51 protein-coding genes and 1 rRNA gene (1 of these 52 only partly in view) are annotated in these 55,349 nt (G+C 68.9%); 35 read left to right on the plus strand and 17 right to left on the minus strand.

Going from position 1 to position 55,349, the window contains the following annotated elements; all coding sequences use genetic code 11:
- Positions 1-99 precede the first annotated feature (99 nt).
- A 5S ribosomal RNA gene (gene rrf / locus CBM2588_RS20260) occupies positions 100-212 on the plus strand.
- Positions 213-337: 125 nt separating this feature from the next.
- A complete protein-coding gene (locus CBM2588_RS20265) occupies positions 338-625 on the plus strand; it encodes a GIY-YIG nuclease family protein (RefSeq protein WP_115682181.1) in 288 nt (95 codons plus the stop codon).
- Between the two features lie 61 nt (positions 626-686).
- Here the strand turns inward: CBM2588_RS20265 and CBM2588_RS20270 are convergent, their stop codons facing one another.
- Both CBM2588_RS20270 and CBM2588_RS20275 read right to left on the minus strand, forming a co-directional pair.
- Complete coding sequence (locus CBM2588_RS20270; protein ID WP_018004795.1) at positions 687-1,109, minus strand: organic hydroperoxide resistance protein; 423 nt, start codon at positions 1,107-1,109, stop codon at positions 687-689.
- Between the two features lie 48 nt (positions 1,110-1,157).
- On the minus strand, positions 1,158-1,634 hold the full coding sequence (locus CBM2588_RS20275) for a MarR family winged helix-turn-helix transcriptional regulator (RefSeq protein ID WP_115682182.1): 477 nt from the start codon (positions 1,632-1,634) through the stop codon (positions 1,158-1,160).
- Positions 1,635-1,814: 180 nt separating this feature from the next.
- Here CBM2588_RS20275 and CBM2588_RS20280 point away from each other — a divergent pair, with 180 nt between their 5' ends.
- Together CBM2588_RS20280 and CBM2588_RS20285 are read left to right on the plus strand one after the other, a co-directional pair.
- A complete protein-coding gene (locus tag CBM2588_RS20280; RefSeq protein ID WP_115682183.1) occupies positions 1,815-3,281 on the plus strand; it encodes a DegQ family serine endoprotease in 1,467 nt (488 codons plus the stop codon).
- A gap of 271 nt (positions 3,282-3,552) precedes the next feature.
- Positions 3,553-3,885: a hypothetical protein gene (locus tag CBM2588_RS20285; RefSeq protein WP_018004792.1), complete on the plus strand. Its 333-nt coding sequence runs from the start codon at positions 3,553-3,555 to the stop codon at positions 3,883-3,885.
- Between the two features lie 227 nt (positions 3,886-4,112).
- Here CBM2588_RS20285 and CBM2588_RS20290 read toward each other — a convergent pair whose 3' ends face one another.
- Genes CBM2588_RS20290 through CBM2588_RS20300 form a run of 3 tightly spaced genes read right to left on the minus strand, consistent with a single transcriptional unit; the run spans position 4,113 to position 8,043 of the window.
- Positions 4,113-6,083 carry a transglutaminase TgpA family protein gene (locus CBM2588_RS20290; RefSeq protein ID WP_115682184.1) on the minus strand — a complete coding sequence of 657 codons (1,971 nt, stop codon included), beginning with the start codon at positions 6,081-6,083 and terminating at the stop codon, positions 4,113-4,115.
- Positions 6,080-7,111, minus strand: coding sequence for a DUF58 domain-containing protein (locus tag CBM2588_RS20295; protein WP_115682185.1), 1,032 nt, complete (start codon positions 7,109-7,111; stop codon positions 6,080-6,082). Before CBM2588_RS20295 ends, CBM2588_RS20290 begins: the two co-directional genes overlap by 4 nt.
- 5 nt (positions 7,112-7,116) lie before the next feature.
- On the minus strand, positions 7,117-8,043 hold the full coding sequence (locus CBM2588_RS20300; RefSeq protein WP_115682186.1) for an AAA family ATPase: 927 nt from the start codon (positions 8,041-8,043) through the stop codon (positions 7,117-7,119).
- A 263-nt stretch (positions 8,044-8,306) separates the two neighbouring features.
- Here CBM2588_RS20300 and CBM2588_RS20305 point away from each other — a divergent pair, with 263 nt between their 5' ends.
- The gene (locus CBM2588_RS20305) at positions 8,307-9,128 is read left to right on the plus strand and encodes a phytanoyl-CoA dioxygenase family protein (RefSeq protein ID WP_115682187.1); all 822 of its coding nucleotides are present in this window, start codon (positions 8,307-8,309) and stop codon (positions 9,126-9,128) included.
- Between the two features lie 16 nt (positions 9,129-9,144).
- Here the strand turns inward: CBM2588_RS20305 and CBM2588_RS20310 are convergent, their stop codons facing one another.
- Entirely contained in the window at positions 9,145-9,984 is an 840-nt protein-coding gene (locus CBM2588_RS20310) for an IclR family transcriptional regulator (protein ID WP_115682188.1), read from the minus strand.
- Between the two features lie 135 nt (positions 9,985-10,119).
- Positions 10,120-11,730, minus strand: coding sequence for an MFS transporter (locus tag CBM2588_RS20315; protein WP_115682189.1), 1,611 nt, complete (start codon positions 11,728-11,730; stop codon positions 10,120-10,122).
- A gap of 61 nt (positions 11,731-11,791) precedes the next feature.
- Here CBM2588_RS20315 and CBM2588_RS20320 point away from each other — a divergent pair, with 61 nt between their 5' ends.
- Positions 11,792-12,778, plus strand: a complete 987-nt coding sequence (locus tag CBM2588_RS20320; protein WP_115682190.1) for a LysR family transcriptional regulator — start codon at positions 11,792-11,794, stop codon at positions 12,776-12,778.
- 49 nt (positions 12,779-12,827) lie between these two features.
- On the opposite strand, the gene CBM2588_RS20325 is transcribed toward CBM2588_RS20320, so the two are convergent.
- Positions 12,828-13,388, minus strand: coding sequence for a YggT family protein (locus CBM2588_RS20325; protein WP_115682191.1), 561 nt, complete (start codon positions 13,386-13,388; stop codon positions 12,828-12,830).
- Positions 13,389-13,574: 186 nt separating this feature from the next.
- Between CBM2588_RS20325 and CBM2588_RS20330 the strand changes: the two genes are divergently transcribed.
- Both CBM2588_RS20330 and CBM2588_RS20335 read left to right on the plus strand, forming a co-directional pair.
- On the plus strand, positions 13,575-14,033 hold the full coding sequence (locus CBM2588_RS20330) for a MarR family winged helix-turn-helix transcriptional regulator (RefSeq protein ID WP_115682192.1): 459 nt from the start codon (positions 13,575-13,577) through the stop codon (positions 14,031-14,033).
- Between the two features lie 131 nt (positions 14,034-14,164).
- A complete protein-coding gene (locus CBM2588_RS20335; RefSeq protein ID WP_115682193.1) occupies positions 14,165-14,806 on the plus strand; it encodes a glycine zipper 2TM domain-containing protein in 642 nt (213 codons plus the stop codon).
- A 5-nt stretch (positions 14,807-14,811) separates the two neighbouring features.
- Here the strand turns inward: CBM2588_RS20335 and CBM2588_RS20340 are convergent, their stop codons facing one another.
- The 3 genes from CBM2588_RS20340 to CBM2588_RS20350 all read right to left on the minus strand — a co-directional run bounded on the left by CBM2588_RS20340 (position 14,812) and on the right by CBM2588_RS20350 (position 17,994).
- Complete coding sequence (locus CBM2588_RS20340) at positions 14,812-16,359, minus strand: acyl-CoA synthetase (RefSeq protein WP_115682194.1); 1,548 nt, start codon at positions 16,357-16,359, stop codon at positions 14,812-14,814.
- Between the two features lie 105 nt (positions 16,360-16,464).
- The gene (locus CBM2588_RS20345) at positions 16,465-17,175 is read right to left on the minus strand and encodes a dienelactone hydrolase family protein (protein WP_115682195.1); all 711 of its coding nucleotides are present in this window, start codon (positions 17,173-17,175) and stop codon (positions 16,465-16,467) included.
- A 102-nt stretch (positions 17,176-17,277) separates the two neighbouring features.
- Positions 17,278-17,994 carry a phospholipase D family protein gene (locus tag CBM2588_RS20350; protein WP_231942219.1) on the minus strand — a complete coding sequence of 239 codons (717 nt, stop codon included), beginning with the start codon at positions 17,992-17,994 and terminating at the stop codon, positions 17,278-17,280.
- Between the two features lie 231 nt (positions 17,995-18,225).
- On the opposite strand from CBM2588_RS20350, the gene CBM2588_RS20355 reads away from it, so the two are divergent.
- Positions 18,226-18,432, plus strand: a complete 207-nt coding sequence (locus CBM2588_RS20355; protein ID WP_018004776.1) for a dodecin — start codon at positions 18,226-18,228, stop codon at positions 18,430-18,432.
- A gap of 13 nt (positions 18,433-18,445) precedes the next feature.
- Here the strand turns inward: CBM2588_RS20355 and CBM2588_RS20360 are convergent, their stop codons facing one another.
- The 4 genes from CBM2588_RS20360 to CBM2588_RS20375 form a co-directional block, all read right to left on the minus strand.
- Complete coding sequence (locus CBM2588_RS20360) at positions 18,446-19,240, minus strand: tetratricopeptide repeat protein (RefSeq protein ID WP_115682197.1); 795 nt, start codon at positions 19,238-19,240, stop codon at positions 18,446-18,448.
- Positions 19,241-19,331: 91 nt separating this feature from the next.
- Positions 19,332-21,539, minus strand: a complete 2,208-nt coding sequence (locus CBM2588_RS20365) for a TonB-dependent receptor (RefSeq protein WP_172583641.1) — start codon at positions 21,537-21,539, stop codon at positions 19,332-19,334.
- A 292-nt stretch (positions 21,540-21,831) separates the two neighbouring features.
- Positions 21,832-23,499, minus strand: coding sequence for a ShlB/FhaC/HecB family hemolysin secretion/activation protein (locus tag CBM2588_RS20370; protein ID WP_115682198.1), 1,668 nt, complete (start codon positions 23,497-23,499; stop codon positions 21,832-21,834).
- Positions 23,500-23,681: 182 nt separating this feature from the next.
- Positions 23,682-25,259 (minus strand): collagen-like triple helix repeat-containing protein, encoded by a 1,578-nt coding sequence (locus tag CBM2588_RS20375; protein WP_115683672.1) that lies wholly within the window; start codon positions 25,257-25,259, stop codon positions 23,682-23,684.
- A 690-nt stretch (positions 25,260-25,949) separates the two neighbouring features.
- On the opposite strand from CBM2588_RS20375, the gene CBM2588_RS20380 reads away from it, so the two are divergent.
- The 16 genes from CBM2588_RS20380 (at position 25,950) to CBM2588_RS20455 (ending at position 44,428) form a co-directional block, all read left to right on the plus strand.
- Positions 25,950-27,143 (plus strand): collagen-like triple helix repeat-containing protein, encoded by a 1,194-nt coding sequence (locus CBM2588_RS20380; RefSeq protein ID WP_115682199.1) that lies wholly within the window; start codon positions 25,950-25,952, stop codon positions 27,141-27,143.
- Between the two features lie 362 nt (positions 27,144-27,505).
- Positions 27,506-27,685 (plus strand): Flp family type IVb pilin, encoded by a 180-nt coding sequence (locus tag CBM2588_RS20385; protein WP_115682200.1) that lies wholly within the window; start codon positions 27,506-27,508, stop codon positions 27,683-27,685.
- A gap of 30 nt (positions 27,686-27,715) precedes the next feature.
- Entirely contained in the window at positions 27,716-28,189 is a 474-nt protein-coding gene (locus tag CBM2588_RS20390) for an A24 family peptidase (RefSeq protein ID WP_115682201.1), read from the plus strand.
- Positions 28,190-28,261: 72 nt separating this feature from the next.
- Positions 28,262-28,738: a TadE/TadG family type IV pilus assembly protein gene (locus tag CBM2588_RS20395; RefSeq protein WP_115682202.1), complete on the plus strand. Its 477-nt coding sequence runs from the start codon at positions 28,262-28,264 to the stop codon at positions 28,736-28,738.
- 43 nt (positions 28,739-28,781) lie between these two features.
- Complete coding sequence (gene cpaB / locus CBM2588_RS20400; RefSeq protein ID WP_115682203.1) at positions 28,782-29,732, plus strand: Flp pilus assembly protein CpaB; 951 nt, start codon at positions 28,782-28,784, stop codon at positions 29,730-29,732.
- Positions 29,733-29,751: 19 nt separating this feature from the next.
- Positions 29,752-31,164, plus strand: coding sequence for a type II and III secretion system protein family protein (locus CBM2588_RS20405; RefSeq protein WP_115682204.1), 1,413 nt, complete (start codon positions 29,752-29,754; stop codon positions 31,162-31,164).
- Positions 31,165-31,211: 47 nt separating this feature from the next.
- Complete coding sequence (locus tag CBM2588_RS20410; RefSeq protein WP_115682205.1) at positions 31,212-32,471, plus strand: AAA family ATPase; 1,260 nt, start codon at positions 31,212-31,214, stop codon at positions 32,469-32,471.
- A gap of 1 nt (position 32,472) precedes the next feature.
- A complete protein-coding gene (locus tag CBM2588_RS20415; RefSeq protein WP_115682206.1) occupies positions 32,473-33,789 on the plus strand; it encodes a CpaF family protein in 1,317 nt (438 codons plus the stop codon).
- Entirely contained in the window at positions 33,782-34,708 is a 927-nt protein-coding gene (locus tag CBM2588_RS20420) for a type II secretion system F family protein (RefSeq protein WP_115682207.1), read from the plus strand. The genes CBM2588_RS20415 and CBM2588_RS20420 overlap by 8 nt, the downstream gene beginning before the upstream one ends.
- A gap of 22 nt (positions 34,709-34,730) precedes the next feature.
- Positions 34,731-35,807, plus strand: a complete 1,077-nt coding sequence (locus CBM2588_RS20425) for a type II secretion system F family protein (protein ID WP_115682208.1) — start codon at positions 34,731-34,733, stop codon at positions 35,805-35,807.
- Positions 35,804-36,649, plus strand: coding sequence for a pilus assembly protein TadD (locus CBM2588_RS20430; RefSeq protein ID WP_115682209.1), 846 nt, complete (start codon positions 35,804-35,806; stop codon positions 36,647-36,649). Before CBM2588_RS20425 ends, CBM2588_RS20430 begins: the two co-directional genes overlap by 4 nt.
- Complete coding sequence (locus CBM2588_RS20435; RefSeq protein WP_115682210.1) at positions 36,646-37,011, plus strand: DUF3613 domain-containing protein; 366 nt, start codon at positions 36,646-36,648, stop codon at positions 37,009-37,011. Before CBM2588_RS20430 ends, CBM2588_RS20435 begins: the two co-directional genes overlap by 4 nt.
- A complete protein-coding gene (locus CBM2588_RS20440) occupies positions 37,008-38,699 on the plus strand; it encodes a TadG family pilus assembly protein (protein ID WP_115682211.1) in 1,692 nt (563 codons plus the stop codon). Before CBM2588_RS20435 ends, CBM2588_RS20440 begins: the two co-directional genes overlap by 4 nt.
- Positions 38,700-38,737: 38 nt before the next feature.
- On the plus strand, positions 38,738-40,102 hold the full coding sequence (locus CBM2588_RS20445) for a sigma 54-interacting transcriptional regulator (protein ID WP_115682212.1): 1,365 nt from the start codon (positions 38,738-38,740) through the stop codon (positions 40,100-40,102).
- A gap of 118 nt (positions 40,103-40,220) precedes the next feature.
- Complete coding sequence (locus tag CBM2588_RS20450; protein ID WP_115682213.1) at positions 40,221-41,369, plus strand: exonuclease SbcCD subunit D; 1,149 nt, start codon at positions 40,221-40,223, stop codon at positions 41,367-41,369.
- Positions 41,366-44,428, plus strand: a complete 3,063-nt coding sequence (locus tag CBM2588_RS20455) for an AAA family ATPase (protein WP_115682214.1) — start codon at positions 41,366-41,368, stop codon at positions 44,426-44,428. Before CBM2588_RS20450 ends, CBM2588_RS20455 begins: the two co-directional genes overlap by 4 nt.
- A gap of 16 nt (positions 44,429-44,444) precedes the next feature.
- Here CBM2588_RS20455 and CBM2588_RS20460 read toward each other — a convergent pair whose 3' ends face one another.
- The gene (locus tag CBM2588_RS20460; RefSeq protein ID WP_115682215.1) at positions 44,445-44,663 is read right to left on the minus strand and encodes a hypothetical protein; all 219 of its coding nucleotides are present in this window, start codon (positions 44,661-44,663) and stop codon (positions 44,445-44,447) included.
- A 526-nt stretch (positions 44,664-45,189) separates the two neighbouring features.
- On the opposite strand from CBM2588_RS20460, the gene CBM2588_RS20465 reads away from it, so the two are divergent.
- The 8 genes from CBM2588_RS20465 to CBM2588_RS20500 all read left to right on the plus strand — a co-directional run bounded on the left by CBM2588_RS20465 (position 45,190) and on the right by CBM2588_RS20500 (position 51,971).
- A complete protein-coding gene (locus CBM2588_RS20465) occupies positions 45,190-45,852 on the plus strand; it encodes a 3-oxoacid CoA-transferase subunit A (RefSeq protein WP_172583642.1) in 663 nt (220 codons plus the stop codon).
- A 22-nt stretch (positions 45,853-45,874) separates the two neighbouring features.
- Positions 45,875-46,513: a 3-oxoacid CoA-transferase subunit B gene (locus CBM2588_RS20470; protein WP_115682217.1), complete on the plus strand. Its 639-nt coding sequence runs from the start codon at positions 45,875-45,877 to the stop codon at positions 46,511-46,513.
- Positions 46,514-46,555: 42 nt separating this feature from the next.
- A complete protein-coding gene (gene pcaF, locus CBM2588_RS20475; protein WP_115682218.1) occupies positions 46,556-47,758 on the plus strand; it encodes a 3-oxoadipyl-CoA thiolase in 1,203 nt (400 codons plus the stop codon).
- A 191-nt stretch (positions 47,759-47,949) separates the two neighbouring features.
- Entirely contained in the window at positions 47,950-48,681 is a 732-nt protein-coding gene (locus CBM2588_RS20480) for an SDR family NAD(P)-dependent oxidoreductase (RefSeq protein WP_115682219.1), read from the plus strand.
- Between the two features lie 198 nt (positions 48,682-48,879).
- Positions 48,880-49,887, plus strand: a complete 1,008-nt coding sequence (locus CBM2588_RS20485; RefSeq protein WP_092316187.1) for a Bug family tripartite tricarboxylate transporter substrate binding protein — start codon at positions 48,880-48,882, stop codon at positions 49,885-49,887.
- Positions 49,888-50,154: 267 nt separating this feature from the next.
- On the plus strand, positions 50,155-50,826 hold the full coding sequence (locus CBM2588_RS20490; RefSeq protein WP_115683673.1) for a CsgG/HfaB family protein: 672 nt from the start codon (positions 50,155-50,157) through the stop codon (positions 50,824-50,826).
- 42 nt (positions 50,827-50,868) lie between these two features.
- Positions 50,869-51,318: a DUF4810 domain-containing protein gene (locus CBM2588_RS20495; protein WP_115682220.1), complete on the plus strand. Its 450-nt coding sequence runs from the start codon at positions 50,869-50,871 to the stop codon at positions 51,316-51,318.
- Positions 51,315-51,971 (plus strand): DUF799 domain-containing protein, encoded by a 657-nt coding sequence (locus CBM2588_RS20500; protein ID WP_115682221.1) that lies wholly within the window; start codon positions 51,315-51,317, stop codon positions 51,969-51,971. Before CBM2588_RS20495 ends, CBM2588_RS20500 begins: the two co-directional genes overlap by 4 nt.
- A gap of 36 nt (positions 51,972-52,007) precedes the next feature.
- On the opposite strand, the gene CBM2588_RS20505 is transcribed toward CBM2588_RS20500, so the two are convergent.
- Positions 52,008-53,054 carry a phytoene/squalene synthase family protein gene (locus tag CBM2588_RS20505; protein WP_115682222.1) on the minus strand — a complete coding sequence of 349 codons (1,047 nt, stop codon included), beginning with the start codon at positions 53,052-53,054 and terminating at the stop codon, positions 52,008-52,010.
- A 220-nt stretch (positions 53,055-53,274) separates the two neighbouring features.
- Here CBM2588_RS20505 and CBM2588_RS20510 point away from each other — a divergent pair, with 220 nt between their 5' ends.
- The gene (locus tag CBM2588_RS20510; protein WP_115682223.1) at positions 53,275-54,336 is read left to right on the plus strand and encodes a 3-keto-5-aminohexanoate cleavage protein; all 1,062 of its coding nucleotides are present in this window, start codon (positions 53,275-53,277) and stop codon (positions 54,334-54,336) included.
- Between the two features lie 113 nt (positions 54,337-54,449).
- Positions 54,450-55,349, plus strand: the 5' portion of a protein-coding gene (locus CBM2588_RS20515) for a Bug family tripartite tricarboxylate transporter substrate binding protein (RefSeq protein WP_115682224.1). The gene runs 96 nt beyond the window's last position; 900 of the gene's 996 nt are visible here — the first part of the coding sequence; its start codon is at positions 54,450-54,452; the stop codon falls past the right edge of the window.

Genomic DNA, 55,349 nt, shown 5'->3' on the forward strand with positions numbered 1-55,349 from the left:
CGATCGCCTTGTGCCACGTGTGTTGACACAGTAAGCACAACCCCAACTACATCCCGATTCGTGACGCTGGCTTCAACCCCAGCGCCACAACCCCTCATGCCTGGTGACCATAGCGAGCTGGAACCACCCCTTCCCATCCCGAACAGGACCGTGAAACAGCTCCGCGCCGATGATAGTGCGGATTCCCGTGTGAAAGTAGGTCATCGCCAGGCTCTTATTGTGCAAAACCCCTCGACAGCGTGTGCTGCGAGGGGTTTTGTCTTTGGCGCGGCGGAAACGCTGCGCTCGCCGTCGTCGCGAAGCCGTAATACCATTACCGCAGTCCTCCATTTCCATCATGTCTGCTGACTGCGCCTGGTATCTCTATCTGCTCGAATGCACCGGCGATTCGATTTACACCGGCATTACCACCGATGTGGCGCGCCGCTTCGCCGAACACCAGTCCGGAAAAGGCGCCAAATATACGCGCTCGCGCAAGCCCATCCGCGTGCTCGGCCAGTTGCGCTTCGCCACTAAATCTGAGGCTTTGAAGGCGGAAATCGAAATCAAACGCATGAGTTCCGCGCAGAAGCGGTCATTTTGCGCGCAGCTGCCGACCCTCGACGCGGACCAGCAGACAGCGTGAGATCAAGCAAAAAAGGCCCGCATCGCAAGCGCGATGCGGGCCTTTTTCTTCGTGGCTTGCTTCAGACCACGGTCAGCGTGACGTCGATATTGCCGCGCGTTGCGTTCGAGTACGGGCACACCTGGTGCGCCTGCTCGACCAGCTTCTCGGCCGCTTCGCGCTCGAAGCCCGGCAGGGAGATCTTCAGCTCGACCTGGATACCGAAGCCCTGGGGGATCGGGCCAATGCCGACCGCGCCCTGGATCGATGCATCGGCAGGCACGTTGATCTTCTGCTGGCTGGCGACATAGCGCATCGCACCGAGGAAGCAAGCCGAATAGCCGGCTGCAAACAGCTGCTCGGGATTCAGGCCGTTACCCGCGCCACCCATCTCCTTGGGCACGGCGAGCTTGGCGTCGAGCTGGCCGTCGGACGTGGTGGCACGGCCATCGCGGCCGCCGGTGGCAGTGGCATGGGCGGTATATACGACTTTCTCGAGTTTCATCTAAGGCTCCGGTTTGGTTGCCCGCAGGGGCGGTATCAATACCTGCCGTCAGTCCGGCAGGCTGGAATCGGTCCGCGCTTGTTCGAGCGTCGACCGCAGTGCGTGCAAGCGCCGCGTCAGCGCCTGGATCTCTTCGACCGGGCATTGCGTGGCACATAACATCTGTTCAGGAATTTTCTCGGCGCGCTGACGCAGTGCCCGGCCGGTGTCGGTCAGGCTGACCAGGACCCGGCGTTCGTCCGCTGCGTCCCGCGTGCGCTTGACCAGCCCCGTTGCGGCGAGCCGCTTCAGCAGTGGCGTCAGCGTGCCCGAATCCAGCGCCAGGCGGTTGCCGAGTTCCGAGACCGACAACGTTTCCGTCTCCCACAAGACCAGCATGACGAGATACTGCGGATAAGTAAGCCCGAGCTCACTTAGCAGGGGCTTGTACAGCTTGGTCATCGCCAGCGAGCTCGAATACAGCGCAAAGCATAGTTGGTGATCCAGCAAAAGCCAGTCGGTGATGGGTTCGTTGTCGCGTTCCATACCGATATATTAGACACAATTAGATTGTGCGCAAGATAAATTTTCGGGACATGAGCCGGATGGGAGGGCCCACGCTGGATGACGGACTTGGCCTTAAGTCTGTTTTAAGTCTTGGTCGCTAGCATGACGGTGTTGCGTCGCATCGTGCCGACGCCAGATGCTAAAAGGAAAGGAACACCTATGATGCGCCAGACCATTGCTCGCACCGCCGTTGGTATCGCAGCCCTGGCCGCGCTCGGCGGCGGCTATGCCTATCTGCAGCGAGAAGTCATCCCCCCGGGATACGCGGCTCCCGCGCCCGTGGTGGCAGCCGCCCAGCCGGCGGCTGCCGTGGCCAGGCCGATGGACTTCTCCGGCATCGTCGCCCAGTACGGACCCGCGGTGGTCAATATCAGCGTGACAGCGCGCGCCCAGCGCACGGCGGTGCAGATGCCGCCCGGCATCGATCCGGACGATCCGCTGTTCCAGTTCTTCAAGCGCTTCGGCCCGCAGTTCCAGGGGCCGCAGGGCGGCCCGCAGCAACTGGTGCGCGGGCAGGGCTCCGGCTTTATCGTCAGCCCGGACGGCCTGATCCTGACCAATGCGCACGTCGTCGACGGGGCGCAGGAAGTGACCGTCAAGCTGACCGACCGCCGCGAGTTCAAGGCCAAGGTGCTCGGGACCGATCCGCAGACCGACGTGGCGGTGATCCGCATCGATGCGAAGGATCTGCCGACCGTGCGCCTGGGCGACCCGTCGCAGGTGCGCGTAGGCGAGCCGGTGCTGGCGATCGGCTCGCCTTACGGCTTTGAGAACACGGTGACCGCGGGCATCGTCAGCGCGAAGTCGCGCTCGCTGCCTGACGACACCTACGTGCCGTTCATCCAGACCGACGTGGCCGTCAATCCCGGCAACTCGGGCGGTCCGCTGTTCAACCAGCGCGGCGAGGTGGTCGGCATCAACTCGCAGATCTACAGCCAGACCGGCGGCTACCAGGGCCTCTCGTTCGCGATCCCGATCGACGTGGCGACCAAGGTGCAGCAGCAACTGGTGGCGCACGGCAAGGTTACGCGCGGGCGCCTCGGCATCAGCGTGCAGGAGGTCAACCAGGCGCTGGCGCAGTCGTTCGGCCTGCCCAAGCCGACCGGGGCGCTGGTCAACTCGGTCGAGCCTGACAGTCCCGCCGCGCGCGCGGGACTGAAGCCCGGCGACGTCATCGTGCAGCTGGACAACGACGTGATCGATCATTCGGGCGACCTGCCTGAGCATGTGGCCGACATCAAGCCGGGCACGCAGAGCTCGCTGAAGATCATCCGCAAGGGGCAGCCGATGACATTGTCGGTGACGGTCGGCACTGCGCGTGACCAGGCGGTGGCGCAAAAAGCGGGCGGCAAGGAGGCCAATGGCCGGCTCGGGCTGGCGGTGCGCCCGTTGTCGCCGGCGGAGAAGCGCGAAAGCGGTATCGAAGGCGGCCTGGTGGTCGAGGACGTGACCGGTCCCGCCGCGCGCGTGGGCATCCAGCCCGGCGACGTGATCCTGTCGCTCAACGGCACGCCGATTGCATCGGTCGATCAACTGCGGGCGCTGGTGGGCAAATCGGGCAAGCAGGTGGCGCTGCTGGTGCAGCGCGATGATGCGCGCATCTTCATTCCGCTCGATCTGGGTTGATCCTTGCGGGCACCGCTGCGTGCCCGCAAGTCGTTAACCAGCAAGGCTTTGACGTCCTCGCGGGCCGTATACCCGCACGTATACCAGCACGTTTACGAGTGGGTATACGTGCGGGTATACGGCCCGCTAAGCCTTACCGGAGGCGGGATTCAGCGCAACGAACTGCTTACAGAAAGCGCGCCAGCAGGTATCATCTCGACTGCGATGCACGAAGCATGCGGCGGCAGCCCCCGCCGGCCCTGGTTCTGCTGAATCGACAAAGAGGAAGTCTATGCAGTTGGATTTCACCCGTGCCCCGATGCCGGGTACCGATAGAGCGCGGCGGCTGACGTCCACGACGTCTGCCACCGGCTCCGCGCCGAAGCCCCGGCGGCGCAAGAAAGAGGTCGCCCCGCACTGGGAGCGGGGCTACCGTTCGCACTTCTACCGCAACGAGCGTGGCGACAAGCTTGGCGAAGTGCGCCTGTCCGAGCGCGGCGAGCTGCCGGTGGTCTACCACTGGGCCGCCGGCAACTACTCCGGCGCGGAAGGCTCGCTGGCCCACGCCCGTGCGCGCGTGGAAGAGACCATCGGTTTCGGCATGCGCCAGCTGTCGCTGTTCTGAGCAGGATCTTCGCCGGTGCCGCGTTCGCCGGCACTGCGACCCGTCCGCGCCCACCCTTCGCGCGCGGCGCCTTCGCTTCTCCCTGATCTTCCCGGTAGTTTCTGTAGTCCCCTGGCGCAGCCTGCGGCCGGCGCAGTTCTGGCAAGCGGCAAGCAGCCGATAGATATCCTCGCCAGCGATCGGTGTGGCCTGTTGCGTGATCGGCGCGCCCAACATGCACGCGCCCGCTACCGACGCAATGCCGCAGAGATCCCGCGGATGCCCGCCCGCATCGACGCCAGAACCTGCGCCTGCGTTTCGGCCGGCAGGTTGCCATAGCGCAGGCTGACATAGGCGGCGCTGACGGCTGAGATCGCCTCGCCGGCGCGTGGCAATTGCGTGCTGGCCCGCGCCGCAAAATCCTGCGGGCCTTCGGCCGGCGCGCGCGTGCAGCCATGGCGGGCGAGCACGGCGCAGAAGCGCGCATAGGCCGCGCCGACCGGATCCGCGGGCGCGCGACGCCGCCACAGCGGCACCAGCGCCAGCAGGCACAGCATGCCGAGCACGGCGGCCAGCAGCGGTCCGGCACCGGCACTGGTGCCGAGCGCCTGCAGCAGCCGCTGCTGTCGCGCATGGTCGTACTGCAGCACCCAGCGCTGCCAGGTGTAGACCATGCCCTCATAGGCCCAGCGCAAATCCTTGAGCCATCCCGGTTGCCGCGACGGACGCCAGTCGGCGGCTTCGTTGCCGACCACCGCATCCAGCCCCTGCTCGATGCGGCTGGGCGCGACCGCGCTGGTCGGGTCCACGCGTACCCAGCCGCGGCCATCCAGCCAGACCTCGGCCCACGCATGCGCGTCGGACTGGCGCACCACGTAGTGGTTGGCCATGGGGTTGTACTCGCCGCCCTGGTAGCCCGTGACCACGCGCGCCGGCACGCCGGCGGCGCGCATCAGGAACACGAAGCTGCTGGCGTAGTGCTCGCAGAAGCCGCGCCGGGTGTCGAACACAAAGCTGTCGATCTGTTCGGCCCCCAGCGGCGGCGGGGCGAGCGTATAGGCGAACGGCGCCGCCGCGAACAGCCGCAGCGCGGCCTGCACGCGCGCCGCGGGATCGGCATGGCGCTGTGCCCATTGCGCGCCCAGAGCGCGGGTGCGCGGGTTGCCGGCGGGGAGGCTCAGCGCCAGCCGCAGCGTGGCCGGCGGCAGCGCTTCCGCCGGCGGCGACAACGTGGAATGCGTGCGATAGCGGATGCGCTGGTCCACGGCCCGGCGTGCCATGTACTCGCCGTCTGGCGTGATCGCGGCATCCGCGCCGGCGGACAGCGCCTGGCCGCGGTCGAGCACGAACAGCCAGCGTTGCCGGCTGGGTTCCAGCGTGATGCTGATGTCGATGTCGGCCGTGCCACCGGTGCTGGCCGCCGGCGCCAGTTGCTGCCGCCGCAGCCGCGACGGATGCCAGGTGGTGCCGTCGTATTCCCACAGCACCAGCGCGCGCCAGTACAGCGCCGACACGGGCAAGGGCGGGCCGGCAATTTCCGCACGCAGGGCGATTTCGGGCGAACGGATCAGTTGCCCCACGCTGCCCGGACGCATGGTGTCGCTGATGCCGGTGGTGCCGCTCTGCACCGATTGCGGCAGCTGCCACAGCGGTTGCTCCAGGCGCGGAAACAGCACGAACAGCGCCAGCGCCCACGGCAGGCCCAGCAGCGCCATGCGGCCCAGCAGCGGCCAGATCGCCAGCCGGCTGCGCGCCTCGGGGTGATGCAGCAACAGCCAGTTGCGCAGGACCCAGGCGCCGATGGCCAGGCTGTACAGCGCCAGCCAGAACGGCTGGTCGGACAGGTACAGCGTCAGCAGCAGGTAAAACGACAGCTGCGTGACCAGGGTTGCGTCCGACAGCGCGCGGCATTCCAGCAGCTTGAGGACGACAAAGGCGCCAAGCAACGCCACCGCCAGCTCGCGCCCGATGCCTCCCCCGTCCTGCCACACCAGCGCGCACGCCACCAGCAGCACCAGCATCGCGGTGGTTCCGAGCATCCAGCGCGACGGCAGCGGCGCGCGCCGCCGCCACAGCAGCCAGCGCCACGCCAGCAACAGCACCAGCAGCAGGCTGACCGCCACCGGCAGCGTGCGCGCCTGCGGCGCCAGCACCAGTGCCAGCTGTCCTAGCAGCAGGCCGTGGTCTTCGTGCCGCAGCGGCCGGGGCGCGGGTTTCATGCGGGTTCCGCAGCGCGCGCTGTGCCAGGGCGCTGCGGCCACAAGGCCAGCGCCTCGAGGCAGGCGCGCCGGTGGCTGGCGCCGCGCGCCGGCGGCAGTTCGATGCCGGGCAGGCACAGGCCGATCTCGACTTCGTCGCCGGCGGCAAGCAGCCACGCGCACAGCCGCGACAGCCGGGCCCCGGCCCCCATGCCGGCGGGCAGCGCGTGCCAGTCCAGCCAGCGCGCCGGCTGCCGCGGCGGATCGCCGGCGCGGCTGAGCCAGCGGCCGGTGCGCGCGCTGTGCTTCCAGGCGATGCGGTGCAGCGGGTCGCCGCTGCGGTAGCGGCGCAGCTGGTCGATGCCGTCTTCGCTGTGCGTGGTGCTGGCGGCAGCGTGCGCGTCGTCGCCATCGTCGGGGCGGTGCGCGGGCGGCGGTGGTGGTGCGTCGGCTTCCGGCGCGGGGTAGACCAGCGTCGACATTTCCAGGTCCGCATGGCTCCAGACATGGAACAGGCCGAACGGAAAGCGGCTGGCGATCGTCACGCGCGACAGCGCCAGGCGGCCGCGCCGTGTCGCTGGCACATGCAGCGCCAGCATGCCGCTGGCATTGGCATCGAGCGTCAGCGTCGCGGCGGCGACTTCCGGCATGGCGGGCAGGCGCGCTTCGATGCCGACGCGTGCGTCGCCACCGCGGCTGTCGACGCGCACGTGGAAGATCGCGTCCTCCCCGGCATGGACCGCCGCCACCGGCCCCGCGGCGACGGCGAGATCGAGCAGGTTGCGGTAGGCCAGCCACATGCATGACATGCCGATACCGGCGAGCATGAAGGTCAGCGCAAAGCCGAGGCTGATGTTGTAGTTGAGCGAGGTCATCAGCATCGCGGCCAGCACCACCGCAAAGCCGACCCCGCCGCGCGTGGGCAGGATATAGAGATGGCGGCGGTCCAGCAGCACCACGCCGCCAGCGCCACCAGCAGGACGCCGGCTTGCGGCGCGGCGCGGTGCGAGGCGTGGCGTGCCGCCGAGCACGCCCTTGCGCGCCGCCATGGCGCTCAGGGAATCGCCACGCCGGCCAGCAGCGCGGCCAGCTGGCCATCGACGGCGGCGTGGCCGCCGGCGCCGGCCGGTAACAGGCGGTGCGTGGCCACGGCCATGAACACCGCCTGCACGTCTTCGGGCAGCACCAGGTCACGCTGGGCCAGCAGCGCCCAGGCGCGCGCGCAGGCCAGCAGCGCCAGCCCGGCGCGCGGCGACAGCCCCGCGGCAAAGCCGCCGTGGCTGCGCGTGGCCTGCACCAGCGCCAGCACGTAGTCGACCAGCGCCGGGCTGGCGTACACCTGCGCGGCCGCTTCCTGCAGCGCCAGCACCTGGCTGCCATCCATCACCGGCGGCAGTTCCGCCGCGCTGGCGCCGCCCAGGTACAGCACGCGCTCGAAGGCGGGGTCCGGGTAGCCCAGCGACAGCCGCATGGTGAAGCGGTCCAGCTGGGATTCGGGCAGCGCATGGGTGCCGATCTGCTCCAGCGGGTTCTGCGTGGCGATGACGAAAAACGGCGACGGCAGCGGATGCGTGGCGCCGTCATGCGTCACCTGCCCCTCGGCCATTGCCTCGAGCAGCGCGCTCTGGGTCTTGGGCGGCGCGCGGTTGATCTCGTCGGCCAGCACCACCTGCGCGAACACGGGGCCGCGGTGGAAGCGGAATTCGCCGGCGTCGCGAACAAAGACCGACACCCCGATCAGGTCGGCCGGCAACAGGTCGCTGGTGAACTGCACGCGCTGGTAGTGCAGCCCCAGCGTGCGCGCCAGCGCATACGCCAGCGTGGTCTTGCCCACACCCGGCACATCTTCCAGCAGCAGGTGACCCCGTGCCAGCATGCAGGCCAGCGCCAGCCGCACCTGTTGTGGCTTGCCAAGGACAATGCGGCCCAGCTGGGCCTGGGCCTCCGCCAGCGAAGCGACGATGCGGGGGCGTGCAGTCACGTGGGACCTCGGCGCGGAGCCTGAAAAAATCGCGGTGGATGCAGGAATTATCGGGCAAAGACCAGCGCATTGTAGCGGCGCGCACCGCAGGCGCGACCGTCTGTTGCCGTACGCAGGCGGCCGCCGGCCCGGGGCGGTATTCAGGCTGCGGATGCGGCGCCTGCGCCAGATGGCGCCGCTTCTGGCATCATGAGCCTGTCGGGCCACCGCGGCCCTGTTTCTGTTTCCGCCTCTTTGCGTGGCCGTGCGCCGCGCCTGCTGCAATGACCTCGCTGGATCCCTGCGCCGACCTGCCCGCTTCCACCTTGTCCGCCGACGCCGGCGCGCTGCCGCGCCTGGTGCAGGCCTTCCATGCCAACGGTTTCGTGATCCTGCGCGGCTTTGCCGACGAGCCGGCGTGCGCGGCGCTGGAGGCGGTGACGCGCCAGCATCTCGCCGCAGCGGTACCGCCGGTGGAGTTCGAGGCCGACCTCGGCTATCCGGGCGCCCCGGCCACGCGCGACGCCGCCGGCGGCGGCACGGTCAGGCGCCTGCGCCAGGCCTACGGGCGCGATGCGGTGTTCCGCCGCTGGGCCAGCGATCCCAAGCTGGTGGCGGTGGTGCAGGCCTTGCTGGGCGAGCCCGCGCGCATCACGCTGGCGCATCACAACTGCGTGATGACCAAGCACCCGCACTACGGCAGCCAGACCGGCTGGCACCGCGATACCCGCTACTGGTCGTTTGCGCGGCCGGAACTGGTGACGGTGTGGCTGGCGCTGGGCGACGAGGACGAGCGCAATGGCGTGCTGCGCGTCATCCCGGGTTCGCACCAGGCCAGGCTCGAGCCCGGCCAGCTGGACCCAGCCGAATTCCTGATCGAAGCCCACCCGGCCAGCCAGCCGCTGCTGGATGCCGCGCAGCCGCTGGTGCTGCATCGTGGCGATGTGCTGTGTTTCGACAGCCGGCTGTTCCACGCGGCCGGCCGCAATGCGTCCAACGCGGTCAAGCTGTCGGTGGCGTTCGCGTATTTCGGCGCCAGCAACCGGCCGCTGGATGGCACGCGCTCGGCCGAGTTCGGCAGCGTCGAGCTGCCCGCGGTGGTCTGATCCGGCGCGGCTGCGCTCAGGTGCGCAGCCCGACCAGCCCGGAAATCTTCTCGGAGGCTTCGAGCAGCGGCGGCAGGAAGCGCTCCAGCATCTCCTGCGCGCTGGTGCGGTTGGCCTGGCCGCTGATGTTGATGGCGGCGATGGTGTGGCCGGCGCGGTTGCGGATCGGCGCGGCGAGCGACACCAGCCCTTCCTCCAGCTCCTGGTCGTTCAGGGCCCAGCCGCGCTGGCGGATATCGGCGACGATGGCCTTGAGCGCGTCCACGTCGGTCACGGTGCGCCCGGTGCGCGCGCGCAGGTCGGTGGCGCGCAGCACGCTGTCGAGCTCGGGCTCGCTCAGCCCGGCCAAGAGCACCCGTCCCATCGAAGAGCAATACGCCGGCAGGCGGCTGCCGATCGACAGGTTGATGGTCATGATCTTGCGCGCCGGCACGCGCAGCACGTAGACGATCTCGGTGCCGTCCAGCACCGAGATCGAGCAGCTTTCATGGACCTGCTGCGACAGCGTCTCCATGATTGGCTCGGCCAGGTTCCAGAACGGCATCGAGGTCAGGTAGGCGAAGCCCAGGTCCAGGATCTTGGGCGTGAGCCGGAACAGGCGCCCGTCGGCCTGCACATAGCCCAGCCCCACCAGCGTCAGCAGGATGCGGCGCGCGCCGGCGCGTGTCAGGCCGCTGGCCTGGGCGATTTCGGTCAGGGTCTGGGCCGGGTGCTGCGCGTTGAAGGCCCGGATCACCGACAGCCCGCGTGCAAAGGACTGCACATAGCTGTCGCTCGGCTTTTCGGGCGCGGCGGCGCTGTCGGCGGTCGGCGATGCTGGCGGCGGGGTCTGGCGGGAATCGGTGGGACTGGCCATCTGCGTAGCCCGGCGCGGTTCGCCGGATTGGCACGGAAAGGCCGAAAGGGTAGAGGAAATGCCGGCATTGCGCCAGTGCCGGGCCAGGAAGGGCCAGGACGGGCGAGGACGGGGCCGCGGCGGCCAGCCCTGACCTTAGCGGAAGCTGCGCTGCACCAGCACGAACACCGCCCCCGCCACGCACAGCGCGGCAAAGCCATGCAGCAGGTCCATGCCGGCGAGCAGCGTCGCCTGCCGGTCGACTTCCTGCGACAGTTTGGCCAGTCCCGCCGCGGACAGCGCATCGGGCATCTGCAGCGCCGGGTTGAAGCGGGTGATGTGCTCGACCAGGTGGGTGCGGTGCTGCGCCAGGCCGTCCTGCATGAACACGCTCGCCAGCCCGGTGCCCATCGCCGAGGCGATCTGCTTGCACACGTTCTTGAACTGGTAGGCGTGCGAGAAATCCTCGACCGGCACTTCCAGATAGGTCATCGACGCCACCTGCACCATCAGCAGCACCGGCGTCAGCCCTTCGAGCAGCACCACCGGCACCAGCGCGTAGTCCGGCGCGCCCGGCATCAGCTGGGCCGACAGCAGCATCGCCGCGCACGCGTAGACGATAAAGCCGGCCGCGATCACGCGCCGCTTGCGGAACACCAGCGCCATGCCCAGCGTGATCACGATGGCGCCGATGGCGGAGACCGTGCCGCTGGTCGACAGCAGCATGCAGGTGGTGCGGAAGGTCAGCCCCAGCCCGGTCTGCGTCAGCGTCGGCAGCAGGAACGACCACGCCGACGACAGCAGGTAGTACAGCGTGTAGAAGCCCAGCCCGTACAGGTACTGGCGCCCCGCCAGGCGCGAGAAGTCGATCCATGGGTCCGGATGCCGATACAGCCGCCAGCCGCTGAAGGCAAACAGCGCCACGCCGCACAGCGCGGCCAGCGGCATTTCCAGCGAACTGAAGAAGCGCGTGTAGCGCATTTCCTGCAGCGTATGCAGAAAGACCAGCGCGCCCAGCGCGGCGGCGATGGCGGCGGTCCAGTCCAGCGTCGACACCGGCGGGTGCGGATCGCGCGGCGCGCGCGTGGGGTAGGTCAGCGCCACCGACAGCAGCACCGGCAGCGCAATGCCGGCCTGGAACAGGAACACTGCGCGCCAGCCGATATCGTCCAGGAAGATGCTGGTCAGCCAGGGCGTGATCGCCAGCATCGAAAACGCGCCGCCGCCGAAACGCAGCATCAGCGGGGCGCGCTCGGCCGGCGTCGACACCAGCTGGACCAGGATGCGCGAGGCGGCGAACAGGCCGCCCGCGCCCAGCCCCTGCACTGCCTTGCCGCCGATTAGCCCGGCTGGGCTGGCAAACTCCGCGCAGATCAGCGAGCCGGCGATGAAGACCAGCAGCGACACCATGGTGAAGCGCTTGTACGTGATGCGGCGCGCGAGCTGGTCGAGCACCATGTTCATCAGCACCGCGGTGGCGGCGTAGGCCGAGATCGCGTACAGGTAGTCTTCCGGCGCGGCACCGACGCCGCCCTGGATATGCTGGCTGGCCACGCCCATCATCAGCGTGGAAGAGAAGTCGATGCCGGTCACCAGACCCAGCGTCAGGCCGAACAATGAAAGACGCCAGTGACCCATCTCGGGGTGACTGGCGATCTGCATGCGCGGGCGCTGGGAGGTCTTGATGCCGGGGGCGGCGGGGGCGGGGATGGCTGGAACGGCGGGGGCTAGCGCGTCCGATCCAGCCTGGACAGGCGTTTGTTGCATCGCTCAAGCATAATGTAGGCCCAGCGTCGAGAACTACAGCTTGTCAGGGAAACATTGTCCGGTGAACGAAACAATCCAATGGAATGACTGGGAGGCGTTCTGCTGCGTGGTCGAGCAGGGCACGTTCACGGCCGCGGCGGAGCAGCTCGACTGTCCCAAGTCGCGCGTGTCGGCCGCCGTGGCGCGGCTGGAAACCGCCATCGGCGCCAAGTTGCTGGAGCGCACCACGCGGCGCATGCGCCTCACCGATGCCGGCAAGGCGGTCTATCGCGACGTTGCGCCGCTGTTTGCGCGGCTGCGCGAGATCCGCCAGGAAACGCTGGCGCGCGAGGAGCGCGTGCAGGGCGTGCTTCGCATCGCCACCCCCTATGAATTCGGCGCGCAGCAGCTGGGCGGCGTGATCTGCCGCACGCTGGCGGCACACCCCGCGCTGGATGTGGCGGTGGAAATCACCCAGGGCCTGGTCGACCCGATCCGCGACGGCTTCGACGTGGCCTTTGTCATCGTCGACGCCGACCTGCCAGACTCCGGCACGGTGGCGCGCCGGATCTACCACGTCGAACGCGGCCTGTTCGCCGCGCCGGCGTTGGCGGCCAGCCTGCCGGCGCAATTGCGCCCGGAAGACCTGGCCAATATGCCGACGCTGACCACGCCCGGCGACACCGTCTGGGAATTCACCCGCGACGGCCAGACCGTATCGGTGCCGATCCGCCCGCGCATGCAGACCCACAACGCCGAGCTGCGCCTGCAGGGCGCGCTGGCGGGCCTGGGCATCGCGCGGCTGTCGGTAATCTATTGCGAGGCCGAGGTCGCACAGGGGCGGCTGGTGCGCGTGCTGCCCGACTATCCGCTGCCGCCGCTGCGCGTGTTCGCGCTGCTGCCGGACCGGCGCCTGCAGCCGCGCAAGGTGCGCGCCTTCATGGAAGCGATCGAATCGATGATGGTGTCGGAGCTGCCGCCCGAAGGGGATGCCGAGGCGGCGCGGGATGGCGGACTGGATGCCGCCGCGGACGGGCTGGCACCGGGAGAGGCCCGCACCGCGGGCTGAGGGCGCAGCGGGCTGAAGGCGTTGCGCCGGCCCTGCGCCCCGGATTCCGTCAGTGCAGGCCGATGATGCCAGCGCCCAGCCGGGCGAGGACCATCAGCAGAATCTGCGCAATCACGAACAGCACCAGCGGCGAGACATCGAAACCGCCCAGGCGCGGCACCACGCGCTGGATCGGGCGCAGCACCGGCGCGGTCAGGTGGTCGATGGCCGGCGTGATCGGCGAATGCGGGTTGACCCACGACAGGATCGCCATCAGCAGCGTGACCCACATCACCAGGCTGATGGACCACTTCAGCACATAGAGCACGGCGGTCAGCAGCATGGCGGGCACGAAGCCGGGCAGGTCGATTCCGCTGATCAGCGCGACCAAAGCCAGAAACACCACCGCGGTCAGCCATGCGGCCAGGATCGTGGCCCAGTCGATGCCGCCCACGCCCGGGATGATCCGGCGCAGCGGCCGCACCAGCCAGTCGGTGATCTGGAACACGCCCTGCGAGACCGGGTTGCGCGTGGGCAGCCGCGTCAGCTGCATCCAGACGCGCAGCAGCAGCGCCATGCCGAACAGGGTAAAGACGGTATCCAGCAGGAAGAGAGCGATTTCCGAGAACATCGGTGCGTTTTCCGGTGACGGGTGAAGGTGTCTGCAACCGCACAGATTCTGCCATAGCCGGGCGCGCGCACGGCGCAAACCGGGATCGGCTGCCGGTGTGCCGTGCGGCCCCTATAATTGCGAGCGCCCGCCGCGGGCTTGCGCGGATTGCCGCGCCTTCATTCCCTTTTGCGTTTTTTGCCGCCCATGCCCAGCAAGTCCGCCTCGTCGCCGCAACCCGCCCCGCTTACCAAGGCCGACTTCGAGGCACTGTCCGACTTCCGCTACCAGCTGCGCCGCTTCCTGCGGTTCTCCGAAGACGCGGCGCGCGGGGAGGGGCTGACGGTGCAGCAATACCTGTTGCTGCTGCATATCCGCGGCTGCGCCGACAAGGACTGGGCCTCGATCGGCGAACTGGCCGAGCGCCTGCAGGCCAAGCAGCATGGCGTGGTGGCACTGGTCAATCGCTGCGAGGCCGCCGGGTTGGTCAAGCGGCGCCTCAATCCCGAAGATCGCCGTGTGGTGCAGGTGCACCTGACCGCCAAGGGCGAGCGCTACCTGAACCGGCTGGCGATGCTGCACCGTACGGAGCTGGAATCGCTGCGCGGCGCGTTCCGCGTGGCCCGCATCACGCAGTTCAACGACGACGGCGCGGAGCGCGGCTGAGCGCTGCCACGCCGGCACCGGCGGCGGTTACAGGCGGTTACCAATCACAAGCTCCGGTGACACCCGCTGGCCCGCGGCGGCCCTAGACTCGCGCGCATTCCCCAACACGCGCAGCGCGCAGGAGTCCTGACATGTCCATCCCCTTTCGTTCGGTTGTGCTTGCGGTGCTTGGCGCCGGTGCGCTGGCCGGGTGTGCCACGCCGTACGGCTACGACAACGGCTATGGCGCGGGGTATGGCGGGGGCTACGGCGGCGGCTATGGCAACACCGGCTACGGCAGCGGCACCACCATCAGCGGTTACCCGCAGCAAGGCTATCCGCAACAGGGTTACCCGCAGCAAGGCTATCCGCAGCAGGCCTACCCGCAATCTTCGTATCCGCAGCCGTCGTACCAGGACGGCAGCTATGGCAACGGCTACGGCAACCAGGCCTACGGCGTGCGCTACGGCTGGGTCGAGGGCATCGAGGTGGTGCCGGGCCAGCCGCCGTCGACCAGCGGCGCGGGCGCGGTGGTGGGCGGCATCGTCGGCGGGCTGCTGGGCCACCAGGTGGGCGGCGGCCGCGGCAATACCGTGGCGACCATCGGCGGCGCCGTGGCGGGCGCGGTGGCCGGCAACGAGGTCGAGAAGCGCACCGGCACCAGTGCCCCGGCCTACCGCGTGCGCGTGCGAACCAGCGACAACGGCTACCTGACGCTGACCCAGTCCAACGCCTACCAGATGCGCATCGGCGACCGCGTCCGGATCGAGAACGGCGTGGCCGTGCCGTACTGAGGGCGTCAGTCCGCGCCGAACAGCTGCGCGTAATCCTCGCGCAGCTGGCGCTTGAGCAGTTTGCCGGCGGTATTGCGCGGCAGGTCCGCGACGAACACGATGCGCTTGGGTACCTTGAACGGCGCCAGCGCCTGGCGCGCATGCGCGATCAGTTCGCCCTCGGTGGCGCCCTCGTGGCCGCGCTTGCGCACCACGCACGCCGTCACCGCCTCGACCCACTTCGGGTGCGGCAGCGCAAACACCGCTGCCTCGGCCACCGCGCCATGGGTGTACAGGCACTCTTCCACTTCGCGGCTCGACACCAGCACGCCGCCCGAGTTGATCACGTCCTTGATCCGGTCCACCACATACAGGTAGCCCTCGGCATCCATGTAGCCGAGGTCGCCCGAATGGAACCAGCCGCCGGCGAAGGCTTCGGCGGTCTGCTCCGGCTTGTCCCAGTAGTGCGTCAGCAACTGCGGCGAGCGATGCACGATCTCGCCCAGCTCGCCCGGCGGCACGTCCTGCAGGGTTTCATCGACGATGCGGGTCTCGACGTTCAGTACCGGCCGCCCCGCCGAGGCCGGACGCGCGGCGTGCTCGTCGGGGCCCAGCACCGTGGCCAGCGGCCCGATCTCGCTTTGCCCGTAGCAGTTGTAGAAGCGCAGCGCCGGCAGTTTCTGCTGCAGCTCCAGCAGCACCGGCACCGGCATGATCGAGGCGCCGTAGTAGGCCTTGGTCAGCGCGCCCAGCCGGGCCGGATCGAATTCCGCATGGCGCAGCAGCGCGATCCAGACCGTCGGCGGCGCAAAGAAGCTGGTGATGCGCTCGGCGTGGATGGTGCGCAGGCAATAGCCGGCTTCCGGGCTGTCGGCGATCAGCGTGGTGCCGCCGCACAGCAGCAGCGGCATCAGGAACACATGCATCTGCGCCGAGTGGTACAGCGGCAGCGCGGCCAGCGAATAGTCCGACGCGCGGATATCGCAGGCGGCGATGGTGCTGACGTACTCGGCCAGCAGCGCGCGATGCGTCAGCACCGCCCCCTTGGGCGCGGAGGTGGTGCCGGAGGTGTAAAGGATCTGCGCGGGCGTGGTGTCGGCAAGGGCTTCGGACACCGGCACGGCGGGGCCGTCGGCGGCAGCGGCGAGAATATCGGTGCGACCATCGCCGCCGTGCAGGGTACCGCGGACCTTCCAGGGCAGACCGTCGACGCGGTCGGCCAGCGCCGGATCCGCAAAGATCGCGCTGGCGCCCGACTGCGTGACGAGGTACTCGGCCTCGGCGCGCGTCATCGAGAAATTCACCGGTACATGGATCAGGCCGCCGCGCAGGCAGGCCAGCCACAACAGCACATAGGCGTCGGAGTTCTTGCCAAAGGCGGCAACCCGGTCGCCGGGACGCAGGCCCCACTGCGCCAGCGCGCCAGCGATGCGCGCGGTGGCGTCATCGAGCTGGCGGTAGGTCCAGGACCGCTCGCCGAAACGGATCGCGGTTTTGTCCGGACTGCGCCGCACCGCGCGGGCAATGGCGTCGGGGATGGTGTTGCGCAGGGCGCGCTGCTGCTCGGACTGCATGGTGGTCTCCATCGTTATGGTTGGGGTCCAGCAAGTCTTGAAGCCAAGCGCCGAGGATAAGGCGCGCCGGCTTGCCATGGCAAGCCGGCGGCCCTTTCACGGGGACTACAGCGTTGCCGACAGGAACACCAGCGCGCGGCCGTGCGCCAGGGCGGCGCTGGGCTGGTGGTAGGAGCCGCGCGCCCAGCAGTTGAAGCCGTGGTCGGCCTGCGGGTAGACGTGGATCTCGGTGGCGGGTTTGCCGGCCATCGCATCGCGCACGGCCTGCACGGCGTCGGACGGGATATGCGCGTCGAGCGCGCCGTAGTGGAACTGCACCGGCACGCGGATGTTGGCGGCTTCCTGCAGCTGGTTCTGGATGCCGCCGCCGTAGAAGGGCACGGCCGCATCCACCAGACCGCGTGCCGCGCTCAGATACGACAGCAGCCCGCCGAAGCAGTAGCCCACCGCGGCCACCTTGCCGGCGCCGGTATGCTGGCGCAGCACCTGCACCGTGGCGGCGATGTCGTCAAGCGCGGCGGACACGTCCACGGCCTTGCGCAAGGCCATGGCGCGCACCATGTCGTCGTCCTCGTAGCCCAGCTGCACGCGCGGGGCCTGGCGCCAGAACACGTCAGGCGCGAGCACGGCATAGCCGTCGGCGGCGTACTGGTCGGCCACCGCGCGGATATGCTCGTTCACGCCGAAGATCTCCTGCAGCAGCACGATGCCCGGCGCGCCGGGCTGCACGCCCGCCGGCGGCAGGCTCAAATAGGCATCGAAGCTGCCCGCGGCGGTGTCGACGCGGATCCACTGGCTGTCGGGAATGGCTGTCATGGGAAAGGGTTCTCCGGAAAGGACTTGGCAGGGGTTGCCGCAATGTCAGCCCGCCAGTGTGCCACCACGCGCCGCATCGTGCAGGTGGCCGTCGGGCTGCCTTCAGTACGCGCGCGACTGCCGGTAGCGCTTGTGCCAGTTGTCGGTATAGGCCTTGACCACCGCCGCGTCGCCGCGGATCAGCATGCCGTTCTCGGCATTGCGCTCCTGCGCCGACTTGGTGAAGTTGAACGATCCGGTGAAGACCGCCTGGTCGTCGAACACCATCACCTTGTTATGGGCGATCGCGGGCTTGTTGTCGATCACCACCGGCACGCCGGCGTGCTTGAGGAAGGTGGCGCTGGTATAGCGCTCGCTCTGCTGGCTCTTGTCCAGGATCACGCGCACGTCGACGCCGCGCCGGTGCGCCTGCGCCACGGCCTCGGCAATCGGCGCGCTGGTGAACGAATAGGCCTGGATCAGCAGGCGCTGGCGCGTGCTGCGGATGGCATTGATCAGCAGCGCCTGGCAGCTCGCGCCATCCGGCACGAAGCACAGCGTGTAGCCGCTGCCATCGGCAAAGGGCTTGCTGGGCAGCGGCCTGGCGTCGGGCGGCTGGGCCGGTTGCGCGGGCTTGCCGGTGCGCGCGGGGAAGTGATTGGCGATGGCATCGTTGAAGGTCTCGCTGATGCTGTCGGCGATGGTTTCGGACACCTGGTCGAAGGTTGAGGTCGAACGGGCGTGCGCCAGCAGCGCGAAGGGACTGAACGAAGTAAAGGCCGACAGGGCGGTGGCCAGGCCCAGGCCCAGCACGGCCCGGCGAATGAAGCGATAAGTCACGGCGGATCTTGGCGTCGGTGAAGGACAGCGTGCGCGCGCCGCGCGCCGCACCTGTCCGGGGCGGGAACGCAGCGTAGCAGCCGCATACGCCACTGGCAAAGCGGGATTGTGTAACAGGATCTGTGGCCGGTGTTGCGGTGTGTAGGGCGTCGCGCCGCAGCCTTGGGACTATCCGCGGCCGGCGCCTATGATGGATGCAACCCATGCGGCCGCGGCCGCCAAGGAGAGGCAATGACGAACCACACCTACAAGCTGGTCGAGATCGTCGGCTCTTCGCCAGACGGCTGCGACCAGGCCATCCAGAGCGCCATCGCCAAGGCCGGCGAGACCATCAAGAACATCGACTGGTTCGAAGTGGTGGAAACGCGCGGCCATATCCAGAATGGCAAGATCGCGCACTACCAGGTCACGTTGAAGGTGGGTTTCCGCGTGACCTGATCGCCCGCTGCGTTCAGGCCGCGCCAGCGGCCTGCGGCATCGGCTGCGGGTTCTGCACCGCCTGGCTGGCATGCGCGTACAGGCGCTGCAGCGCCTGCTGCGGCGCGTCGCGCAGGAACGCGAGCATCTTGTCGATAAAGGGCCCGGTGGCGGTCTGCGGCACCAGCCGGATCCACTGCTGCGCTTCGGCCTCGCGCCCCGCCAGCGCCAGCATGCGCGCATAGTTGAACTGGCCGCGGAAGTCGCCGCCTTCGGCCGACTGGCGGTAGTACGCGACCGCGCGCGCCGGATCCTGCGCCACCTCCCAGCCGTCTTCGTGGAAGCCGCCCAGGATATTGAGCGACTTGGCATGGCCCAGCGCCGCCGCGCGCTGGTACCAGCCGAGCGCGGCGCGCCGGTCGGCGACGACGCCGTGGCCCAGCACCAGCGCCGTGGCCAGGTTGTACATGCCCCAGTCCGAGCCGCGCTCCGCCGCCAGCATGTACCAGTGCGCGGCGGCGCGCGCGTCCGGCGCGGTGCCCCAGCCGTTCTCGTAGCAGCGGCCGGCCAGGTTGGCCGCGCCCGCATGGCCGGCGTGCGCCGCGTGCTTGAACCACGCGAACGCCTGCACCGGGTCGCGTGCGACGCCATGGCCGGCCAGGAACCACTGGCCCAGCACCATCTGCGCGTCCAGATGGCCTGCCACTGCGGCGCCGCCCAGCCACGGCAGCGCCAGATGCGGCGGGCCGGCCAGCTTGTCGCGCAGTCCGGCGGGACCGAGCTGTTCGAGTTCGACCGGCGTGGCGACGCGAAAGGGCAGGGTATCCATACAAGGGGCTTCGGTTGAAAGGCAAAGCGGCACGCGACCGGAGCTGGCCGCGTGCCGCGTGTTGCGCAGTGCGGCCTTGGGGCCGCCGCGCTCAGTAGCGCAGGTTCAGGTTCAGCACCGCGGTGCGGCCCGGGGCCACCGTCGCATAGTGCGAGGTATAGGCCTGGCTGTAGTAGGTCTTGTCCGTCAGGTTCTGCACGTTCAGCTGCAGTGCCACGTTCTTGTTGATGCGGTATGCGGCCATCGCATCGAAGCGCCAGTACGGCGGCACCCACTTGTTGGTGCCCTGGTTGCCCCAGACCTTCGACACGTAGTACGCGCCGCCGCCGATGGTCAGGTTGGGCAGCAGCTGGTACGTGGTCCACAGGCTGAAGCTGTCTTCCGGCGTGTTCGGGAACGCCTGGCCGTTGGTCTGGCCGAAGGCCGCGCCGGCGCCGCCGTTGTTGCGCAGCTCGCTCTTCAGGTGGGTGTAGCCGCCGAACATGGCCCACTTCTCGGTCAGGTTGCCGGAGAAGCCCAGCTCGAAGCCGTCCACGCGCTTGTTGCCGGCCATGGCGGCGGTGCCGTCCTGCTGCACGATGCGGGCGTTGGTGGTCTCGATGCGGAAGATTGCCGCGGTCAGGGCCAGGCGGTTCTTCAGCACATCCCACTTGGTGCCCAGTTCGAACGAGCGGTTCTTTTCGGGCGCGAGCTGGTCGCCGCGGTTGCCGCTGCGGTCCGGGGCCAGGCCGTTGGGGTCCGAGCCCTGCGCCAGGAACGCGCCGGCGGGGGTCGACGAGGTGCCGTACGACACATAGAAGCTGGCGTTTTCGACCGGCTTGTACACCACGCCCAACTGGTAGTTGAACAGGTTGTCGTCGCGCGAGTATTCGGCGCGCGAGCCATTGGCCGCGCGCGCCGCGGTGAAGCTCGAGCGGTAGCTGTCCAAGCGCACCCCGCCATTGACGATCCACTGCTTGCTCAGCTCGACCGAGTCGAACAGGTACACCGACGCCGTGTTGGTCTTGGCGTTGGTCGGGTTGTTGGCGCGCGCGATGCTGCCGGCCCACGGATCGTTGGGGTTGGGGTTCAGCAGCGTGGTGCAGTTGTAGCCGCCGGCGGCCCCAGCGCCGTTCGGGCAGCTGCTGTTGCCGGTGTCGACGCTGTAGCTGTCGTTCTCGCTCTTTTCCTGCGAGAACTCTACGCCGAACACGTACTTGTGCTTGATCGCGCCGGTCAGGAACTCGCCCGACAGGTCGGTCTGGTTGGCCACCGTGCGCACGGTGGAATAGCGCGTGTTCACGCGGCGCCAGAGCAGGTCGTAGTAGATGTTGCCCTTGCTGTCGTCAGGCTGCGTGTAGATGTAGTCCTGGTTGGTGCGCGAGAAGCGGGTCTGGTTGCGGAACTTCAGCGCCGGCGAAAAATCGTGCTCGAAGCGGATCGTGCCCATGTCGGCCTGGTCCTTGCGGAAGTCGCGGTCGAGCAGGCCGTAGTAGGTGCTGCGCGGCACGTTGACCGGCGAGCCGTCGCCGGCCTGGCGCGTGCGCGGCCGGCCGTCGCGCCGCGGGGTGAAGGCCGGGTTGTTGTACGGGATGCCGACGTCGGGGATGTCGTCGGTCTGCATGTGGTAGTACGACAGCGTCAGGCGCGTGTCGGTGCCCAGGCCGAACGCCACCGATGGCGCCACGCCCCAGCGCTTCTGGTGCACGGCATCGCGGCCGGCGACGTCCTGGTCGTAGAACATCGCATTGAGGCGGAACGCCGCGTGGTCGGCGAACTGCCAGTTGCCGTCGGCGGTGCCGCGCACGTACTGCGCATTGCCGACGCCGATATTGCCTTCGGCAAAATTGCCCAGCCGGGGCGCCTTGCTGGTGATATTGATGCTGCCGCCGGCCGAGCCGCGGCCGTCGTAGGCGCCGGCCGGGCCCTTGGTCACTTCGACGCTCTCGACGTTGAACAGCTCGCGCGACTGCGCGCCGATATCGCGGAACCCGTCGAGGAAGGTGCTGGCCTGCGCGTCATAGCCGCGGATAAACGGCCGGTCGCCGACCGGGTTGCCGCCCTCGCCCGCGCCGAACGCAATACCCGGCACCGTGCGCAGCACGTCGGTCAGCGTGGTCGAGCCGGTGCTCTGGATCACTTCCTGCGGAATGACGGTAATCGAGCGCGGCGTATCGCGCAGCGGCTCGGGATTCTTGATCGACGACGAGCTTTCCGCCTTGAAACCGCTGTCGCCGGTAACCGTTACCTGCGGCAGGTTGACCGGCTTGGGTGCTTCCTGCGCGGCAACCGGCGCTGCGGCGACTGCGGCGCCGACCATGCCGGTCAATTGTGAAATGGCACCCAGCTTCCCGTGGCTCTTTCTTGTTGTGACTGCCGAATGCTGCACTTTACGCCTCTCTTAATTGCGAATCGAAGTGGTAATGAGATGAATTATCATTTGGAGATGGTTGACTGGTCAAGGCTGGGCCGCGTTACCTTGCTTGTCGGATGTCAAAAGTGTTGCGAAATGGAGGCACCGGCAGTGCGGCCGGTATGTCGCAGCCATCGCAAAAAATCGGCCGGCGCCGAACTGCCGCCGGCCGTGCAGGGAACCTTGGAAAAGCCAGGACTCAGTCGAACTGGTAGGAATAGATCATGTTGATGCGCGGCGAACGGCGGCTGGCATTGGTCGGCTTGTCACCGACCGGCTGCGCCAGCGACAGGTCCAGCGTGTAGTAGCGCCGGTCCGAGAAGCGCGCCCCCAGCGCCACCGACGACAGGCTGCGGTGCGACAGCGACACACTGTTGGAATACACGCGCGCCACGTCGGCCGACACATAGGGCTGGATCGTGCGCAGATAGGTCAGGTCCGGCAGGAACAGCCGGCTGATTTCGGCCGACGCGCCCCAGCCCTTGTCGCCCGCGACTTCGCCCGCGGGGTAGCCCAGGCCGAAGAAGCGTCCGCCAAAGCTGATCTGCTCGCCCGAGGCCAGCCGGTCGCCGCTGTACTGGCCGGCGGCGGCCACGGTCAGGCCGAAGCCCGCGGGCAGGTCCTTCGACTGCGACAGCAGCAGTCGCGTACGGAAGAAGCTGAGGTCGTTGCTGTTGTTCTGGCGGCTCGCGCCCAGCGCATCGAAGCCCTTGTACAGGCCCAGCGTGGCGTTGCGGCTGACGCCTTCGCCGCGTTGCAGATAGGTCAGCTCCGCGGTGGCCACGCGCACGTTGGTGCCGAGCGTCACGCGCGTGCCGGTGGCGGTATGGGTATAGCGCTCGAACTGGTCGGCGCCGTAGACGCCGCCGGTCAGCGTCAGCGTATGCGCGTTGGACAGCAGCAGCGGATAGCTCAGGGTGCCGCCGATGCGCTTGGTGTCGTTGACATAGCGCGGGTTGAAGCCGATCGGCGCCAGCGTTGCATTCTGCGGCACGCCGCGGTAGTGCGAGGCATTGAGCCGCGCCACCATCCCTTCGGTGCCGATCGGCTGCGCATAGCTGGCGGCGTAGTATTCCTCGCTGTCGCGGCCCTTCGGGAATAGCGCCGACACCGAGATCTGCTCGCCCAGCGGCGTCAGGCTGTTGGTGGTGGCCGTGGCGATGGCGCGCAGGCCCGGCGACATGTATTCGATGCCGGTGCCGAAGGTGAAGGGCTTGCGCTTGACCTCGAGCACCATCTCGCAGGCGCCGTCGGTGGTGGTGGGCGGCTGCACCGTGGCCGCCACCTGCAGCCCGGGCTGCAGCGCCAGCGCGTTGACGTAGTGCTCGAAGCGGTCCTGCCGCAGCGGGCGGTCCTGCTGCAGCTTCTCGGCGATGGCGCGCAGGCGGCGCTCGGTCGGGCCCGCCTTGCCGGTCACCGTTACCTTGGCGACGTAGCCTTCCACCACCGTGACCAGCACATCGCCGTTGGCAAAGTCCTGCGCCGGCACGAACGCGAACGACAGCGGGTAGCCGCGCGCCTTGTACATCTGCGTCACCGCGTTGGCGGCTTCCAGCAGCTGCGCCACCGTGATCTCGCGGTTGGCCAGCGGCTGGAACTGCGCGGCCACTTCCTCGAACGGCAGCGTCTTCGCGCCCTCGATGCGAAAGCGCCGCGGCGTCAGGCGCGCGTTGAGCAGGTCCTGCATGGCAGGCTGCGGCCGCTCGACCTGCACGGTCACGCGGCTGTCGGGCCGGGCCGGCGCAATCTTGGGAAGCGTCTGGGTCGGATCGCCCTGGACCGGGCTGCGCGGATCGGCCTGGACCAGGCCGTGATGGAACGCGCCGACGCCGACCAGCAGCGCGGCAACGCGATGACGTGCACGCATGGCAAAACCCCTGTAAGAAACACTGCGGCTATTGACGTCGCGTGCCACCGGCGTGGGGATTGCCGCTACCCCCGGGCGCCTGCTGGCCGATACTGCCGGTCCAGCGCGTGGCCGCTACGTTGAATCAGGTGAGCACCGCTGCCCGTGATCAAACGATCGCCGGGGCAGCGGCCAAGGCAGGATTACTTCTGTCCGAGCGCGCCGGTCAGGCCGCCGAGCAAGCCGCCGACCAGGCCACCGACGGGGCCGGTGGTCGAGCCCTTGTTGGTGGTGCTGCCCGCGGTGGTGGTGGCGCCGCCGGTCACGGCGGAGACGACATTGGTGACGGGCGCCAGCGGGCTGGTGGTGCCAGTGCCGCCGGTTGCGCCGCCAACGCTGCCGACCGCGCCACCGACCACGCCAGTCACCACGCCGCTTACCGCGCCGGTGACCGGGGCCAGCGGTGTGCTGGCCGTGGCCGAGGCCAGGCCGCCGGTGACGGTGCTGACCAGGCTGGTGACGGGCGCCAGCGGCGAGCCACCGACTCCGCCAGTGGCGCTGCCCAGGCCGCCCACCGCGCCACTGACCAGCGACGTGACCGGAGCCAGCGGCGTGTTGGCGGTGGCGGCGGTCAGCCCTCCGGTGACGCTGCCGACCAGGCCGGTGACAGGCGCCAGCGGCGAACCCGTGCCGCCGGCGCCTGCCCCGCCTGCCAGCCCCCCGGCCAGCGTGGTAACCGGTGCCAGTACCGGACCCAGCGCGCCCAGCCCGCCGCCGCTGGCGGGGCCGTTGACCGCGCCGCCGAGCGAGGCCACCGTGGTGCCGGTGGCGTTGACCACGCCGCCGACGCCCGCGACCACCGGCGTGTTGGTCTGTTGCAGCTTGGTGCCGGCGGTGGCCAGCGCGCCGCCCACGGTCGCGAGCAGGCTGCTGGTCGGGGCGCCCAGGCCGGTGGCCGCGCCCAGTGACTGTGTGGTGCTGGTCAGTTGCGAGGTGATCGGCACGATCAGCTTGCTGGTGGTGATGGTCACCTGCTCGACCGCGCCGCTCGACAACACCGAGGTCAGCGTCCCGCCGGTGTTGCCGACGGTATTGCCCAGCGTGCCGACCACCGCGCCCAGCGGCGACGTCAGCGGCGCCAGCGGTGCCAGCTGGCCGGTGCCCAGGCCGCTCACCGCGGTGCCGGCGCTGGTCACCGCCTTGCCCAGTTCGGTCACCACGTTGCCGGTGCTGGCGACGGTGGTGCCGACCGGGTTGGTCGAATTGGGCATGCTGCCCAGCCCGGATTGCAGGCCCGTGGCCAGTGCGCCGACGGCATCGCCGGTCGCCGCCACCACGCCGCCCAGCCCGCTTTGGGTCTGGCCCGGCAACAGCGGCAGGTTGGCGTTGCCAAGCTGGTTGCCGAGGTCGCCGACGGTGCTGCCCGTATTGCCCAGCACCGTGCCGGCGTTGTCGATCACCGTGGCGGTCGGGGTCAGCGCGGTGGGCGTCTCGCCACCACCGGTATTGCCGCCGGTGTTGCCACCATTGCCACCACCGGTTCCGCCGCTGCCGCCACCGGTGCCGCCCGTGCCCCCGGTGCCGCCACCGGCCAGGTCGGTGCCGCCACCCGTGCCGCCGGTGCCTCCGTTGTTGCCGCCATTGGTACCGCCGTTGGTACCCCCATTCGTGCCAGCGGTATCGCTGGTGCCCATCGAGGTCGAGCCGCTGCCGCTGGCGCAGCCACCCAGGGTCAGCAGGGTTGCCAGGAGTGCCGTTACGGCGAGTTGTTGTTTGCGCATGGTCTGTTCCTTCATTCCCGTCGTTTCAATCGCTCGGCCGCGCAACGCGTTTGTCTGCTGCGTGCGGCGGTGACGGTGATGGCGCAATCGGTATGCCAGCGCTTTGGCGTGCTACCGCACAGACCCTGCCGAAGTCGGGTATGGCACCCGCCAGGCCTTGCGGCATGCGGCCTGCACGGTGACCGCGGGAAGCGCCGCGAGGTCCGCCGGCGCGTTGGCATGGAGAGCGTGGCGCGTTACGCGTTACGTAACGTGTGTCGTGCGCGGGGAACAAACCAGCATCGGCGAAGCGGTGCGCGGTAAGCCGCCGCGGGGCCTGCCACGCCGCTTCGGCGTGTTCCCGCGTGCACGGAACACGTTACGTAGCACGTAACGCGTTTCGCGCTGCCGCGGCACCGTCCGCGCGCGCTTCGCCGCCACCCCGGTCCGCCCGGCAGGCCGCGCCGCGCAAGGCATGCAGGCAGTTCGCCGGTGTGTGTGCCAGTCCACCTTGCCACGCTGGCACGCGCCTTGCCATTCCCGATCCCGACGCGCCGACGATTTCGCGTTCCACCGTGTTGCCATGGCTGATGGGGATGGCAGGCAGGTCGAACAAAGCGGGACAACCGGGCGCTCGTCGGCATTCCATGCGGCGGTTCACAAGAAAAGACGGCCCGGCAGTGCCGTGGCCAACCAGACAGGAGAAGCACAATGAAGACCAAGCATCCCGCACCGCTTTCCATGACCTCGCTGGCCGCGGCCGGCGTCGCCGCCCTTGCCTTGCTGATGTCGGGCTGCTCGTCGAGCGGCGGCGGCAGCGGCGCCAATCCGCAGCCCAGCGGCGGCGGCGCCGATACGCCGGTCACGCCGCCGCCGCCGGCCGCCGCGCAGACCACGCCGACCGCCAAGGTCACCGAAGGCGCGGGCAATACCGTGGTGTCGGCGGGCAATGCCGTCAGCGAGATCGGCAAGTCGATCCAGGACGCGCCGCTGCCGCTGCTGCCCACCGACGCACGCAAGGGCGCCGGCGGGGTGGTGGTCAATGCGGGCGAAGCGGTCGGCGCGCTCGGCGCCGGCGTGCGCGACGGGCTCGGGCAGATGGGCTCGGTCGACAACCCGGTGGGCGTGACGGTGTCCAGCACCGGCAACGTGGTGCGCGAAGTGGGCGACGCCGTGGTCAGCGGCGGCGCGCTGGTGCAGGGCCTGGGCACCGAGAAGCTGGCGCCGCTGGCACCGCTGACCACGCCGGTGGGCGGCCTGGTCACGAAGGTCGGCACGGCGGTGCAGGGCGGCGGCGACAAGCTGCAGACGGTGCTGTCCGATGGCGCCGTCGCGCAGGTCACCAACTCGCTCAGCAAGGTCATCGTGCCGCTGACCAGCAAGGTCACCGACGGTACCCAGACGCTGGGCGCGGCCACGCGCCTCGGCGGACCGGCCGACGGTCTGCTCTACAAGGTCGGCAATACGGTGGCCACCGGCGGCAGCATGCTCGGCAATACGCAGGCCCCGGTGGTCGCGCCGCTTGGCGGCGTGGTGACCGAGGCCGGCAAGACCGTTGCCGCGGTCGGCGTGCTGGTCAACGGCAACGGCCAAACCGGCGGCAACCCGCTGGGCGGCTTGTTGAACAACCTGCCGCTGGCCGGCGCCGGCAACGGCCAGGGCAGCGATGGCAGCCACGGCGGCAATGCGCTCGGCGGCCTGCTCGGCAGCCTGCCGCTGGTCAAGCCCGGCAGCGGCGACAGCGGTGCCGGTGGCGGTGCACCGGGTCCGGTCGGTGCGCTGCTGGCCCCGGTCACCGGTCTGGTCGGCGGCATCAAGAGCGGGGTCGGCGGCAGTGCCGGGGGCGGCTCGGGCGGCGGCGACAGCAAGCCGCAACTGCCGATCCTGGGCGGGCTGCTCCACTGAAATGTCTCAACCCGCATAGGTGTTTTCACGGTGCGCTGTCGCTCATCACCCCGTCGCAGCGCATCTTTTTATTCCGCCTGGCTACGCGGCTGAGATGCCGGCATGGCCAGGCTGCGGGCCGGTTTGCACCGGCCCGCTTGTTCTTTAACAAGCTGCGAGCCGGCGCGTTTCAAACGCGTGCTTTAACCCCTTCGGGTCATTACTATCACCCGAGGGAGGGGTATGGTTGAGACATACCATGTCTTATAAAAAAAGCGCAGCAAGCGTGAATAGTCGATAAAAGAGCGGGCCACAGAGCACCGTGATAATCGAACGGGGGAAGCGTGATCGCGGCATCAGATCACTCGGGAGTGTCAGAAATCATGAAACGACTCATTGCACGCTTTATTAAAGATGAGCGCGGGGCGACGGCTATTGAATATGGGCTGATCGTGGGCCTCGTCGCTTTAGCTATTACCGTTGGCGCCGGAAAGCTTGGCACTGAGCTCGACGCGAGCTTTGAACGGCTCTCCGTCAAGGTCAAGGGCTGGTTCACTACATAAAGAGAAACCGGCTTCTCTAACGAGACTAGCGTGATTGCCGCGCTCCTCTGCGCGGCGACCCTCTACACAGACTTCGCTTACCGGCGGGTTCCGAACCTCCTGCTGGCGATTGCCGTGCTGGCCCTCGGGCTGGCACTGGTCGCCGGACAGGCCGCGGAACCGCCGCTGGCCGCGCGCCTGACCGGCGCGGGGCTGGGTCTTGCCGTCACCTTGCCGGTCTACGCGCTCGGGCGCATGGCCGCGGGCGATGTCAAGTTCCTGACGGTGGCGGGGTTGTTCACCGGTCCGCAAGGGCTGGTGGTGGCATGGGTCGTCGGCAGCCTGCTCGGGCTGGTGCACGCGCTGCTGGCGCTGGCACTGGCGCGCCGCACGCCGGCCGCGGATCACGCTCTGCATTCCCAGGACCAGTCCCTTCCTACGGCGCAGTTTTCGCTCGCGCGCGGCATCCCGTATGCGGCGTACCTGGCCGTGGGAGTGCTGGTCTGGATGGCTGCGGGCCAATAGCCGGAATGGCTTGAGGCCAGCAGGCCGCGCCGCCGGTCGGCGCGGCGGAACACCAAGAGACCGGGGTTTCAGATGTTGTTGCACGCAAGGGTGAACAGGAAGATCAGCCGGCGCTCCCAGGGCGCCGGCAGCGCCGCGATCGAGTTTGCGATCGTGGCGCCGGTGCTGATCACCATCGTGATCGGCATCGTGTACTACGGCGTGATGCTGGCGCTGCAGCAGGTGCTGACGCTGGCCGCCGAGGAAGGCGCGCGCGCCGCGCTGCGCTATCCGGCAGGCGTAGCCGGCACCAGCCTTGCCGCCACGCAGCAGGCACGTGTCAATGCCGCGGCCGCGATGGCGCGCGGCACCTTACCCGCATCCATCCGTGACCTGATCCCGCCCGCCGGCGTCGCCGCGGCCGTGCCCTGCGCGGCCGGCTCGGCCGATGTCTGCGTACAGGTCACGCTGACCCTGACCACCACCAACATCATGCCCGCGGTGCCGATGGTGCCGCTGCCGGCTTCGCTGTCGGGCTCGGCCATGGTCCAGCTCTCTCCCGATATCTGATGCGCATGACGAATCGCCCCATGCCCGAACCCAGGATTTCCGCATGACCAGCAAGCAGATCCGATTATTGGCCGTCGTGCTGCTGGGCCTGGCCTTGCTGCTCGCACTGCTGGCGTGGCAGGTAGGACGCCAGCCAACTCAGCCCGAGGCATCGGCAGGCGCCAGGCCGCTGCATCCGGTGGTAGTCACCACGCGCCCGGCGGAGGCCGGCAAGCCGCTCGATGCCGAGGCGCTCAAGGTGGAGATGCTGCCGATCGATCCCGCCGGCGCCTACCGCGACGTGGCGCGCGTGACCGGGCAGGTGCCGCTGGTGGCGCTGGGCGCGAACGTGCCGGTGCTGGAAAGCCAGCTGCTGTCCGGCCTGGCCGCGCAGGTGCCGGAAGGCGAGCGCGCGGTGGCGGTGTCGGTCGATGAGGTCATCGGCGTCGGCAACCAGGTGCAGCCGGGCGACTATGTCGATGTGTTCCTGGTGCTGCGGCGCGACCAGCAGGAAATCCCCGACAGCCAGGCCCGCATGCTGCTGTCGCGCCTGCGCGTGCTGGCCTACGGCGTGGCCTCGGTCAACCGGCCGCAGGCGGCCAAGCCGGAACAGATGATGGCGCGCCAGGAAGGCGCCAAGACCGCGGTGCTGTCGGTGCCGCTGGAACAGGTCAGCCGGCTGGCGATGGCGCAGCACTCCGGGCGCCTGATGCTGGCGCTGCGCAATCCGCTAGACCCGGCCATGCCGAGCGACGGCATGTTTGCCGAACTCCCGCCCGCATTGGCCGCGCGCGCCGGCATTCCCGCCGACGCCCCGCGCGCCGCCACCGACAAGGCCACTGCCGGCGTGCTGCTGTCCGGGCTCGCCGCCAGCAACGGCGCGCCGGCCGCGCGCGCACCGGCGGCAGCGCCGGCACCGCGGCCGCTGCAGGTGGCCGCGTCGCCGGCGCCGGCACAAGCCAGGGAACGCGCTGGCGTGGAAGTGATCCGCGCCGGCAAGCGCGAGATCGAATAAGAACGTGGGCGCCCATCGCATGCCAATCCAGAATCTACCCGCCCATGCCGTGACGCTGCGCCGCCGGCTGATGCAGCTCACGCTTGCCGCCATCATCGCCGCCACGGCATGGTGCGCGCTGGCACCGCGCGCGCAGGCGCAGGACGCCGCCACCGCGCGGACATTGCGCCTGATGGCCGGCGCGCAGAAGGAGCTGCGCAGCGCGCAGCCGGTCGAGCGCGTCGCCGTGGGCAACCCCGCGGTCGCCGATGCGCTGATCCTGCGCACCCGCGGCGCGCCCAGCGTGCTGCTGGTGGCCAAACAGCCTGGCGTTACCGACGTGATGGTGTGGACGCGCGGCAGCGCCGAGCCGCAGAACTACAGCGTGCAGGTCGATGCCATCGCGCCCGATGCCAACGGCGCGCAGCTGGGCTACTCGGCAGCCGGCGCCACCATCACCGGGCAGTCGCCCGACGCCTATGGCGCCGCGCGCGCCCAAGCCGCGGCGCGAGCGGCCACGGCCGGCAAGACCGACGGCAAGCCCGGCCTGGTGGTGGACCGCTCCACCGTGCCGCTGAGCGGCACCGTGCAGGTCGACGTCAAGGTGGTGGAGATCAGCAAGACCGTGCTCAAGGAAGTCGGCATCAACTTCTTCCGCAACAACTCCGGCTTTGCCTTCGGCACGTTCTCGCCGTCGACGCTGAACAAGTTCACCTTCACGCCGGGCAGCGGCGGCGCGCCCGGCAGCTTCACCGCCGATATCGCATCGCCGATGAGCAATGCCTTCAACCTGGTGGCGGCGTCGCTCACGCACGGCATCTTCGCCAACATCAGCCTGCTGGAGGCCAACGGCCTGGCACGCGTGCTGGCCGAGCCCAGCCTGGTGGCGCTGTCGGGGCAGAGCGCCAGCTTCCTGGCCGGCGGCGAGATCCCGATCCCGGTGCCGCAGGCGCTGGGCACCACCACGATCCAGTTCAAGCCGTTCGGCATCGGGCTGACGGTGTCGCCCACGGTGCTGTCGGCCGACCGCATCGCACTGAAGGTTGCGCCCGAGGCCAGCGACCTCGATCCCTCGCGCGGCATCTCGATCAACGGCGCGGTGGTGCCGGCCATCGTCACGCGCCGCGCCGACACCACGGTCGAGCTGGGCGATGGCGAGAGCTTCGTGATCGGCGGGCTGGTCAGCCGCAACACCGTCAGCAATGTCAACAAGGTGCCGGTGCTGGGCGACCTGCCGGTGATCGGCGTGTTCTTCAAGAACCTGAACTTCCACCAGGAAGACCGCGAGCTGATGATCGTCGTCACGCCGCGCCTGGTGAAGCCGATGGCGAAGAACTCGCCGGCGGCGCAGGCCGTCGGTGCCGACGGCCGCACCAGTGCCAGCCCCAATGTGTGGGGCTGGTACATGTTGGGCGAATACGCGGACCCGACTTTGCCGGGTTTCTCGAAATAGCCGCCGGCCATGCCGGCTGGCATGGCCAACAGCTTTGAGGCGGAGAGATGGACTATTTTCTGTTGCACGCAACGCAGGGCGAAGTCAGGGACTGGCTGGGCAAGGTCATCGGCACGCTCGGCACGCTGGTAGCCGATGGCGGCGCCCACGAAGGCTTTATCGAGCGCGTCTCCGAGCTGCGCCCGGGCCTGGTGTTCCTGCATTTCTCGGCGGAACTCGCGGCGCCGTCGGCGCGGCTGGCCGAGCAGCTGCAGCGGCTCTTCCCCGGCCTGCCGCTGGTGGCCGTGGGCCAGGCCGGCGAGCCCGGCGTGATGCTGGCCGCGCTGCGCGCGGGCGTAAAGGATTTCATCGACCTGCGCGATGCGCCGGTCGAGGCCGAGGCCGTGGTCAAGCGCCTGGCCGTGCCGAGCGAGCAGGTGCGCCCGGCCGAGGCCGCGCGCCAGGGCAAGATCGTGGCGCTGCTGGGCGCGCGCGCCGGCGTGGGCGTGACCAGCCTGGCGGTCAACCTGGCCGCGGCGGCGCGCCGCCACCTGCCACGCCACGCCAAGACCGATGCCCGCGCCGAAGTGCTGCTGACCGACCTGGGCCTGCCGGCCCGCGACGGTGCGCTCTACCTCAACCTGAGTCCGGGTTTCCATTTCGTCGAGGCGGTGCGCAACCTGCGCCGCTTCGACCAGGTCTTCGTGCAGACCGCGCTGACGCGCCACGCCAACGGCGTGTGCGTGCTGCCGCTGCCGGCCGCGCTGAGCGAGCTGCGCGACATCTCGTACGCCGATGCGATCGGCCTGCTCGAGCGCCTGCGCGCGTTCTTCGACCTGCAGATCGTCGACCTGGGCGGCTTCGGCAATGCCGAGTTCACCGCGCAGATCGTCAAGGCCGCCGACAGCGTGGTACTGGTGACGGACCAGAGCGTCGGTGCGATCGTGTCGGCGGCGGAGCTGGTGCATGAACTGCGCGCGCGCGAAGTCGAGCGCGACGACCTGCACCTGCTGGTGTCGCGCTTCGATGCGCGCCTGGGCGTCGATGCCGCGCAGATCGCGCGGCGCGTGGGCGTGGAGTCGGTGGCGACGCTGCCGGACAGCCGCGAGGCGCTGGTGCTGGCGATGAACCGCGGCGCGGTGCTGGCCGATGACGATCCCCACTGTCCCTATGTGCGCGCGCTGACCGAGCTGCTGGCTCGGCTGGGCTATCGCACTGCCGCCGCCCGGGACACCACGCTGCTGGCGCGGCTCAAGGACAAACTGCCCGGGGCGCTGCGCGCAGCGCTGGTAGCGCGCGGCGCGCGCACGGCACGCACTGGAAGCTGACATGACCCAAGCGATCGAATTCTCGGACAACACCCCCGCGCCGTTCCCGGTGTCGCAGGAGTTCCACAACATCAAGGAAGCCGCGCACGAGCACCTGCTGACGCGCATCGAAGAGCTGGGCGCCGAGTTCGGCCGCTGGTCGCGCACCGCGATCCAGCGCTTCGTCGACCTGGAGCTGGAGAGCTTTACGCGGCTGCGGCGCATTCCCATCAACGAGGCCGAGCTGCGCCAGATCGCCGAGGCGCTGACCAAGGAGCTGGCCGGCTTTGGCCCGATCGAGGACCTGCTCAACGATCCCGCGGTCGAAGACATCCTGGTCAATGGCCATCTGGACGTGTACGTGTCGCGCCATGGCGTGCTCGAGCGCATCCCGGTGCGCTTTGCCGACAGCGGCCACCTGCTGCGCATCGTGCGCCGCATCCTGGCGCCGATCGGCCGGCGCCTGGACGAGTCCAACCCGATGGTCGACGCGCGCCTGCCCGACGGCGGCCGCATCAACGTGGTAATCCCGCCGCTGGCGCTGGAAGGGCCGGTGGTGTCGATCCGCAAGTTCCGCAAGGACCCGATGACGCCGGCCGACCTGCAGGCGCTGGGCACCATGAGCCCCGAGATCTGCGACCTGCTGCAGGCCGCGGTGCAGGCGCGCTGCAATATCCTGGTGAGCGGCGGCACCAGTTCCGGCAAGACCTCGCTGCTCAATGCGCTGGCCACCTTCGTGCCGCCCACCGAGCGCGTCATCACCATCGAGGATACCGCCGAGCTGGCGCTGAACCATCCGCACGTGGTGCGGCTGGAAAGCCGGCCCGGCGGCTTCGAGGGCACCGGCGTGGTGTCGATCCGCGACCTGCTGCGCAACAGCCTGCGCATGCGCCCGGACCGCATCATCGTGGGCGAAGTGCGCGGCGGCGAGGTGCTGGAGATGCTGCAGGCCATGAGCACCGGCCACGACGGCTCGATGGGCACCATCCACGCCAGCAGCCCGCGCGAATGCCTGTACCGGCTGGAGATGCTGGCCGGCTTCGCCGGCTTCCAGGGCAGCGAGATGAGCCTGCGGCGCCAGATCGCCAATGCCATCGACTTCATCGTGCAGATCGCGCGGCTGTCCAATGGCAAGCGCCGCATCGTTTCGATCACCGAGGTCACCGGCCTGGGCGACAACATCATCTCGACCCAGGAGCTGTACCGGCATGAGCCGTTCGTGAACCCCGACGGCACCGAGACCGACCGCTGGCTCTCGCTGGGCCTGCTGCCGCACTCGCCCAAGCTCGCACGCATGCGCGGCCCGGGCTTCATGCTGGACGACCGCTTCGATGTCTAGCGCCACGCTGCTGCTCGCCGCGCTCGCGCTGGTCATCACCGGCCTGGGGCTGCTGCTGCTCGCGAGTGCGCAGGCACGTGCGCGCCGCGAACAGCAGCAGGCCTTCCTGCAGGCGCAGACCGAGCAGGTCCGGATGCGCTACACGCAGGCGCCCGATCCGTCGCTGCAGCTGCCGGCGCGCGACCTGCGGCGGCGCTGGGACGATTTCCTGCGGCGTGCCGACCTGGCGCCGACCCGCCGCACCGCGCTGCTGTGGCTGTCTCCGCTGGTGCTGTGCACGCTGGCCGGCGCGGCCGCGGGGCAATGGCTGGGCGCGGTGTCGGCGCTGGTCGTCGCGCTTGCGGTGACGGCGTGCGCGGCGTGGCACCGCGTGCGACGGCTGCACAAGAAGCTGCTGTCGCAGCTGCCCGGTTTCCTGGATGGCGTGGTGCGGCTGATGACCATCGGCAGCAGCGTGCCGGCCGCGTTCCAGAACTCCATCGCCAATACCGAGGCGCCGCTGCGCCAGTGCCTGGTGCAGGCCGTCCACCTGCAGCGCGCCGGCAAGGAGCTGGACCAGGCGGTGCTGCAGGTGGGGCGCGCCTACAAGGTCGAGGAACTGGTGCTGGTGGCTTCGGTGCTGCGCTTGTCGGTGCGCTACGGCGGCCGCGCCGACGTGGTGATGGAGCGCACCGCGACCTTCATGCGCGACCGCGAGCAGGCACAGCGCGAGCTGATGGCACTGTCGGCCGAGACCCGGCTGTCGGCCTGGGTGCTGGGCCTGTTGCCGCTGGTGGTGGCGGGCGGCCTGTTCACGCTGAATGCGGGCTACATCCTGATGATGTGGAAAGACCCCACCGGCAAGACCATGCTGCTGTCGGCCGCGGCGCTGGAAGTTGCCGGCGCGCTGATGCTGTACCGGCTGGCCAAGTCGATCTGACGGCAACGATGACATCGCCCCCATGGACCGCCTGACGCTGATCTCGCTGAGCCTGCTGGTCGCCGCGTGCGGCCTCGGCGTACTGGCATTGCCGCTGCTGCGCGACTGGCGCCAGCGCCGGCTCTCGGCCCGCACCATCGACGCCGCGCTGGCGCGCCAGCGCGCAATGGAAGGCGCGCAGAACGCGCAGGCCGCCCAGCCCGCGCCCGCAGCCGCACCCCGTGTGCAGGCCGTGCCCGGCGTCCCGGGTACCGCGGGCGCGCGTACGGCGGCCCATGCCGCGACCCCGGCGGCAGCGTCCGGCGTCGCCACCGCGCTCGGCGCCCAGCTGGGTGCGCGCGTGGGCGAGCGCTTCGATGCCCACTGGCTGGAATCGCGCCTCGGTCGCGCGGTGGTGACGCCGGAAGACCAGCAACTGCTGGAGCAATGCGGCTGGTATGGCCTGCAGGCGCGCGTGCTGTTCGGCGTGCTGCGGCTGGGCCTGCCGCTGGCCTTGTCGGTGCTGGCGATGCTGTGGCATCTCGGCGCCAGTGCCTTCATGGTGGTGGCATGGGGCTTCGGCACCTTCGCCGTGGCCTACCTGGCGCCCAAGTGGTACCTGCGCCGGCGCGCCGCCGAGCGCCTGCGCATGGTCGACGACGAGCTGCCGGTGCTGATCGACATGCTGCGGCTGCTGCAGGGCGTGGGTTTGTCGATCGACCAGAGCCTGCAGGTGATCGTGGCCGAGTTCGGCAGCATGCTGCGCGTGCTGGGGCCGGAGCTGGCACGGGCCAACCAGCAGTTCGCATCGGGCCGCTCGCGCGAGCAGACCCTGCTGCGCATCGGCCGGCTGTTCGACAGCGAAGACCTGAAGAGCCTGATCACGCTGCTGACGCAGGTCGACAAGCATGGCGGCGCGGTGCAGGAGCCGCTGCGCCAGTTCGGGCTGCGCATGCAGGAGGCGCGCAAGTCGCGCATGAAGGACGAGATCGGCCGCCTCACGGTCAAGATGACCGCGGTGATGGTGGTCAGCCTGTTGCCGGTGCTGCTGATCCTGACCGCGGGCCCTGGCTTTCTCGGGGTGATCCGCATGCTGGCAAACATGGGAGGAACGCGATGATGGGTTTCATGGCGCGCCCGGCCGCGGCGGCGTGTGTGCTGGTGGCCGCGCTGTCCGGCTGCGCCGCCGGCAACAACGGCGCCTCGGCCATGCACGAGCAGGCCGAGGCCCAGGTGGAACTGGCCAGGTTGCGCGACAAGACCGCGCGCGCGGAATACAGCGAACAGGCGGTCTACCTGGGCCTGATCCGCAAGATGCAGCAGGACGGGCTCTACTTTGCGTCGCTCGCGCATATCGAGGTCTATGTGCAGCGCTTCGGCGCGGGTCCGGAGATCCAGGTGATGCGCGCCGATGCGCTGCGCGAAACCGGACAGGACCAGGCTGCCATCGAGGCGTACCAGCAGTTGGCCGCCACCGCCAGGGGGGCGGAGGCCGCGCACGCGCATCACGGGCTCGGACTGCTGGCGGGGCGGCAGGACGACTTTGCGCGCGCAGTCACGGAGTTGCGCGCCGCCGCCGCGCTGGATCCGGTCAACGCGCGCATTGCCAGCGACCTGGGCTATGCGCTGATGCGCGCCGGCGCGCTGCAGGAAGCACGCGTGCCGGTGATGCAGGCGCTGGAGCTGGATGCGCGCAATCCGCGCGTGATCAGCAATGCGGTGGTCTGGCTGATGGCCGATGGCAAGCGCGCCCAGGCCAACGCCATGATGCAGAAGGCCGCGTTGCCCGAGCCCACCCGCGGCGCGATCCGCAAGGAAGCCGACCGCATCGCCCGCGCCGCCGCCGCGCGCGACCGCGCGTCGGCACGCCAGGCGCAGCCCAGGCCGACATCCGCGCCCGCCGCCGTGGCGGTCGTGGCCAAGCCAATCGCCATCGCCGCGCAAGCCGGCGCTACACCATGACAGCCAATCTTCTCGTTGCCATCCAAAAGCGCGCCGCATGCGTGGCGCTCGGCCTGGGGGCGCTGGCCCCGCTGGCGCACGCGCAGGGCGACGCCGCGATGACCGAAGCGGCCGCCGCCGACATGCCGCCGGCGCGGTCCGCGCAGCACGAGATCGGCGCCGACACGCGCGCGATCCTGGCGATCCAGCGCGAGGGCACGCAGGCCGGGCCGATGTTGCCGATGCACGGCGAACAGGCCGCGCTGGGCTATGAGCGCTACCTGAACAGCTTCCGCTTCGCGCTGCCCGAGTTCTACACCGGCCAGGCCAACGCCAGCACCACGCGCGCCGGCTCGGCCGGGCAGATGCTGGGCGGAAAATGAGCCTGCGCCAGCCGCCGGTGCCCCGCACCCGTCGCTCTGCACGTGGCGCCGTCAGCGTGATGGCGGCGGTGCTGATCGCCACCGTCGCAATCGCCGCGCTGGTGTCGATCGACGTCGGCCATGTGTTCATGCGCCAGCGGCAGCTGCAGAACATGGTGGACCTGGCGGCGATGTCGGCGGCGCAGCAGCTCAAGCGGGCGGACAGCGCGGCCAATCTCAATGCCGCCGTGCTGGGAACGGTCAGCAATATCGGCGCGAAGAACGGCTATCCGTCGGGCATTGCCATGGGCTGCGCGCAGGCGGCCGGGGGTGGCGCGGATGCAATGACAGCCTGTGTCGGCGTATGGGATCCGGCAACCGCCGGCCCGCGGCATTTCAGCGCCGTGTACAACGCCGCCACGGTCTCGCCCAATGCCGTGCGCGTGCAGGCCACGCAGACGGTGCCGATCCTGTTCGTGTTCAGCGGCGGCAGCGGCAGGCAGCTGTTCGCGGAATCGATTGCGAGCGGCAGCCCGCCGGTGGCGGCGTTTTCACTGGGCACGGGTTTGCTGGACGTCTCGACCGCCAACAGCATGCTGAGCGTGCTGCTGGGCAATGCGGTGAACCTGTCGTTGGCGGATTGGCAGGGACTGGTCAATACCACGGTGACGCTGGACCAGCTGCGGCTGGAGGCGGACGTCGGCACCGTGGAACAACTGCTGAATGCGTCGCTGAACCTGCGCGATTTCTATGCGCTTGTGCTCGGCGCGGCCGGGCGCGACACGCTGCTCAACACCATGCTGGGCAGCCCGCCTACCACGCTGGGCGCGAGCGGAGCGGCCGCGTCGGTGTCGCTGGCAAGGCTGCTCGACCTGGGCCTGATGGCACCCGCGGCATCGTCGGCGGTGGAAGTGGGCCTGAATGTCGCGCAGTTGCTGCTCGCCGGCGCGCAAGTCGCACGCGGCGACACCGCGGTCGCGCTGCCGCTGAACATTCCGAAGCTACCGTTTGGCCTGGGCGGCATCAGCGCCAACCTGCGCGTGATCGAGCCGCCGGTCACAGCGGCCGGTCCGGCGCGGCAGCTGTCCAGCAAGCCCGACACCTGGCAGACCAGCGCCACCTCCTCGCAGCTCAGGCTGACGCTGGCGCTCCAGATCAAGGCAGACATCCTGAAGCCGGTAATCGACGCCGATCTGAACGTGCCGCTCTTTCTTGACGTCGCCAACGCCACGGCCGACCTTGCCCGGCTTCAATGCGCGGCCAATCCCGCGGATCGTCGGGCCACGATGCAGGTGAAGAGCGGCCTGGCCACGGCGTGCCTGACCGACGGCTGCACGGGCGGCGAGGTGGTGCTTGGCGAGGTCAAGGTGGGAGTGCTGGGAGACATCGCCCAGGTTGTTGCCACCGATGTGCCGCGTCATGGCAACACCGTCGCCCAGGAAGTCACCCTGGCGCCGGGCGGCCATGCGCAAGTGGGTATGGCAGATCCGTTCGGCGGATTGTTCTCGCAGGTGCTGTCGCTGAAGATACGGACCAAGTTGCTGGGGATCCTCAGCTTGCCCCTGGATATTGGCCCGTTGCTGGCGCCGCTGGGGGCTACGCTCGACGCGCTGGTCCCGCCGCTGCTCAACAGCCTGGGCATCCAGCTTGGCAACAGCGACCTCTGGGTCCACAGCATCGATTGCAACAACGCTGAACTGGTGTACTGAGCCATGATCGCGCCAAACCGCCTGATGGCAGAAACAGAATGAAGACAGACCGCTGGGCCTACGAAAACCTTGAAGTCTACGTGTGGGAAGGCAAGTACGAGATTGCCGACCGTGTCACGCGTTTCCTGGCGCCCCTGGGCGTGGACGTGATCCGCGCCGGCGCGCTCGAGGCCGTGCCTGCCGAGCCGCGCCTGAAGCCGTGCATCGCGGTGATCAGCGTGTCGGTGATCGGCGCCGCGCGCTTTTCGCTGGACTGGGAAGCCGCACATGGCATGCCGGTGATCTGGGTGGCGGGGCCGGGGCGTGAAACCGATCCCGGACGCTTTCCGCCGGAGTACGCGCATATCCTTGCCGATGACTTTACCGGCGCCGACCTGCGCGGCCAGATCGGCAAGCTGCTGCCGCAGCTGCTCGCCACCGAGGCCACCGGCGAGCGCGAGGCCGACCTGGTGGCCGGCTCGGCGGCGATGCGCCAGCTGCTGCAGCACGTGGAAACCTTTGCCGACTTCGGCAGCAACGTGATGCTGTACGGCGAGACCGGCGCGGGCAAGGAGCGCATCGCGCGCCTGTTCCATGAGCGCAACACCACCTACGGCAAGGGCCCGTTCGTCGCGGTCAACTGCGGCGCGATTCCCGACGGGCTGTTCGAGTCGCAGTTCTTCGGCCATGCCAAGGGCGCGTTTACCGGGGCATCGTTCGCGCATCGCGGCTACTTCGAGCAGGCCAACGGCGGCACGCTGTTTCTCGACGAGATCGGCGACCTGCCGCTGTTCCAGCAGGTCAAGCTGCTGCGCGTGCTGGAAGAGAACGTGATCACCCGGCTGGGCTCGACGCTGGCGGTCAAGCTGGACTTCCGGCTGGTGGCCGCGACCAACAAGGACCTGCGCGACGCCGTGCGGCAGGGGCGCTTCCGCGCCGACCTGTTCTTCCGCCTGGCGGTGATCGAAATGCGCATCCCCAGCCTGGAAGAGCGCGGCCCGGCCGACAAGGTGGCGCTGCTGCAGTCGTTCCTGCGCCATATGCTGGGCGCCTCCGGCTATGACGCCTTGCCGCCGATGCCGGACTGGCTCAAGGGCGCGGTCGGCACCGCCTACTTCACCGGCAACGTGCGCGAACTGCGCAACCTGGCCGAGCGCGTCGGCATCACCGTGCAGCAGACCGGGCATTGGGACGAGGAGCGCATCCGGCCGCTGTTCCGCGCGCTGCACCCCGGCGCGTTCGATGGCGGCGAGCGCGCCGACCTGCGCGGCGACATGGAAGAACGCCGCCGCATCCTGGCCGCGCTCGACGCCAACGGCTGGCGGCGGCAGGACACGGCGGCCAGCCTGGGCATCAGCCGCAAGGTGCTGTGGGAGAAGATGCGCAAGTACCAGATCGCCGACAGCGAGGCCGAGCCGGTCTGAGCGCCGGTCAGCGCCAACGTAGCCCGCGCATCGCCCGCTGTTGCGCGTGCCACGCCAGGGAAGACGGCCTGCGACGCATTATGATGCGGGTTTCGCCGATTCTTCAACGGACCCCGGATTGCGTTTCCTTCACACCGCCGACTGGCATCTCGGCCGCCTCTTCCATGCGCGCAGCCTGCTGGAAGACCAGGCCCATCTCCTCGACCAGTTTGTCGAACTGGTCCGCAACGAGCGCCCGGATGCGGTGCTGATTGCCGGCGACGTCTATGACCGCGCCGTGCCGCCGCCCGAGGCGGTGGCCTTGCTCGACGACGTGCTCGGCCGCATCGTGGTCGATGCCGGCGTGCCGGTAGTGATGATCGCGGGCAACCACGACAGCGCGCAGCGGCTGGAATTCGGCGCGCGCCTGATGCGCGCGCAGGGGCTGCATGTGGCTGGCCGCACGCTGCCCGAGGCCACTTGCGTGAGCCTGCATGATGCGCACGGCGAAGTCCGCGTCTATGCGCTGCCGTATGCCGAACCCGCCGTGGTGCGCGATGCGGTCGGCACCGACATGCCGTCGCATGAAGCCGCCTTGCGCGCGCAGCTCGATGCCATCCGCGCGGTGCATCCGGCGGGCGTGCGCGCGGTGGTGGTGGGCCATGCCTTCGTGGTGGGCGGCGCGGCCAGCGAATCGGAACGGCCGCTGTCGGTGGGCGGCAGCGGTGCCGTGGCGGCGGAACTGTTCGCCGGCTTCGACCTGGTCGCGCTGGGCCACCTGCACCGGCCGCAGACGCTGGGCGGCGGACGCATCCACTATGCAGGCTCGCTGCTGAAATACTCGCTGTCGGAATGCGCGCACCAGAAGTCGGTATCGCGCATCGAACTGGACGCGGACGGGACCGTCGCCATCACGCCGCTGACGCTGCAGCCGCTGCGCGACGTGCGCGTGCTGGAGGGCGAGCTGGCACAGTTGCTGACCGCCGGCACCGACGATCCGCAGCGCGATGACTACATCCACGCGCGCCTGACCGACACCGGCGCGCTGCTGGACCCGATGGCGCGGTTGCGCCAGGTCTATCCCAACGCGCTTGCGATCGAGCGCACCGTGCTGGCGCGCACCGGCATGGCGTCGGAGGCGGGCCGCAAGCTGCGCCAGTTGGGCACCGGCGAGCTGTTCGCCAGTTTCTTCCGCGAGGTGGCCGATGCCGAGCTGGACCCGGACCAGCGCGCCGCGCTCGACCAGGTGCTGGCGGGCATCGCCGCGTCGGAACGGGAGTCGGCATGAGACCGCTGCATCTGACGCTGCAGGCGTTCGGCCCCTTTGCCGCGACCGAGGAGATCGATTTCACGCGGCTGGGCGAGCAGGCCTTCGTGCTGATCCATGGCCCCACCGGTGCGGGCAAGACCACGCTGCTCGATGCCATCTGCTTTGCGCTGTACGGCGACACCTCCGGCGGCGAGCGCAGCGCGCAGGCCATGCGCAGCGCCAATGCGGCAGCGGGCTTGCGCACCGAGGTGACGCTGACCTTCAGCCTGGGCGCGCAGCGCTGGCGCGTGGTGCGCTCGCCCGTGCAGGAGCGGCCCAAACAGCGCGGCGAGGGCTGGGTCACCGAGCCGGCCAGGGCGCAGCTGGACCTGCACGACGGCAATGGCTGGGTCAGCAAGGCCAGCCAGCCTGGCAAGGTCAGCGATGCCGTGCGCGAGCTGCTGGGTTTCGACAGCGCGCAGTTCCGCCAGGTCATCGTGCTGCCGCAGGGGCGCTTCCGCGAATTGCTGACCGCCAGTTCGCAGGCACGGCAGGCCATCCTTGAGCGGCTGTTCCGCACCGAGCTGTACCACCGCGTGGAAGAGCTGCTGAAGACCGAGGCCGCCGGCATCCGGCGCGACGCCGAGCGCATTACGATCCAGCGCGACGAAGCGTTGCGGCAGGCCGGCGTGGAATCGGCACAGGCGTTGGCGGACGGCATCGCGGCCATGCAGGCCGAGCTGCAGGCGCTGCAAGGCCAGGAGCAAGGCGCACGCGCCGCGCAGGCCGCCGCGCAGGCCGCGCTCGCGGCCGGCGAGCAGGTGTCGGCGCGCCTGCAGGAGCGCCAGCAGGCGCAGGCCGCCCATGCGGCGCTGATGGCGCGGCAGGCCGCCATCGATGAACAGCGCGGCCGCTTGCAGGCGGCGCAGCGTGCCGCGCGTGTGATGCCGGCGGTGGCGGCCGCACAGGCCGCGCAGCGCGATCACGCTGCCGGCGCCGCGGCATTGGCGCAGGCGACCGAGCAAGCGGCCCGCGCCGGGCATCGGGCCACACAGGCCGCCGCGGCCTTGCAGGCGCAAGTGCAGCAGGCCGAAGTCCGCCAGGCCGCGCAGCGCCGCGTTACGCAGCTGGAAGCGATGCTGCCGCGCGCGCAGCGGCTGGGGGCGTTGCAGCGCGCCTTGCTCGAGGCCGAAGCCAGGCAGGTCACTGCTGCCACCGCACGCGATCGCGCCTTGGCGCAAGTCGAGACATGCCGCGCCGCCGCCGTGACCGCTGAATCGGCACTGGGACAGGCGCAGCTTGCCGCGGCGCAGGCACAGGCGACCGCCTTGCAGCTGGCCGCGCTGCAGGAGCGCGCGCGGCAATTCGAACGGTACCGGCAGGCGGCGCGTTCGCTGGACGCCTCGAATGCGCAGGCCGCCGGGCATGCGCAGGCCGAACAGCAGGCGCTGCATCACCGCGACCGCTGCCGCACCGCGCTGGCCGACGCCGAAGCCGCGTGGCGCGCTGGCCAGGCCGCGCGCCTGGCGCAGACGCTGGCGTCAGGCGATGCCTGCCCGGTGTGCGGCAGCACCGCGCATCCCGAGCCGGCACGGCAGGTAGCGCAGCCGCTGTCGGACCTGGCGCTGGAGGCCGCGCGCCAGGCACTGCTGGAAGCGGAATCCGAAGCGGTGCGCTGCGCCGGCCAGCACCAGGCCGCGCAACTGGCGATCGCCCAGGCACGCGAGCGGCTGGAAGAACTGGCCGCGGCACTGGGCGATGCCAGCGCGGCAGCGGCCGCCGGCGTCAGCGCTGACATCGAAGCGCAGCAAGCGGCGCTGGCGCAGCAGCGGCAGGCTTCGGCAAGCCTGGCGCAACGCGAAGCCGCGATCGCGACGTCGCGCGCGGCGCGCGACAGCGCCGAAGCCGTGCACCGCGATGCCGTGGTTGCGGCCGATGCCGCCGCGCAGGCATTGGCGCATTGCCGCGGCGAGTGGCAGGCCGAGAGCGCGCAGGTTCCTGAAGATTCGCGCGATCCGGTGGCCCTGGCCGAGGCACTGCGTCAGGCGCAGGCCGCGCTGGCAGGTCTGGAGCAGGCGCTGGCCGCGGCGCAGGCGGCAGAGCGCCAGGCTGCCGCGGAAGATGCGGGTGCGCAGGCCGCGCTGGTGTCGGCACGGCAGGCGCACGCGCAGATCACTGAACGCCTGGCCAACGCCGAAGCGGCATTGGCGCAGGCGCTCGCGCAGCAGGGCTTTGCCGATGCGCGGGCGCACGCCGATGCCTGCCTGGATGATGACGCGATGCAAGCGCTGGACGCCACGCTGCGCACGTTCGATAGCCAGCTGGCGGCCGCCGCCGACCGGCGCGAGCGCGCGGAAGCTGCCGCGCGAGCGCTCGATGCGCCCGATCTGGACGGCCTGCGCGCGGCACTCGGCGCTGCGGCGACGACGGTGGAGGACCTGGTGCGGCAGCAGGCTGAACGCGGCCGTTCCCGCGACGCGCTGCTGCAATGCCAGCAGCGGCTGCAGCAGCTGGACCAGGCAGGCCGCGACATCGAAGCCCGCTTTGCCGTGCTCGGCCGGCTGGCCGAAGTGGCCAACGGCAACAACCCGCGCCGCATGACGTTCCAGCGCTTCGTGCTGGCCACGCTCCTCGACGAGGTGCTGGAGGCCGCGTCGATGCGACTGCTGGCGATGAGCCGCGGCCGCTATGTGCTGCAGCGCGTGCGCGAGCAGGCCGACCAGCGCAGCGCGGGCGGGCTCGATATCGAAGTGTTCGACCACGATACCGGCGCGGCGCGCCCGGCCAATACGCTGTCAGGCGGCGAAGGTTTCCTCGCGTCGTTGTCGCTGGCGCTGGGCCTGGCCGACGTGGTGCAGTCGCGCGCGGGCGGCATCCAGCTCGACACGCTGTTCGTCGACGAAGGCTTCGGCACGCTCGATCCAGAAAGCCTCGACTTTGCCCTGCGCACGCTGCTCGATTTACAGCAGGCCGGGCGCCTGGTCGGGATCATTTCGCACGTCACGGAGTTGCGCGAGCGCATCGACGTGCGGCTGGAGGTGCGGCCCGGCACGGGCGGCAGCCGCGTGCTGCTGACCGGTGTGCCGGTGGCGGCCTAGACGGGGAAGGGCAGGATCAGGCGACGACGGCCTGGCGGCAGCGGATCGCCATCACCTGCGCCTCGAAGGCGCGCGCAGCCGAACGGGCCAGGCGCGCGCGGCGCGACAGCGGCGGCGCGGAAGTCGGTGTGGCGGGGTGACGATCCATTGCCCAGGCACTGCGGGTGACATGCAGGATGCGCGCGAGCGCTGCTGCATGGGGCGTGGAAGAAAACGGGACGTTGGCGGTGGCCATGGTGACGGGCTCCTCGTTCTTGTGTGTTGCCAGGCGAGGCCGGCTCAGCCGGGTGGTCCGGAGGCTGCTGTGCGGCGCTGCCTTGTTCTGCTTCAACGATAGGCCCGGCTGGCGTTGCGCCCTATCCCGTGCGAGCCGATTGTGATGTCGGCTCAGTCCTACATAGAGGGTGTCTGCATCACCTTGCGCGCTGATCGCACAAACTGGTTGGCCGACCGCCCGGTCGGCTTGACCGTCGCCGACGGCCAGGTGTAACCTGTTCATTCTGCGAATTCGAGTTCGTATATCGAACATCTCGGTTTGTCCCGGATTTATCCCCGGTCTATCCGTAGGTTCGAGCGACGAGTGCCTGGTCCACTTCGACCGATGCAGAGCACGCGCAGACTGCTGGACTCGTTCACCGGGCGGCCAAGACCGCCCGCCGCAACGAACATCCTTCCGGCAGGATTACCGGAGACCGTCTTTCATGCGCCGCGGCTTGCGGCCCGCTCCGGTAGCCTGGCGGATCTTCCGACCTGGAACGCAAGTGATCAACAAGCTATACGACTCGGTGGAAGCGGCGGTTGCCGGCATCCACGACGGCGCCACCATCCTGACCGGCGGCTTCGGCCTGGCAGGCATGCCCGCGGAACTGATCGACGCGCTGATCGCGCAGGGCGCGCGCGACCTCACCATCGTCAACAACAACGCCGGCAACGGCGACACCGGGCTGGCCGCGCTGCTCAAGACCAAGCGCGTGCGCAAGATCATCTGCTCGTTCCCGCGCCAGGCGGATTCCTACGTGTTCGATTCGCTCTACCACGCCGGCGAGATCGAGCTGGAGCTGGTGCCACAGGGCAACCTGGCCGAGCGCATCCGCGCCGCCGGGGCCGGCATCGGCGGCTTCTTCACCCGCACCGCCTACGGCACGCCGCTGGCCGAGGGCAAGGAAACGCGCATCATCGACGGCCAGGGCTATGTGTTCGAAACCCCGATCCACGCCGACTTTGCACTGATCAAGGCCGATACCGCCGACCGCTGGGGCAACCTGACCTACCGCAAGACCGCGCGCAACTTCGGCCCGATCATGGCGATGGCCGCCAAATGCGCCATCGTGCAGGTCAGCCGCGTGGTCGAGCTGGGCGAGATGGACCCCGAGCACATCATCACGCCGGGCCTGTTCGTCAAGCGTGTCGTCAAGGTCGCCTGAGCGCGAATACAGGAGAAACAGCATGCAACGCCTGACCCGCGATCAGATGGCCGCCCGCGTGGCCAAAGACATTCCCGACGGTGCCGTGGTCAACCTCGGCATCGGCCTGCCCACCCTGGTCGGCAACCACCTGCCGGCCGACAAGGAAATCCTGCTGCACAGCGAGAACGGCCTGCTCGGCATGGGCCCCGCGCCCGCCGCCGGTGAAGAGGACGGCGACCTGATCAATGCCGGCAAGCAGCCGGTGACGATCAAGCCGGGCGGCTCGTACTTCCACCATGCCGATTCGTTCGCGATGATGCGCGGCGGCCATCTCGACTTCTGCGTGCTGGGCGCGTTCCAGGTGTCGCAGCAGGGCGACCTGGCCAACTGGCACACCGGCGCACCGGGCGCCATCCCCGCCGTGGGCGGCGCGATGGACCTGGCGATCGGCGCCAAGCAGGTGTTCGTGATGATGGAGCACCTGACCAAGCAGGGCGAAAGCAAGATCGTGCCGCAATGCACCTATCCGCTGACCGGCATCGGCTGCGTGACGCGCATCTACACTGACCTTGCCACCATCGACGTGACCCCCGACGGGCTGGTCGCCCGCGACCTGGTGGAAGGCCTGGGCTTTGACGAACTGCAGCGCCTGACCGGCGTGCCCCTGAAGCAGGCCTGAGCGCCGGCATCGACATCCATCACAAAGAGAGAGAGACGCACCATGACCGAAGCCTTTATCTGCGACGCCATCCGCACCCCCATCGGCCGCTACGGCGGCAGCCTGTCCGCGGTGCGCGCGGACGACCTCGGCGCGGTGCCGCTGAAGGCGCTGATGGCGCGCAACGCCAACGTCGACTGGAAGGCCATCGACGACGTGATCTACGGCAATGCCAACCAGGCCGGCGAAGACAACCGCAACGTGGCGCGCATGTCGTCGCTGCTGGCGGGCCTGCCGCAGGACGTGCCGGGTGCCACCATCAACCGCCTGTGCGGATCCGGCATGGACGCCACCGGCACCGCCGCGCGCGCGATCAAGGCGGGCGAGGCCAACCTGATGATCGCCGGCGGCGTGGAAAGCATGAGCCGCGCCCCGTTCGTGATGGGCAAGGCCACCAGCGCGTTCTCGCGCGATGCGCAGATCTTCGACACCACCATCGGCTGGCGCTTCATCAACCCGGCCATGCGCGCCGCCTACGGCGTGGACTCGATGCCCGAGACCGCCGAGAACGTCGCCACCGACTACAAGATCAGCCGCGAAGACCAGGACCTGATGGCGCTGCGCAGCCAGGAAAAGGCCTCGCGCGCGCAGGCCGACGGCACGCTCGCACAGGAAATCACCGCGGTCACGATCCCGCAGAAGAAGGGCGATGCCATCGTGGTCGAACGCGACGAACACCCGCGCGCCACCAGCATGGAAGCGCTGGCCAAGCTGCGCGGCGTGGTCCGTCCTGACGGCACCGTCACCGCCGGCAATGCCTCGGGCGTGAACGATGGCGCCTGCGCGATCCTGCTGGCGAGCGAAGCCGGGATCAAGCAACACGGCCTGACACCGCGTGCGCGCATCGTCGGCATGGCCACCGCCGGCGTGGCGCCGCGCGTGATGGGCATCGGCCCGGCGCCGGCCACGCAGAAGCTGATGAAGCAACTGGGCATGACGCTGGACCAGATCGACGTGATCGAGCTGAACGAAGCGTTTGCCGCGCAAGGCCTGGCCGTGCTGCGTGAACTGGGCATCGCCGACGACGACCAGCGCGTCAACCCCAACGGCGGCGCGATCGCGCTTGGCCACCCGCTCGGCATGAGCGGCGCGCGCCTGGTGACCACCGCGATGTACCAGCTGCACCGCACCGGCGGCCGCTTCGCGCTGTGCACGATGTGCATCGGCGTGGGCCAGGGTATCGCGATGGTGATCGAGCGCGTTTGAGCGCGGCGGTTGTGAATTGCTGAGTGTTGTCTCCCCTCTCCCGCTTGCGGGAGAGGGGTCGGGGGAGAGGGCAGGCGCATGTCAAGCACGACAAGCCTGCACTCCGTGGCGGCTCCCGCCCTCTCCCCAACCCTCTCCCCCAAGCGGGAGAGGGAGCAGGACAGCGGTAGTTTTTATTGAGTGAGTCAAAGATGTCCCTCCCCGTAGCCACCCTCGTCACCGGCGGCAGTTCCGGCATCGGCCGCGCCATCTGTGAAATGCTGCTGGCCGATGGCGTGACCCAGGTGGTCAATGTCGATTACGCCGCGCCGGCGTGGTCGCATCCCAACCTGAGCTTCTTCCAGGCCGACCTGACCGATGCCGAGGCGACCCGCGCCGTGGCGGAGCAGGTCACGTCGCGCTTTGCGGTCACGCGCCTGGTGAACAATGCCGGCGCCACCCGCCCCGGCACCGCCGACAGCGCCACCGTTGCCGACCTGGACTACGTCACCGGCCTGCACCTGCAAGCCCCGCTGCTGCTGCTGCAAGCCTGCCTGCCCGCGATGCGCGCCGCGGGTTTCGGCCGCATCGTCAACATGGCCTCGCGCGCCGCGCTGGGCAAGCCGGAGCGCGTGGTGTACTCGGCCACCAAGGCCGGCCTGATCGGCATGACCCGCACGCTGGCGATGGAACTGGGCGGCGACGGCATTACCGTCAACGCCGTGGCCCCGGGCCCGATCGCCACCGAGCTGTTCCGCCAAAGCAATCCCGAAGGCGCGGAGCAAACCAGGCGCATCCTTGCCAGCATCACCGTCAAGCGCATGGGCACCCCGGAAGACGTGGCACGCGCCGCGCTGTTCTTCCTGTCGCCCGACAACGGCTTCGTCACCGGCCAGGTGATGTACGTGTGCGGCGGCACCACGCTGGGCGTTGCGCCGGTGTAAGGACCGTCGCGCCTGCGCGACTCAAGCATTCAACAAGAAGAGACGTTAACCAAGCGTCACGCATGGCGGCCCATAAGCGGGCCGCCCACCGGCAGCGCGCGTGTGCGCGCTCCGTTCGGGAACGGCAATCACGCCATTCAGCACAACCTCCCGCGGTACCGATGACCGCCGGAACGATATAGCACCGGAGCATTACCGATGAGACAAGATTCCCAGACCTCCACCACGCGCCGCCGCCTGCTTGCCGCCGGCGTGGCACTGGCCACCACCATCGCCGGCTTTGCCGGCGCGGCCCATGCACAGGGCGGCTATCCGACCAAGCCGATCACGCTGATCGTGCCGTTCTCGGCCGGCGGCACCACCGACATCCTGGCCCGCATCGTCGGCCTGCAGCTGGGCAAGGCACTCGGCCAGCCGGTGGTGATCGACAACCGTCCGGGCGCGGGCGGCAACATCGGCGCGTCGCTGGCCGCCAAGGCCCCGGGCGACGGCTACACGCTGTTCATGGGCACCATCGGCACGCACGCCATCAACCAGTCGCTGTACTCCAAGCTGCCGTACGACCCGGTCAAGGACTTCGCGCCGATCAGCCGCGTGGCGATGGTGCCGAACCTGGTGGTCGCCAACCCCAAGGTGCCGGTCAACAACATCAAGGAACTGATTGCCTACGTCAAGGCCAACCCGGACAAGCTGTCGTACGGCTCGTCGGGCAGCGGCTCGTCGATGCACCTGTCGGGCGAACTGTTCAACTCGATGACCGGCCTGCATATCCAGCACATCCCGTACAAGGGCAGCGCCCCCGCCGTGAACGACCTGCTGGGCAACCAGATCGGCCTGATGTTCGACAACATGCCGTCGTCGTACCCGCACGTGAAGGCGGGCAAGCTGCGCGCGCTGGCCGTGACCTCGGCCAAGCGCTCGCCGGCGCTGCCCAACGTGCCGACCGTGGCCGAATCGGGCGTGCCCGGCTATGAAGCCACCTCGTGGTTCGCGCTGTACGCCACTGGCGGCACCCCGCAGGCCATCGTCGACCGCCTCAATGCCGAAGTGGTGAAGATCCTGGCCATGCCGGACGTGAAGAAGCAGATGGCCGACCAGGGCGCCGAGCCCAACCCGGAAAAGCCGGCCCAGCTGGCCGCGTTCATGAAGTCGGAAACGGCCAAGTGGGCGAAGGTGGTGAAGGCTTCGGGGGCGACGGTGGATTGAGCATCCGCCCGGCGCTTGCCGTCCGCAGCATCGAACCGGCCCTTTGGGCCGGTTTTTTTTTGGTTCGTCACTGCGCGTGGCTAAGGATTTGCCAAAGCCTGCCGTAAGACAGAACAGCGATCCGTGCGCCCCGCCACGCCAGCCCGTTGATCCAGGTTGACTTTCCCTCGCAGGACCCGGTGTAGCATGGCGCGCCGCGGGCCGCCATGGTGCGTGTGCGCCATGGCATCCGCTCAATCACAACAGGGAGAAAACCAAGTGAAGATCATGACATCGTGCGGCCTGCTCGGCGCGGCCGCCGCCGCGCTGCTGCTGGCAGGCTGCGCCACCGAGACCTCGACCGCCTTGCCGGTGCAGAAGGTGGAAAGCGCCAGCCGGCCCTATAACGGCGTGCGCACGCCGATTGCCGTCGGCAAGTTCGACAACCGCTCCAACTACATGCGCGGCGTGTTCTCGGACGGCATCGACCGCCTGAGCGGGCAGGCCAAGACCAGCCTGGTGACCCATCTGCAGCAGACCAACCGCTTCAATGTGCTGGAGCGCGAGAACCTGGAAGAGATCAGGCGCGAGGCAGCGATCAAGAACCAGGCGCAACGCCTCAAGGGCGCCGACTATGTGGTGACCGGCGATATCACCGAATTCGGGCGCAAGGAAGTCGGCGACGTGCAGCTGTTCGGCATCCTCGGCCGCGGCCGCGAACAGGTGGCCTATGCCAAGGTCAACCTTAACATCGTGAACATCAGTACCTCGGAAGTCGTGTATGCCACGCAAGGCGCGGGCGAATACAAGCTGTCGAACCGCGAGGTGATCGGCTTTGGCGGCACGGCAAGCTATGACTCGACGCTCAACGGCAAGGTCATGGACCTGGCCATGCGCGAGGCCGTGAACAACCTGGTCAGCGCCATCGAGACCGGCGCCTGGAAGCCGGTCCAGCAGTAAGCGCCCGGTCGCGGCGCTGAATCCAACGCAACGAGAACAACAATGATGAACACGGTCATGCTGCAGCGCGCAGCATTATTGTCGGCCGCCGGCAGCCTTCTGCTTGCCGGCTGCGCGGCGCCCAAGCCCATGTACCAGTGGGAGGGCTACCAGACGCAGGTCTACGAATATTTCAAGGGCGAATCCAGGGAAGCGCAGATCACGGCCCTGGAAAGCGGGCTGCAGAAGATCCAGGCGCAGAGCGGCTCGGTGCCGCCGGGCTATCACGCCCAGCTTGGCTTGCTGTACCTGAACATCGGCAAGGGCGACCAGATGATCAAGGAATTCCAGACCGAGAAGACGCTGTTTCCGGAATCGGCGCCTTATATGGATTTCCTGCTCAGGAACGTGAAGAGCGACACCCGCACCGAGATCAAGACCGGCGCCGCCGCCGGCAAGGATAGTGGCACCGCCACCGCCACCGCCACCACCACCGCAAGGAATCCCCAATGATGCGCCGGCTCCTCACCTATGTCGCTGGCGTGGCCATGGCCATGCTGTTCGCCGGCTGTGCCGTGCCGACCAAGCAGGTGGATTACGCCGCCTTCAAGGCCAGCCGGCCGCGCTCGATCGTGGTCCTGCCGCCGCAGAACACGTCGCCTGACATCAAGGCCACCTATGCCATGCTGTCGCAAGCCACCTTCCCGCTGGCGGAATCGGGCTACTACGTGCTGCCCGTGGCCGTGGTCGACGAAACCTTCCGGCAGAACGGCCTGACCGTGCCGGACGACATCCATGCCGTGCCGTTGGCCAAGCTGCACGAGATCTTCGGCGCGGACGCGGCGCTGTACGTCACCGTGACCGAGTATGGCTCGCGCTACCAGATCCTCAGCAGCGTGACCCGGGTCGCGGCCAACGCCAAGCTGGTCGACCTGAGGAACGGCGACGTCCTGTGGTCCGGCACCGCGGTGGCTGCCACCGACAGCTCCAGCAGCGGCGGCGGTCTGATCGGCATGCTGATCAGTGCGGCCATCACGCAGGCGATGAACCACACCATGGACGCCAGCTATACCGTGGCAGGCAGCACCAGCTACCGGCTGCTGGCGGCGGGACAGCCTGGCGGCCTGCTGTATGGGCCGCGCTCGCCGAAGTACCAGTCCGACTAAGGGCGTCCCGCCGGCGCGGCACCGGCGGTGCCCGCCTCAGCGGATGATGGCGGAGATATCGCGCTTCTGGCGTGCAAACCAGAAGCGCAACAGCCGGTTCGACAGCACCGCCGGCAACGAGCCCGCCAGGATCCGGTAGACTCCGCTGCGGGGCAACCGCGACGCCCTGGCGGGATCGAGCCAGTCGTCATTGCGCACCAGGCGCTTCAGCGTCTCCATGCCGATCAGCACCGGCCACAGGCAGGCCAGCCGCAGCCTGACGAAGCGTGCCGGGATGGCCAGCGTATAGGCCAGCGCCTGTTCGAAGTGCTCCAGCGTGAAGCGCACCAGCTCGAACATCAGCGGGCGCGCGAGCGTGGAGGCGCCCGGGCGCAGCAGGTCCTGCGGATGCAGACCGTGCCGCGCCAGCATCGGCTCGGGCAGGTAGCAGCGGCCGATGCGCAGGTCCTTGCCGCAGTCGCGCAGCACATTGGTCATCTGCAGGGCTTTGCCGAAGCGGACGCCGCGGCGCAGCATGTCGTCGACATTGCCGATCGCGCCGGGCATGTGGGCGGCGGCCATGCGGGTCCAGAATTCCCCCACGCAGCCGGCGACGAGATAGGTATAGCGGTCCAGGTCCTCCACCTCGCGCAGCGCGACGATGTGCCCCGCGCGTTCATCGGGGAACGTGCGCAGGTCGAATTCCATCCCTTCGGTCAGCGTCGACACGATCTGCCGCACCGCGCCGCGGTCTGCCGGCTCCAGTTGCGCCAGCACCGCCAGCGCGTGTGCAAGCGACTCGAGCAGGATGCGTTCGTCGGACTGCTCCTGCCGGCTTGCCACTTCCGCCGCGAAGTCGGGCGTCGACGCCACCCCGGCACTCACGCCGTTGACCTGCTCGCGCAGCGACAGCAGCAATGCCAGCCGCCTTTCCGGCGCGACCAGCGCGGTATCCGCAATGGTGTCCGCGGCGCGTGCAAGCAGATAGGCCAGCCCCACCGGATCCCGCATGCGCGCGGGCAGCACGCGCAGCGTCAGGTAGAACGAACGCGACACGCCTTTGAGCAGCGGACCGAGGAGGAATGCCCGGCTGGTGTCGCGCATCGGTGGTGACCTGTTCCTTGAGAAATTGGCGTGGATGCGCCCGCTCGGCAAGGCCGCGGGCCGGCACATTGTACCTGCGGCGTCGCTCGCGCCTTGTCACCAAGGGGAAAGTCCGGGGCATGCAAGGAAAAGCGGAACGTTGCACCGGGACAGATGATTCCACCGTCGCGCAGGTCCTCGAATAAACGGATTCGCATCTCACCCTTGGAGACCAACCAGCATGAACTTCCTTGACGGCCACCTGTATCCCGAAAACCAGCAGCCTTTGATCATCACCGCCGCGCCCTATGCGCCGGGATGGATCCCGTCGGACTTTCCAGAAGATATCCCGGTCACCATGGAGGATCAGATCCAGAAGGCGGTGGACTGCTATGAAGCCGGTGCACGCGTGCTGCATCTGCATGTGCGCGAAGCCGACGGCAAGGGCAGCAAGCGCCTGTCCCAGTTCAACGAACTGATCGCCGGGGTGCGCGCTGCGTGCCCCGAAATTGTCATCCAGGTAGGAGGCTCGATCAGCTTCGCGCCGGAAGAAGGCCAGGAAGCCAAATGGCTCGACGATGACACGCGGCATATGCTGGCCGAACTCGATCCGAAGCCCGACCAGGTGACCGTGACCGTCAACACCTCGCAGATGAACGTGACGGAGCATGCCGGCGTGGATGACTTCAAGGGGGTTTCGCGCGGATTCGCGCACCTCTACGGCACCTACAAGGACATGGTCGTGCCCTCGAATCCCAGCTGGTTCGAGGAGCATGTCCGCCGCCTGACCGCCGCCGGCATCCAAAGCGAGTTCCAGTGCTACAACATCAACAGCTTCGAGACCATCGAGCGGATGATCCGCCGCGGCGTTTACAAGGGACCGCTGGTGATGAACTGGGTGGCCATCAGCGGCGGCATGGACCAGGCCAACATCTACAACCTGGCCAACATTCTGCGTGCCGTGCCGGACGGCGCCGTGGTCACGGTGGAGAGCTCGGTGCTCAATGTGCTGCCCATCAACATGATCGGGATGGCGTTGGGCCTGCATGTGCGGTGCGGCATCGAGGACGTGCTGTGGAACCAGACCCGCACGGGCAAGATGAGCACGGTCGAGCAGATCAGGCAACTGGTGCGCATCGCCGGCGAATTCGGCCGCCCCATCGCCACCGCGCAGCAGACCCGGGAGATCCTGCAACTTGGGGTCTTCTACGACACCGTGGAAGAGACGCTGCAGAAGAATGGCTTTGCCCCCAATCGCAACGGTGGCCACCAGGGCTTCCTGCGCAAGGCCGAGTGCATGTAAGGAAACCTTCGAGCGCCTCACTCGGCCCGGCCATGTGCGTCGCCCTGCCGCCAGGGCGATGCACATGGAAACAGCAACCGAGCGTCAACAAGACAAGTACATGGAGGTAGGCAATGGCATCGCGAACTCAACAGCTCGCTGCTGTCACGCTGGGCGCGGGATCGCTGCTGGCGTGCTCCGCGGCCGGCTCGGTGCAGGCGGAAGAAGCCTGGCCCATGCGCCCGATCCAGATGGTCGTTGCATCGTCGGCAGGATCAGGAACCGATGCCCTGGCACGCGTGATGGCGCAACGCCTGTCGGTGGTCCTGAAGCAACCGGTCGTCATTGAAAACCGCCCGGGCGGCAGTGGCGTCATCGGGACCAGCGCCGTAGTCAAGGCGCCTGCGGACGGATACACGATCCTGTACACCACGGCATCGAACCAGGTCGTCGCCCCGGCGGTGCTGAAGAATCTTCCGTATGACCCGAAGAAGAGCCTTGTCCCCATTGCCGCGACGGCTGAGGGTGGCGTGCTGCTGCTGGTCAGCAACGACCTGCCGGCGCACAACCTGCAGGAGCTGGTCCAGCTGCTGAAGGCGAACCCGGACAAGTACAGCTACGCGAGCTGGGCCACGGGTTCTTCAGGGCAGCTCACCATGGAATGGCTCAAGAAGCAGACCGGCATCAAGGCGGAGCATGTCGCCTACCGGACCTCGAATCAGCTATTGACCGACCTTTCGTCGGGGGTCGTGAAAATCGGTTGGACCGACCCGGCCGCGCCCGTGCCTTTCCTGCGCGCCGGCAAGGTCCGCGCCATTGCCGTCACCGGCAACGTGCGCGCGCCGAAGCTGCCGGACGTCAAGACCATGGGGGAGCAGGGCTATCCGTTCGACCTGACGGGCTGGTTCGGCATGTTCGCTCCCGCGGGAACCAGCCCGGCCATCGTCAAGCGGCTGGCCGATGAGGTCAACAAGATCCAGGCGTCCCCGCAGCTTGCAACGATGATGAAGACCATGAACTTCGGGCCGCCGCCG

It is taken from the genome of Cupriavidus taiwanensis, assembly GCF_900250075.1.
GTDB lineage: Bacteria > Pseudomonadota > Gammaproteobacteria > Burkholderiales > Burkholderiaceae > Cupriavidus > Cupriavidus taiwanensis_C.

What these genes read in the sequence shown, in the direction of transcription:
- CBM2588_RS20445 (WP_115682212.1), top strand. Translation starts at nt 38,738, where the DNA reads ATGAAGACAGACCGCTGGGCCTACGAAAACCTTGAAGTCTACGTGTGG.
- cpaB (WP_115682203.1), top strand. Translation starts at nt 28,782, where the DNA reads ATGACCAGCAAGCAGATCCGATTATTGGCCGTCGTGCTGCTGGGCCTG.
- CBM2588_RS20310 (WP_115682188.1), bottom strand. Translation starts at nt 9,984, where the DNA reads ATGGCCAGTCCCACCGATTCCCGCCAGACCCCGCCGCCAGCATCGCCG.
- CBM2588_RS20375 (WP_115683672.1), bottom strand. Translation starts at nt 25,259, where the DNA reads ATGCGCAAACAACAACTCGCCGTAACGGCACTCCTGGCAACCCTGCTG.
- CBM2588_RS20280 (WP_115682183.1), top strand. Translation starts at nt 1,815, where the DNA reads ATGATGCGCCAGACCATTGCTCGCACCGCCGTTGGTATCGCAGCCCTG.
- CBM2588_RS20460 (WP_115682215.1), bottom strand. Translation starts at nt 44,663, where the DNA reads ATGGCCACCGCCAACGTCCCGTTTTCTTCCACGCCCCATGCAGCAGCG.
- CBM2588_RS20410 (WP_115682205.1), top strand. Translation starts at nt 31,212, where the DNA reads ATGGACTATTTTCTGTTGCACGCAACGCAGGGCGAAGTCAGGGACTGG.
- CBM2588_RS20295 (WP_115682185.1), bottom strand. Translation starts at nt 7,111, where the DNA reads ATGGCGGCGCGCAAGGGCGTGCTCGGCGGCACGCCACGCCTCGCACCG.
- CBM2588_RS20275 (WP_115682182.1), bottom strand. Translation starts at nt 1,634, where the DNA reads ATGGAACGCGACAACGAACCCATCACCGACTGGCTTTTGCTGGATCAC.
- CBM2588_RS20470 (WP_115682217.1), top strand. Translation starts at nt 45,875, where the DNA reads ATGCAACGCCTGACCCGCGATCAGATGGCCGCCCGCGTGGCCAAAGAC.
- CBM2588_RS20440 (WP_115682211.1), top strand. Translation starts at nt 37,008, where the DNA reads ATGAGCCTGCGCCAGCCGCCGGTGCCCCGCACCCGTCGCTCTGCACGT.
- CBM2588_RS20380 (WP_115682199.1), top strand. Translation starts at nt 25,950, where the DNA reads ATGAAGACCAAGCATCCCGCACCGCTTTCCATGACCTCGCTGGCCGCG.
- CBM2588_RS20285 (WP_018004792.1), top strand. Translation starts at nt 3,553, where the DNA reads ATGCAGTTGGATTTCACCCGTGCCCCGATGCCGGGTACCGATAGAGCG.
- CBM2588_RS20265 (WP_115682181.1), top strand. Translation starts at nt 338, where the DNA reads ATGTCTGCTGACTGCGCCTGGTATCTCTATCTGCTCGAATGCACCGGC.
- CBM2588_RS20420 (WP_115682207.1), top strand. Translation starts at nt 33,782, where the DNA reads ATGTCTAGCGCCACGCTGCTGCTCGCCGCGCTCGCGCTGGTCATCACC.
- CBM2588_RS20455 (WP_115682214.1), top strand. Translation starts at nt 41,366, where the DNA reads ATGAGACCGCTGCATCTGACGCTGCAGGCGTTCGGCCCCTTTGCCGCG.
- CBM2588_RS20485 (WP_092316187.1), top strand. Translation starts at nt 48,880, where the DNA reads ATGAGACAAGATTCCCAGACCTCCACCACGCGCCGCCGCCTGCTTGCC.
- CBM2588_RS20490 (WP_115683673.1), top strand. Translation starts at nt 50,155, where the DNA reads ATGACATCGTGCGGCCTGCTCGGCGCGGCCGCCGCCGCGCTGCTGCTG.
- CBM2588_RS20505 (WP_115682222.1), bottom strand. Translation starts at nt 53,054, where the DNA reads ATGCGCGACACCAGCCGGGCATTCCTCCTCGGTCCGCTGCTCAAAGGC.
- CBM2588_RS20290 (WP_115682184.1), bottom strand. Translation starts at nt 6,083, where the DNA reads ATGAAACCCGCGCCCCGGCCGCTGCGGCACGAAGACCACGGCCTGCTG.
- CBM2588_RS20330 (WP_115682192.1), top strand. Translation starts at nt 13,575, where the DNA reads ATGCCCAGCAAGTCCGCCTCGTCGCCGCAACCCGCCCCGCTTACCAAG.
- CBM2588_RS20500 (WP_115682221.1), top strand. Translation starts at nt 51,315, where the DNA reads ATGATGCGCCGGCTCCTCACCTATGTCGCTGGCGTGGCCATGGCCATG.
- CBM2588_RS20435 (WP_115682210.1), top strand. Translation starts at nt 36,646, where the DNA reads ATGACAGCCAATCTTCTCGTTGCCATCCAAAAGCGCGCCGCATGCGTG.
- CBM2588_RS20360 (WP_115682197.1), bottom strand. Translation starts at nt 19,240, where the DNA reads ATGGATACCCTGCCCTTTCGCGTCGCCACGCCGGTCGAACTCGAACAG.
- CBM2588_RS20385 (WP_115682200.1), top strand. Translation starts at nt 27,506, where the DNA reads ATGAAACGACTCATTGCACGCTTTATTAAAGATGAGCGCGGGGCGACG.
- CBM2588_RS20325 (WP_115682191.1), bottom strand. Translation starts at nt 13,388, where the DNA reads ATGTTCTCGGAAATCGCTCTCTTCCTGCTGGATACCGTCTTTACCCTG.
- CBM2588_RS20395 (WP_115682202.1), top strand. Translation starts at nt 28,262, where the DNA reads ATGTTGTTGCACGCAAGGGTGAACAGGAAGATCAGCCGGCGCTCCCAG.
- CBM2588_RS20370 (WP_115682198.1), bottom strand. Translation starts at nt 23,499, where the DNA reads ATGCGTGCACGTCATCGCGTTGCCGCGCTGCTGGTCGGCGTCGGCGCG.
- CBM2588_RS20405 (WP_115682204.1), top strand. Translation starts at nt 29,752, where the DNA reads ATGCCAATCCAGAATCTACCCGCCCATGCCGTGACGCTGCGCCGCCGG.
- CBM2588_RS20480 (WP_115682219.1), top strand. Translation starts at nt 47,950, where the DNA reads ATGTCCCTCCCCGTAGCCACCCTCGTCACCGGCGGCAGTTCCGGCATC.
- CBM2588_RS20345 (WP_115682195.1), bottom strand. Translation starts at nt 17,175, where the DNA reads ATGACAGCCATTCCCGACAGCCAGTGGATCCGCGTCGACACCGCCGCG.
- CBM2588_RS20270 (WP_018004795.1), bottom strand. Translation starts at nt 1,109, where the DNA reads ATGAAACTCGAGAAAGTCGTATATACCGCCCATGCCACTGCCACCGGC.
- pcaF (WP_115682218.1), top strand. Translation starts at nt 46,556, where the DNA reads ATGACCGAAGCCTTTATCTGCGACGCCATCCGCACCCCCATCGGCCGC.
- CBM2588_RS20415 (WP_115682206.1), top strand. Translation starts at nt 32,473, where the DNA reads ATGACCCAAGCGATCGAATTCTCGGACAACACCCCCGCGCCGTTCCCG.
- CBM2588_RS20315 (WP_115682189.1), bottom strand. Translation starts at nt 11,730, where the DNA reads ATGCAACAAACGCCTGTCCAGGCTGGATCGGACGCGCTAGCCCCCGCC.
- CBM2588_RS20510 (WP_115682223.1), top strand. Translation starts at nt 53,275, where the DNA reads ATGAACTTCCTTGACGGCCACCTGTATCCCGAAAACCAGCAGCCTTTG.
- CBM2588_RS20340 (WP_115682194.1), bottom strand. Translation starts at nt 16,359, where the DNA reads ATGCAGTCCGAGCAGCAGCGCGCCCTGCGCAACACCATCCCCGACGCC.
- CBM2588_RS20355 (WP_018004776.1), top strand. Translation starts at nt 18,226, where the DNA reads ATGACGAACCACACCTACAAGCTGGTCGAGATCGTCGGCTCTTCGCCA.
- CBM2588_RS20305 (WP_115682187.1), top strand. Translation starts at nt 8,307, where the DNA reads ATGACCTCGCTGGATCCCTGCGCCGACCTGCCCGCTTCCACCTTGTCC.
- CBM2588_RS20430 (WP_115682209.1), top strand. Translation starts at nt 35,804, where the DNA reads ATGATGGGTTTCATGGCGCGCCCGGCCGCGGCGGCGTGTGTGCTGGTG.
- CBM2588_RS20495 (WP_115682220.1), top strand. Translation starts at nt 50,869, where the DNA reads ATGATGAACACGGTCATGCTGCAGCGCGCAGCATTATTGTCGGCCGCC.
- CBM2588_RS20425 (WP_115682208.1), top strand. Translation starts at nt 34,731, where the DNA reads ATGGACCGCCTGACGCTGATCTCGCTGAGCCTGCTGGTCGCCGCGTGC.
- CBM2588_RS20335 (WP_115682193.1), top strand. Translation starts at nt 14,165, where the DNA reads ATGTCCATCCCCTTTCGTTCGGTTGTGCTTGCGGTGCTTGGCGCCGGT.
- CBM2588_RS20365 (WP_172583641.1), bottom strand. Translation starts at nt 21,539, where the DNA reads ATGGTCGGCGCCGCAGTCGCCGCAGCGCCGGTTGCCGCGCAGGAAGCA.